The 57,282-nt window shown below is 72.1% G+C and carries 47 protein-coding genes and 2 tRNA genes (2 of these 49 running past the window's edge); 31 read left to right on the top strand and 18 right to left on the bottom strand.

Annotated elements, in window-relative coordinates; genetic code table 11:
• Both ACZ50K_RS03910 and ACZ50K_RS03905 read left to right on the top strand, forming a co-directional pair.
• Positions 1-1,719 carry the 3' portion of a 4-alpha-glucanotransferase gene (locus tag ACZ50K_RS03910; RefSeq protein WP_468897041.1) on the top strand. Its footprint begins 342 nt before the window's first position, so the window shows 1,719 of its 2,061 coding nt (coding positions 343-2,061); the start codon falls outside the window, past its left edge; the stop codon is at positions 1,717-1,719.
• A 56-nt stretch (positions 1,720-1,775) separates the two neighbouring features.
• On the top strand, positions 1,776-2,012 hold the full coding sequence (locus ACZ50K_RS03905) for a hypothetical protein (protein ID WP_468897039.1): 237 nt from the start codon (positions 1,776-1,778) through the stop codon (positions 2,010-2,012).
• A gap of 109 nt (positions 2,013-2,121) precedes the next feature.
• On the opposite strand, the gene ACZ50K_RS03900 is transcribed toward ACZ50K_RS03905, so the two are convergent.
• A complete protein-coding gene (locus ACZ50K_RS03900) occupies positions 2,122-2,631 on the bottom strand; it encodes a MarR family winged helix-turn-helix transcriptional regulator (RefSeq protein ID WP_468897037.1) in 510 nt (169 codons plus the stop codon).
• 108 nt (positions 2,632-2,739) lie between these two features.
• Here ACZ50K_RS03900 and ACZ50K_RS03895 point away from each other — a divergent pair, with 108 nt between their 5' ends.
• From ACZ50K_RS03895 to ACZ50K_RS03885, 3 genes are read left to right on the top strand one after another with little or no spacing between them, the layout of a single operon-like run.
• A complete protein-coding gene (locus ACZ50K_RS03895; protein WP_468897035.1) occupies positions 2,740-3,690 on the top strand; it encodes an EamA family transporter in 951 nt (316 codons plus the stop codon).
• Between the two features lie 48 nt (positions 3,691-3,738).
• On the top strand, positions 3,739-4,671 hold the full coding sequence (locus ACZ50K_RS03890; RefSeq protein WP_468897033.1) for a DMT family transporter: 933 nt from the start codon (positions 3,739-3,741) through the stop codon (positions 4,669-4,671).
• 22 nt (positions 4,672-4,693) lie between these two features.
• Positions 4,694-5,608 (top strand): LysR family transcriptional regulator, encoded by a 915-nt coding sequence (locus ACZ50K_RS03885; protein WP_468897031.1) that lies wholly within the window; start codon positions 4,694-4,696, stop codon positions 5,606-5,608.
• A gap of 70 nt (positions 5,609-5,678) precedes the next feature.
• Here the strand turns inward: ACZ50K_RS03885 and pepN (ACZ50K_RS03880) are convergent, their stop codons facing one another.
• Positions 5,679-8,267, bottom strand: a complete 2,589-nt coding sequence (gene pepN, locus ACZ50K_RS03880) for an aminopeptidase N (RefSeq protein ID WP_468897029.1) — start codon at positions 8,265-8,267, stop codon at positions 5,679-5,681.
• Positions 8,268-8,406: 139 nt separating this feature from the next.
• Here pepN (ACZ50K_RS03880) and ACZ50K_RS03875 point away from each other — a divergent pair, with 139 nt between their 5' ends.
• A complete protein-coding gene (locus ACZ50K_RS03875; RefSeq protein WP_468897027.1) occupies positions 8,407-8,907 on the top strand; it encodes a DUF1203 domain-containing protein in 501 nt (166 codons plus the stop codon).
• 69 nt (positions 8,908-8,976) lie between these two features.
• On the opposite strand, the gene ACZ50K_RS03870 is transcribed toward ACZ50K_RS03875, so the two are convergent.
• Together ACZ50K_RS03870 and ACZ50K_RS03865 are read right to left on the bottom strand one after the other, a co-directional pair.
• Complete coding sequence (locus tag ACZ50K_RS03870) at positions 8,977-10,005, bottom strand: aspartate-semialdehyde dehydrogenase (RefSeq protein ID WP_468897025.1); 1,029 nt, start codon at positions 10,003-10,005, stop codon at positions 8,977-8,979.
• Positions 10,006-10,120: 115 nt separating this feature from the next.
• Positions 10,121-11,605, bottom strand: coding sequence for a TerD family protein (locus ACZ50K_RS03865; RefSeq protein WP_468897023.1), 1,485 nt, complete (start codon positions 11,603-11,605; stop codon positions 10,121-10,123).
• Between the two features lie 157 nt (positions 11,606-11,762).
• Here ACZ50K_RS03865 and ACZ50K_RS03860 point away from each other — a divergent pair, with 157 nt between their 5' ends.
• The gene (locus tag ACZ50K_RS03860) at positions 11,763-13,256 is read left to right on the top strand and encodes a M28 family peptidase (protein ID WP_468897021.1); all 1,494 of its coding nucleotides are present in this window, start codon (positions 11,763-11,765) and stop codon (positions 13,254-13,256) included.
• 92 nt (positions 13,257-13,348) lie between these two features.
• Here the strand turns inward: ACZ50K_RS03860 and ACZ50K_RS03855 are convergent, their stop codons facing one another.
• Entirely contained in the window at positions 13,349-16,678 is a 3,330-nt protein-coding gene (locus ACZ50K_RS03855; RefSeq protein WP_468897019.1) for a S8 family serine peptidase, read from the bottom strand.
• Positions 16,679-16,940: 262 nt separating this feature from the next.
• Positions 16,941-17,504 (bottom strand): CGNR zinc finger domain-containing protein, encoded by a 564-nt coding sequence (locus tag ACZ50K_RS03850; protein ID WP_468897017.1) that lies wholly within the window; start codon positions 17,502-17,504, stop codon positions 16,941-16,943.
• Between the two features lie 120 nt (positions 17,505-17,624).
• Between ACZ50K_RS03850 and ACZ50K_RS03845 the strand changes: the two genes are divergently transcribed.
• Positions 17,625-18,083: a VOC family protein gene (locus tag ACZ50K_RS03845; protein WP_468897015.1), complete on the top strand. Its 459-nt coding sequence runs from the start codon at positions 17,625-17,627 to the stop codon at positions 18,081-18,083.
• Positions 18,083-18,982 (top strand): pyridoxamine 5'-phosphate oxidase family protein, encoded by a 900-nt coding sequence (locus ACZ50K_RS03840; protein ID WP_468897013.1) that lies wholly within the window; start codon positions 18,083-18,085, stop codon positions 18,980-18,982. Before ACZ50K_RS03845 ends, ACZ50K_RS03840 begins: the two co-directional genes overlap by 1 nt.
• Here ACZ50K_RS03840 and ACZ50K_RS03835 read toward each other — a convergent pair.
• Both ACZ50K_RS03835 and pepN (ACZ50K_RS03830) read right to left on the bottom strand, forming a co-directional pair.
• Positions 18,958-19,923, bottom strand: coding sequence for a hypothetical protein (locus ACZ50K_RS03835; protein WP_468897011.1), 966 nt, complete (start codon positions 19,921-19,923; stop codon positions 18,958-18,960). The genes ACZ50K_RS03840 and ACZ50K_RS03835 overlap by 25 nt on opposite strands.
• 145 nt (positions 19,924-20,068) lie before the next feature.
• Complete coding sequence (gene pepN / locus ACZ50K_RS03830; RefSeq protein ID WP_468897009.1) at positions 20,069-22,630, bottom strand: aminopeptidase N; 2,562 nt, start codon at positions 22,628-22,630, stop codon at positions 20,069-20,071.
• A gap of 118 nt (positions 22,631-22,748) precedes the next feature.
• On the opposite strand from pepN (ACZ50K_RS03830), the gene ACZ50K_RS03825 reads away from it, so the two are divergent.
• Positions 22,749-23,393 carry a mycothiol-dependent nitroreductase Rv2466c family protein gene (locus ACZ50K_RS03825; protein ID WP_468897007.1) on the top strand — a complete coding sequence of 215 codons (645 nt, stop codon included), beginning with the start codon at positions 22,749-22,751 and terminating at the stop codon, positions 23,391-23,393.
• A 140-nt stretch (positions 23,394-23,533) separates the two neighbouring features.
• On the opposite strand, the gene ACZ50K_RS03820 is transcribed toward ACZ50K_RS03825, so the two are convergent.
• The 3 genes from ACZ50K_RS03820 to ACZ50K_RS03810 form a co-directional block, all read right to left on the bottom strand.
• Positions 23,534-24,190 carry a superoxide dismutase gene (locus ACZ50K_RS03820; protein ID WP_468897005.1) on the bottom strand — a complete coding sequence of 219 codons (657 nt, stop codon included), beginning with the start codon at positions 24,188-24,190 and terminating at the stop codon, positions 23,534-23,536.
• A gap of 184 nt (positions 24,191-24,374) precedes the next feature.
• Positions 24,375-25,808, bottom strand: coding sequence for an amino acid permease (locus ACZ50K_RS03815; RefSeq protein WP_468897003.1), 1,434 nt, complete (start codon positions 25,806-25,808; stop codon positions 24,375-24,377).
• 154 nt (positions 25,809-25,962) lie between these two features.
• Entirely contained in the window at positions 25,963-27,342 is a 1,380-nt protein-coding gene (locus ACZ50K_RS03810; RefSeq protein ID WP_468897001.1) for an amino acid permease, read from the bottom strand.
• Between the two features lie 243 nt (positions 27,343-27,585).
• Between ACZ50K_RS03810 and ACZ50K_RS03805 the strand changes: the two genes are divergently transcribed.
• On the top strand, positions 27,586-28,173 hold the full coding sequence (locus tag ACZ50K_RS03805; RefSeq protein ID WP_468896999.1) for a biotin transporter BioY: 588 nt from the start codon (positions 27,586-27,588) through the stop codon (positions 28,171-28,173).
• A gap of 90 nt (positions 28,174-28,263) precedes the next feature.
• On the opposite strand, the gene ACZ50K_RS03800 is transcribed toward ACZ50K_RS03805, so the two are convergent.
• Positions 28,264-29,700, bottom strand: coding sequence for an amino acid permease (locus ACZ50K_RS03800; protein ID WP_468896997.1), 1,437 nt, complete (start codon positions 29,698-29,700; stop codon positions 28,264-28,266).
• 229 nt (positions 29,701-29,929) lie between these two features.
• Between ACZ50K_RS03800 and ACZ50K_RS03795 the strand changes: the two genes are divergently transcribed.
• Together ACZ50K_RS03795 and ACZ50K_RS03790 are read left to right on the top strand one after the other, a co-directional pair.
• Positions 29,930-30,418, top strand: a complete 489-nt coding sequence (locus ACZ50K_RS03795) for a ribose-5-phosphate isomerase (protein WP_468896996.1) — start codon at positions 29,930-29,932, stop codon at positions 30,416-30,418.
• Positions 30,419-30,476: 58 nt separating this feature from the next.
• Positions 30,477-31,286 carry an Fpg/Nei family DNA glycosylase gene (locus ACZ50K_RS03790; protein ID WP_468896994.1) on the top strand — a complete coding sequence of 270 codons (810 nt, stop codon included), beginning with the start codon at positions 30,477-30,479 and terminating at the stop codon, positions 31,284-31,286.
• 69 nt (positions 31,287-31,355) lie between these two features.
• Here the strand turns inward: ACZ50K_RS03790 and ACZ50K_RS03785 are convergent, their stop codons facing one another.
• Positions 31,356-32,588 carry a GNAT family N-acetyltransferase gene (locus tag ACZ50K_RS03785; RefSeq protein ID WP_468896992.1) on the bottom strand — a complete coding sequence of 411 codons (1,233 nt, stop codon included), beginning with the start codon at positions 32,586-32,588 and terminating at the stop codon, positions 31,356-31,358.
• A gap of 117 nt (positions 32,589-32,705) precedes the next feature.
• On the opposite strand from ACZ50K_RS03785, the gene ACZ50K_RS03780 reads away from it, so the two are divergent.
• From ACZ50K_RS03780 to ACZ50K_RS03765, 4 genes are all read left to right on the top strand, one after another.
• Positions 32,706-33,851 (top strand): SpoIIE family protein phosphatase, encoded by a 1,146-nt coding sequence (locus ACZ50K_RS03780; protein ID WP_468896990.1) that lies wholly within the window; start codon positions 32,706-32,708, stop codon positions 33,849-33,851.
• An 82-nt stretch (positions 33,852-33,933) separates the two neighbouring features.
• A complete protein-coding gene (locus ACZ50K_RS03775; RefSeq protein ID WP_468896988.1) occupies positions 33,934-35,355 on the top strand; it encodes a pyridoxal phosphate-dependent decarboxylase family protein in 1,422 nt (473 codons plus the stop codon).
• Positions 35,352-35,810, top strand: a complete 459-nt coding sequence (locus ACZ50K_RS03770; protein ID WP_468896986.1) for an HD domain-containing protein — start codon at positions 35,352-35,354, stop codon at positions 35,808-35,810. The genes ACZ50K_RS03775 and ACZ50K_RS03770 overlap by 4 nt, the downstream gene beginning before the upstream one ends.
• Positions 35,811-35,942: 132 nt before the next feature.
• Positions 35,943-36,137 (top strand): hypothetical protein, encoded by a 195-nt coding sequence (locus ACZ50K_RS03765; protein WP_468896984.1) that lies wholly within the window; start codon positions 35,943-35,945, stop codon positions 36,135-36,137.
• Between the two features lie 74 nt (positions 36,138-36,211).
• On the opposite strand, the gene ACZ50K_RS03760 is transcribed toward ACZ50K_RS03765, so the two are convergent.
• Positions 36,212-36,282: transfer RNA gene (locus ACZ50K_RS03760), tRNA-Gly, on the bottom strand.
• Positions 36,283-36,453: 171 nt separating this feature from the next.
• Between ACZ50K_RS03760 and ACZ50K_RS03755 the strand changes: the two genes are divergently transcribed.
• The 5 genes from ACZ50K_RS03755 (at position 36,454) to clpX (ending at position 41,047) form a co-directional block, all read left to right on the top strand.
• Positions 36,454-36,530: transfer RNA gene (locus tag ACZ50K_RS03755), tRNA-Pro, on the top strand.
• A 164-nt stretch (positions 36,531-36,694) separates the two neighbouring features.
• A complete protein-coding gene (gene tig / locus ACZ50K_RS03750; RefSeq protein WP_468896983.1) occupies positions 36,695-38,080 on the top strand; it encodes a trigger factor in 1,386 nt (461 codons plus the stop codon).
• Between the two features lie 232 nt (positions 38,081-38,312).
• Entirely contained in the window at positions 38,313-38,930 is a 618-nt protein-coding gene (locus ACZ50K_RS03745; RefSeq protein WP_468896981.1) for an ATP-dependent Clp protease proteolytic subunit, read from the top strand.
• A 73-nt stretch (positions 38,931-39,003) separates the two neighbouring features.
• The gene (locus tag ACZ50K_RS03740; protein WP_468897214.1) at positions 39,004-39,657 is read left to right on the top strand and encodes an ATP-dependent Clp protease proteolytic subunit; all 654 of its coding nucleotides are present in this window, start codon (positions 39,004-39,006) and stop codon (positions 39,655-39,657) included.
• A 103-nt stretch (positions 39,658-39,760) separates the two neighbouring features.
• Positions 39,761-41,047, top strand: a complete 1,287-nt coding sequence (gene clpX, locus ACZ50K_RS03735) for an ATP-dependent Clp protease ATP-binding subunit ClpX (protein WP_468896979.1) — start codon at positions 39,761-39,763, stop codon at positions 41,045-41,047.
• A gap of 73 nt (positions 41,048-41,120) precedes the next feature.
• Here the strand turns inward: clpX and ACZ50K_RS03730 are convergent, their stop codons facing one another.
• Entirely contained in the window at positions 41,121-42,092 is a 972-nt protein-coding gene (locus ACZ50K_RS03730; RefSeq protein WP_468896977.1) for a hypothetical protein, read from the bottom strand.
• A gap of 93 nt (positions 42,093-42,185) precedes the next feature.
• A complete protein-coding gene (locus ACZ50K_RS03725; RefSeq protein WP_468896975.1) occupies positions 42,186-42,875 on the bottom strand; it encodes a hypothetical protein in 690 nt (229 codons plus the stop codon).
• Positions 42,876-42,972: 97 nt separating this feature from the next.
• Here ACZ50K_RS03725 and ACZ50K_RS03720 point away from each other — a divergent pair, with 97 nt between their 5' ends.
• A complete protein-coding gene (locus ACZ50K_RS03720; protein WP_468896973.1) occupies positions 42,973-45,594 on the top strand; it encodes a valine--tRNA ligase in 2,622 nt (873 codons plus the stop codon).
• A 102-nt stretch (positions 45,595-45,696) separates the two neighbouring features.
• On the opposite strand, the gene ACZ50K_RS03715 is transcribed toward ACZ50K_RS03720, so the two are convergent.
• Entirely contained in the window at positions 45,697-48,408 is a 2,712-nt protein-coding gene (locus tag ACZ50K_RS03715) for a YfhO family protein (RefSeq protein ID WP_468896971.1), read from the bottom strand.
• A gap of 260 nt (positions 48,409-48,668) precedes the next feature.
• Here ACZ50K_RS03715 and ACZ50K_RS03710 point away from each other — a divergent pair, with 260 nt between their 5' ends.
• Positions 48,669-49,817: a sensor histidine kinase gene (locus tag ACZ50K_RS03710; RefSeq protein ID WP_468896969.1), complete on the top strand. Its 1,149-nt coding sequence runs from the start codon at positions 48,669-48,671 to the stop codon at positions 49,815-49,817.
• A 19-nt stretch (positions 49,818-49,836) separates the two neighbouring features.
• Here ACZ50K_RS03710 and ACZ50K_RS03705 read toward each other — a convergent pair whose 3' ends face one another.
• Positions 49,837-50,883 (bottom strand): rod shape-determining protein, encoded by a 1,047-nt coding sequence (locus ACZ50K_RS03705; protein WP_468896967.1) that lies wholly within the window; start codon positions 50,881-50,883, stop codon positions 49,837-49,839.
• A gap of 162 nt (positions 50,884-51,045) precedes the next feature.
• On the opposite strand from ACZ50K_RS03705, the gene folC reads away from it, so the two are divergent.
• The 7 genes from folC to mrdA form a co-directional block, all read left to right on the top strand.
• Complete coding sequence (gene folC / locus ACZ50K_RS03700; protein ID WP_468897212.1) at positions 51,046-52,527, top strand: bifunctional tetrahydrofolate synthase/dihydrofolate synthase; 1,482 nt, start codon at positions 51,046-51,048, stop codon at positions 52,525-52,527.
• Positions 52,528-52,533: 6 nt separating this feature from the next.
• Positions 52,534-52,890, top strand: a complete 357-nt coding sequence (locus ACZ50K_RS03695; protein ID WP_468896965.1) for a DUF4233 domain-containing protein — start codon at positions 52,534-52,536, stop codon at positions 52,888-52,890.
• Positions 52,891-52,941: 51 nt separating this feature from the next.
• A complete protein-coding gene (gene ndk / locus ACZ50K_RS03690) occupies positions 52,942-53,352 on the top strand; it encodes a nucleoside-diphosphate kinase (protein ID WP_468896963.1) in 411 nt (136 codons plus the stop codon).
• A 305-nt stretch (positions 53,353-53,657) separates the two neighbouring features.
• A complete protein-coding gene (locus tag ACZ50K_RS03685; protein WP_008738981.1) occupies positions 53,658-54,677 on the top strand; it encodes a rod shape-determining protein in 1,020 nt (339 codons plus the stop codon).
• Positions 54,678-54,801: 124 nt separating this feature from the next.
• On the top strand, positions 54,802-55,749 hold the full coding sequence (gene mreC, locus ACZ50K_RS03680) for a rod shape-determining protein MreC (protein WP_468896961.1): 948 nt from the start codon (positions 54,802-54,804) through the stop codon (positions 55,747-55,749).
• Positions 55,750-55,753: 4 nt separating this feature from the next.
• Positions 55,754-56,449, top strand: coding sequence for a rod shape-determining protein MreD (mreD, locus tag ACZ50K_RS03675; RefSeq protein ID WP_468896959.1), 696 nt, complete (start codon positions 55,754-55,756; stop codon positions 56,447-56,449).
• A gap of 16 nt (positions 56,450-56,465) precedes the next feature.
• Positions 56,466-57,282, top strand: partial view of a penicillin-binding protein 2 gene (gene mrdA / locus ACZ50K_RS03670; protein WP_468896958.1) — the beginning only. 1,358 nt of this gene lie beyond the right edge of the window; 817 of the gene's 2,175 nt are visible here — the first part of the coding sequence; it begins with the start codon at positions 56,466-56,468; its stop codon lies beyond the right edge, outside the window.

Genomic DNA, 57,282 nt, shown 5'->3' with positions numbered 1-57,282 from the left:
CCGGAGCTGCCGTACGGGGTGCACCGGGTGGTCGTCGAGGCACCGGACGGCCGGCGGGACACCGCCACCCTGATCGTGGCCCCGGACCGGGCGCCGGCCGCCCCGGAGCGGGCCCACGGGCTGCTGGTGCAGCTGTACTCGCTGCTCTCCGAGCGCTCCTGGGGCATGGGGGACCTCGGCGACCTGGCCGCACTGGCCCGCTGGGCCGGCCGCGAGCACGGCGCCGGGTTCATCCAGGTGAACCCGCTGCACGCGGCGGTGCCCGGCACCCCCACCGACCCGTCCCCCTACCGGCCCTCCTCGCGGCGCTTCCCCGATCCGGTGCACCTGCGGATTGAGGACGTCCCCGAGTACGCGCACTGCCCGGACCGCCCGGCCCTGGACCGGCTGGCCGAGCAGGGCGCCGAGTTGAACCGGCGGGTGCTGGAGAAGGGCGCGCTGATCGACCGGGACGCCGTCTGGGCGCTGAAGCGGGCCGCCCTGGAACTGCTGCACGCCGTGGAGCGGGCCCCGGAGCGGGAGGCGGAGTACGCGGCCTTCCGGGAGGCCGGCGGCGCCGAACTGGACCGGCACGCCCACTGGGCGGCCCGGGCCGAGGACCCGGACCGTCCCGAGGACCCGGACCGTCCCGAGGACCCGTACCGTCCCGAGGACCCCGCCGGGCCGCCGGCCGCCGAGGCCGGGCGCGCCGAGTTCCACCGCTGGCTGGCCTGGCTGACCGACAGCCAGCTGGTGGCGGCCCAGCGGGCCGCCCTGGAGGCCGGTATGACGGTCGGTCTGGTGCACGACCTGGCGGTCGGGGTGCATCCGGAGGGCGCCGACGTGCGGGCCGAACCGGGGCTGTACGCGCCCGCCACCACGGTCGGCGCCCCGCCGGACGCCTTCAACGCGCGCGGCCAGGACTGGGGCCTGCCGCCCTGGCGCCCGGACCGGCTGGCCGAGTCCGGCTACCGGCCCTACCGGCAGCTGCTGCGCTCGGTGTTCCGGTACGCCGGGGCGCTCCGCATCGACCATGTGATGGGCCTGTTCCGGCTGTGGTGGGTGCCGGAGGGCACCCCGCCCGCGCACGGCACCTACGTGGGCTACGACGGGGAGGCGATGCTCGCCATCCTGGTGCTGGAGGCGCACCGGGCGGGCGCGCTGGTCATCGGGGAGGACCTGGGGACGGTGGAGCCGCACGTGCGGCGGGCGCTGGCCCGGCGCGGGGTGCTGGGCACCTCGGTGCTCTGGTTCGAGCGGGACTGGTCCGGTGACGGCCGGCCGCTGGCCCCGGCCGACTGGCGGGCCGACTGCCTGGCCACCGCCACCACCCACGATCTGCCGCCGTCGGCCGCGAAACTGGCCGGGGAGCACGTGGAACTCCGGGACCGGCTGGGCCTGCTGACCCGCCCGGTGGCCGAGGAGCGGGCCGCGGACGCCGCCGACACCGCGGAGTGGCTGGCGCTGCTGGAGGGGCTGGGGCTGGCCGCCAAGGGCGAGGAGGAGGCGGTGCGCGCGCTGTACGGCTTCCTGCTGCGCACCCCGGCCCGGCTGGTCGGGGTGTGGCTGCCGGATCTGGTGGGGGACCGGCGGCCGCAGAACCTGCCGGGCACCTGGGACCAGTACCCCAACTGGCGGCTGCCGGTGGCGGACGGTTCGGGACGGCCCCTCGCCCTGGAGGGGCTGCTGGCCTCGCCCCGTGCGCAGGCCCTGCTCAGGGCGGTGCGGGAGCGGGCGTAGCCCCGTACGGCACCCCCGGGCGCGCGCCCCGTTCGGGGGTTCGCTACGTTTGCACCGTGGACAAGAAGAACGCTCTGCGCGCCGGCGCCGTCACGGCCGGAACGACGCTGATGATGCTGCTGATGACGTCTCCCGCGCTCGCCTTCACGCGGGACGACGGTGACGACCCGGGTCCGGGCCTGAGCATTGCCGAGACCCTCGGTCTGTTCGTCGCCCTGCCGATCGTGCTGTTCCTGGTCATCGCCGGTCTGGTGATGGTCGGCGACAAGTCGCGCAAGCAGGAGTCCCGGTAACGCTCCGGCGGTAGTACGCCGGTTTCGGGCCGGTCCGGGTGGCGCAGCCACCCCGGGCCGGCCCGTCCGCGTGCCCGGACGCGCCTGACGTACCGGACACGCCCGGCCCTCAGGCCCCGCCGAGGGCCTTGCGCAGCAGCCGGGTGAGGGTCTCGGTCTCCTCCCCGGTGAGTCCGGCCAGTCCGGCCCGCTGCACCTCCAGCCCGGCCACCACGGCCTCGTCGATCAGGGCGAGCCCCTTCTCGGTGGCGGTGACCTGGAGTCCGCGCCGGTCGTGCGGATCGGGGCTGCGGCGGATCAGCCCGGCCTTCTCCAGTTTGTCCAGCCGGCCGGTCATCCCGCCGGTGGTGAGCATCAGGGTGGCGGACAGCTGCCGCGGCGAGAGCGTGTAGGGCTCTCCGGACCGGCGCAGCGTGGCGACCACGTCGAACTCCCCGCGCGAGATGCCGAAGCGGGCGTAGACCCGGTCGACCTCGTCGCCCATCGCGCGGGCGATCCGGTAGATCCGGCCGTAGACCCCCATGGGGGACACGTCCAGCTCGGGGCGGACGGCGTTCCACTGGGCGGTGATCGCGTCCACGGCGTCCCGGGGCGCGTCCTCGTTCACTGCGTGACTCATGGCCGAAGTATCACCCAGAAACTCGCTTGACGAAAAGTAGCTTAGCGCTAAGCTACTTTCTAGCGACCTATTTTGAGGTCCTCCCAGCCGCCCGCCGGAGGAGCACCCGTGAACCGCGCAGCCGTCATCGCCCTCACCGCCCTGGCCCCCGTCTCCTGGGGCTCCACCTACGCCGTCACCACCGAGCTCCTGCCGCCCGACCGGCCGCTGTTCACCGGGGTGATGCGGGCCCTGCCCGCCGGACTGCTGCTGGTCGCCGCCGCCCGGGTGCTGCCCAGGGGCGCCTGGTGGTGGAAGTCCGCCGTCCTGGGCGCCCTGAACATCGGCGCCTTCTTCCCGCTGCTCTTCCTCGCCGCCTACCGGCTGCCCGGCGGGGTCGCCGCCGTCATCGGCTCCCTCGGACCGCTGGCGGTCATCGGCCTGGCCGCCCTGCTGCTCGGCGAGAAGGCGAGCACCCGGGTGGTGCTCGCCGCCGTGGCGGGGGCGTTCGGGGTCAGCGTGGTGGTGCTCAAGGCCGGGGCCGGACTCGACCTGGTCGGGGTGCTGGCCGGGGTCGCCTCCTCCGCCTCGATGGCCGCCGGCACCGTGATGACCAAGCGCTGGGGCCGCCCGGAGGGGGTCGGCCCGCTGGCCCTGACCGGCTGGCAGCTCACCGCCGGCGGACTGCTGATCCTGCCGGTGGCCGCACTGGTCGAAGGCGCCCCGCCCGCCCTCGACGGCCAGGCCTGGCTCGGCTACGGCTACATGATGCTGATCAACACCGGGGCCGCCTACTGGCTGTGGTTCCGCGGCATCGGCCGGCTCACCGCCACCTCGGTCACCCTGCTCGGGCCGCTGTCCCCGCTGACCGCCGCCGTCCTCGGCTGGGCCCTGCTCGGCCAGGCGCTGTCCCCCGTACAACTGGCCGGGATGGCCCTCGCCTTCGCGGCCACCGTGGTCGGCCAGCTGCCCGCCAGGTCCAGGGTCAAGGCCGCCCCCCTCCCCGTACCGTTCAGCAAAACTGAACGAATCGATCGAAAAGATTCGATGGACCTGAGCAATGGCCGGATGGGACGGTAGCCCCACGACACACACCATCCGCACCCGCACCCCGAGGGGGAGATAGCCGTGGCCGTCCTGGACCGCGCCCAGACCGCTCCGCACCACACCACCGAAGGCACCGCACGGGTCCGGAAGGGCGCCGCCGGCCTCGGCGTCCTCCTCGCCCTGGTGGCCACCGTGGTCTGGTCCGGCAGCTTCGTGGCGACCCGGGGCATGGCCGACAGCATCCCGCCGGTGCAGGCCGTCTTCTGGCGCTGGATCATCGCCCTGCTGGCCGTCGCCCCGATCGCCGGCCCCGAGGCCTGGCGGCAGCGGCACCTGATCCGCCGCCACCTCGGCTACCTGACCCTCGCCTCGTTCTTCGGCATCGCCCTCTACAACACCCTGGTCCACCAGGCCGGACTGACCACCTCCGCCGCCAACATGGGCATGATCATGGCCGCCTCGCCGGTCATCATGGCCCTGTTCGCCCGCCTCGGCGGCCAGCGGCTCGGCGCCGTCCGCACCACCGGCCTGCTCCTCGCCGCCCTCGGCGTGCTGCTGCTCGTCGGAAAGGGCTCCCTCACCGTCGACTTCTCCGCCGGCGACCTGTGGATGTTCGGTGCCGCCCTCTCCTTCGCCTCCTACAGCGCCCTCCTCAAGCGCAAGCCCGCCGAGATCGGCGGCCTCGCCTTCCTGCTCACCACCTTCCTGCTCGGCGCCCTGATGCTGGCCCCCGCCTACGCCGCCTCCCTCGCCCTCCAGGGCGGCTTCGAGGTCCGGGCCGGGACCGTCGGCCCCCTGCTCTACGTCGGGGTGTTCTCCTCCGCCGTCGCCTTCTTCGCCTGGAACAAGGCCGTCTCGATGATCGGCGCCGCCCGCGCCGGAGTCGTCTACTACCTCCAGCCCGTCTGCGTGGCCCTGCTGTCCTTCCTGCTGCTGGGCGAGCACACCGGACCCGCCCAGCTGCTGTGCATGGCGCTGATCCTCGGCGGAGTCGCCCTGGGGGCCCGCACGTAGCGCCGCCGGTAGGTTCGACCCCATGACCGGCTCCACGGATTGGGACATCAGGAAGCTCCGCGTACTGCGCGCACTGGGCGAGCAGGGCACGGTGACCGCGGCGGCCGAGGCGCTCAGGATGACGCCCTCGGCCGTCTCGCAGCAGCTGACCAACCTGGCCCGGCAGCTCGGGGTCACCCTGCTGGAACCACGGGGCCGGGGGGTCCGCCTCACCGACGCCGCCCATCTCGTCCTGCGGCACGCCGAAGCCGTCTTCGCCCAGCTGGAGCGGGCCGACGCCGAACTCGCCGGCTACCTCGCCGGAGAGGCCGGACAGGTCCGCGTCGGGGCCTTCTCCACCGCCGTCCCCGCCCTGCTGGTCCCCGCGGTGGCCGCCCTCCGGCTCAGCCACCCGGCCGTGGACGTACGGGTCCGAGAGGCCGAGGCCGCCGAGTCCTACGAGCTGCTGTCCGCCGGGGCCGTCGACCTCGCGCTCTCCCTCGCCGCCCACGCCCCGCCCGCCCGGGACCCGAGGTTCACCCGGCTCCCGCTGCTCGCCGACCCGCTGGACGTGGCCCTGCCCCCGGACCACCCGCTGGCCTCCGCCCCGCAGGTGCACCTCGCCGACCTGTCCGGGGAACCCTGGATCTACGGCGGCTCCGGCCCCTGGTCGGAGATCACCCGGGCCGCCTGCGAGGCCGCCGGGTTCGTCCCCGAGCAGGCGCACTCGGCGGCCGGCTGGACCGCGATCCTCGCCCTGGTCGAGGCGGGCATGGGAGTGGCCCTGATCCCCCGGATGGCGGCCGTCCGGGCCACCGGGGTCACGGTCCGCGACCTCGGCCGGGACCGGCCGATCCGGCACGTCATCGCCGCCACCCGGCGCGGCGCCGAGTCCGCTCCCGCGGTCGCCCGCGTCCTGGACGCCCTGCGCACCGCCGCCCTCGCCCGCACCCCCTGACGCACCGGTGCCCCCGGCCCGCCGAAGCGGACCGGGGGCACCGGAGGAGACGGTCGGTGACCGGGGCGGGTCAGGAGGCCGGGGCCGCCGCGTCCGCCGCCTGCGCGCGCAGCGCGCGCTCCACACCCGCACGGGACTCCGACACCAGACGGCGCAGCGCCGCGTTCGGTTCGGCCGCGGCCAGCCAGGCGTCCGTGGCGTCCAGGGTCTCCCGGGAGACCAGCAGCGAGGGGTAGAGGCCCACCGCGATCTGCTGCGCGATCTCGTGGCTGCGGGTGTCCCACACCTCCTTGACCGCCGCGAAGTACTTCTCCGCGTACGGCGCCAGCAGCTCCCGCTGGTCCGTCTGCACGAACCCGCCGATCACCGCCTCCTGCACCGCGTTCGGCAGGTCCGAGGACTCCACCACCGAAGCCCAGGCCTCCGCCTTGGCCTCGGCGGTCGGGCGGGCCGCCCGGGCGGTGGCCGCGTGCCGCTGGCCCGCCGCCGTCGCGTCCCGCTCCAGCTCCGCGGCGATCTCCGGCTCGTCGGCGCGGCCGGTCGCCGCCAGCCGCTCCAGGAACGCCCAGCGCAGCTCGGTGTCGACGACCAGGCCCTCCACCGTCCCGGTGCCGGCCAGCAGCCCGGCCAGGAAGTCCAGCTGCTCCCCGGTCCGCGCGGTGGCCGCGAAGGCCCGCGCCCACGCCAGCTGGTGGTCGCTGCCCGGCTCGGCCGACCGCAGGTGGCCCAGGGCCGCCTCGGTCCAGGCGGCCAGCCCGGTCGGGCGCCACTCGGGGTCCCCGTACAGGTCGATGGCGAGCTTGACCTGGCGGTGCAGGGACTGCACCACGCCGATGTCGGACTCCTTGGCGATCCCGGACAGCACCAGGTCCAGGTAGTCGCGGGTGGCGAGCTCCCCGTCCCGGGTCATGTCCCAGGCCGAGGCCCAGCACAGGGCGCGCGGCAGCGAGGCCTCGAAGTCGCCCAGGTGCTCGGTGACCGCGGCCAGCGACACCGGGTCCAGCCGGACCTTGGCGTAGGACAGGTCGTCGTCGTTGAGCAGCACGATGTCGGAGCGGTGGTGCCCCACCAGCTCCGGGACCTCGGTCAGTTCGGCGGCCGCGATGTCCAGCTCCACCCGGCGCTCGCGCAGCAGCTTGCCGCTCATCTCGTCCAGCGAGTAGCAGCCGATCGCGATCCGGTGCGGGCGCAGCACCGGCTCGCCCTTGGCGCCGGCGGGCAGCGCCGGGGCCTCCTGGCGGACCTTGAACGAGGTGATCACCCCGTGCTGGTCCGTCTCGATCTCCGGGCGCAGCACGTTGATGCCGGCCGTCTCCAGCCATGCCTTCGACCAGGCGGTCAGATCGCGGCCGGAGGTCTTCTCCAGAGCGCCCAGCAGGTCCGACAGGCGGGTGTTCCCGAAGGCGTGCGCCTTGAAGTACGCCTGCACGCCCTTGAAGAACTCGTCCATGCCCACGTAGGCGACGAGCTGCTTGAGCACCGAGGCGCCCTTGGCGTAGGTGATCCCGTCGAAGTTGACCAGGACGTCGTCCAGGTCGCGGATGTCCGCCATGATCGGGTGGGTGGACGGCAGCTGGTCCTGCCGGTACGCCCAGGTCTTCATGGAGTTGGCGAAGGTGGTCCAGGAGTGCGGCCACTTCGACGCGGAGTGGTAGGCCTGGCAGGCGATCGAGGTGTAGGTGGCGAAGGACTCGTTCAGCCAGAGGTCGTTCCACCACTCCATCGTCACCAGGTCGCCGAACCACATGTGGGCCAGCTCGTGGAGGATGGTCTCGGCCCGCACCTCGTACGCCGCGTCCGTCACCTTCGACCGGAACACGTACTGGTCGCGGATGGTGACCGCGCCCGCGTTCTCCATCGCCCCGGCGTTGAACTCCGGCACGAACAGCTGGTCGTACTTGGCGAACGGGTAGGCGTAGTCGAACTTCTCCTGGAACCAGTCGAAGCCCTGCCGGGTGACCTCGAAGATCGCGTCCGCGTCCAGGAACTCGGCCAGCGAGGGCCGGCAGTAGATGCCGAGCGGGACGGACTGCCCGTCCGGGCCCTCGTAGGAGCTGTGCACCGCGTGGTACGGGCCGACGATCAGCGCCGTGATGTACGTGGAGATCCGCGGGGTCGGCTCGAAGCGCCAGACGTCGTCGGCGGGCACCTCGGGGGTCGGCGAGTTGGAGATGACCGTCCAGCCGGAGGGAGCCTTCACGGTGAACCGGAAGGTCGCCTTCAGGTCGGGCTGCTCGAAGGAGGCGAACACCCGGCGGGCGTCCGGAACCTCGAACTGGGTGTACAGGTAGGCCTGCTCGTCCACCGGGTCGACGAACCGGTGCAGGCCCTCGCCGGTGTTGGTGTACGCGCAGTCGGCGACCACCTTGAGCTCGTTCGGGCCGGCCGCGAGGTGCGCCAGGGCGATCCGGGAGTCCCGGAACACCGCGGCCACGTCGAGGGACTTCCCGTTCAGGACGACCTCGTGCACGGCCGGCGCGACCAGGTCGATGAAGGTCTCGGCCCCCGCCTCGGCCGAATCGAACCGCACGGTGGTCAAGGAGGGGTAGGTACCGCCCTCCTGCGCCCCGCTGAGGTCGAGTTCGATCTCGTACGAGTCGACGGTCAGCAGCTTCGCCCGCTGCTGAGCCTCTTCACGGGTCAGGTTCGTGCCAGGCACGCGTTCATCTCCTTCGATGGTGACGTTGCCCCGCCATCCTTCCACGCGGGCGGCGCCGCCGCTCCGGAGTAATCCACGGGCGAACGCGAGGTCCGATTTCCGCCAGCCCGGCCCGGCTCCGGGCCCCACCCTGGAACCCATGACCCGATACCTCCCGCTGGCCGTCGACCCGGCCGCGCTCGCCCGGCTCCGCGACCGGGACGACGCCGGCCGGCCCTGCCGCCCCTACACCGACGAGGAGGGCGGCGCCCCGCTCCGCTGCTGCCTGCGCCGCTCGACCCCCGGCGACCGGATCGCCCTGATCGCCTACGCCCCGCTGCGCCGCTGGGCCGCCCGCACCGGCGCGGACCCCGGCGCCTACGACGAGCAGGGCCCGGTCTTCGTGCACGCCGCCGACTGCGGCGGACCGGACCCGGACCCGGCCGGCGGCCCCTTCGCGACCCCCGGCGCGCTGCGCACCGCCCGCCGCTACGCGGCCGACGGCCGCATCCTGGGCGGCCGGGTCCTCGACCTGGGCCCCGACCCGGACCGGGTGGTCACCGCCGCCCTGGACGAGGCCTTCAGCGACCCCGAGGTGGCCCTGGTCCACCTCCGCTCCGCCGAGTACGGCTGCTTCCTCTACGAGGTGCGCCGCCCCTGACGGGCCGGCGCGCCCGGGTACGCCGGAGGGGCGGCACCCGGTGGGTGCCGCCCCTCCGGCGCGTGCGGGTCAGGCGGTGAGTTCCTCGGCGACCAGTTCGGCGATCTGGACCGCGTTCAGGGCGGCGCCCTTGCGCAGGTTGTCGTTCGAGAGGAACAGGGCGAGGCCGTTCTCGGCGGTCTCGTCGACCCGGATCCGGCCCACGTAGGAGGCGTCCTTGCCGGCCGCCTGGAGCGGGGTCGGGATCTCGGAGAGGACCACGCCCGGCGCCTCGCCCAGCAGCTCGTAGGCGCGCTCCACGCTGATCGGGCGCTCGAAGCGGAGGTTGACCTGGAGGGAGTGCCCGGAGAACACCGGCACGCGCACGCAGGTGCCGGAGACCTTGAGCTCCGGGATCTCCAGGATCTTCCGGGACTCGTTGCGGAGCTTCTGCTCCTCGTCGGTCTCGAAGGAGCCGTCGTCGACGATCGAGCCGGCCAGCGGCAGCACGTTGAAGGCGATCGGGCGCTTGTAGACGCCCGGCTCGGGGAAGTCCACGGCCCCGCCGTCGTGGACCAGCGCGGTGGCCCCGTCGGCGACCGCGCGGACCTGCCCGTCGAGCTCGGCCACGCCCGCGAGGCCGGAGCCGGACACGGCCTGGTAGGTGGTGGCGACCAGGGCGGTCAGACCGGCCTCGTCGTGCAGCGGGCGCAGCACCGGCATCGCGGCCATGGTGGTGCAGTTCGGGTTGGCGATGATGCCCTTGGGCCGGTTCCGGACCGCGTGCGGGTTGACCTCGGAGACGACGAGGGGGACCTCGGGGTCGCGGCGCCAGGCGGAGGAGTTGTCGATCACCACGGCGCCCTGGGAGGCGACCTTCTCGGCGAGGGCCTTGGAGGTCGCGCCGCCGGCCGAGAACAGCACGATGTCGAGGCCGGTGTAGTCGGCGGTGGAGGCGTCCTCGATGGTGATCTCGCGGCCCTCCCACTCGATCGTCGAGCCGGCCGACCGGGCCGAGGCGAACAGCCGCAGCTCGTCCACGGGGAACTTCCGCTCCGCGAGGATGCCGCGCATGACTCCGCCGACCTGTCCGGTGGCTCCGACGATTCCGACCCTCACGGTGACTCCTTCTGGTACGTACAGCTGGGGCAAGCCTGCTCCATCATGCGGGCGACCCCGGGCCGCTTGTCCAATCGATTGTCCGCAGTACGGACGACCGGTCCCGCGCCGCCGATCAGCGGCGGACCTCCAGGGTCCATTTCCCTCCGGAGCGGATGCCGACCGGGCCGGAGGGCACGGAGTACGTCCCGGGCTCCGTGCCCAGCCGGTCCACCGGGAACAGCCGCTCGTCGAGGGCGAACAGCACCGGACCCGAGGTGTCGGCCCGGTTCCCGCGCCGCACCTTCACCTTCGCGGCCGGCCCGTCGTGCACCACCACCGCCCAGCCCTCACCGGATAGCTTGCGGCCGAGCCGGGCGGCTTCGGCCAGTGGGCGCGCCTCCAGCCGCCACTCGCACTCGACGGTCGCCTTCACCATCACCAGGCACCAGCCCTCGGGGCCGACCGGCAGCGGACCGGCCATCGGCAGCCCGGGGCGGAGCTCCCCGGAGAGGTGCGCGGAGCCGTCCGGCTGGACGACGTGCACGGCTCCCGTAGCCTCCTTCGAGCCGGTGGCCCGGGCCCGGATCAGGGCGGGCGGGCCCGTGTAGCGGAACACGGTGTGGCCCCGGCCCCGGACCGGGCCGGCCAGCGGGTCGAGGACGGTGAGCGGGCGGAGGGTCATCCGCCAGCCGGCGGGCGCGTTCACGCTCACCCGGAGCCGGGGGCGGGCGTCCCGGAAGGCCACCGTGCGTCCGTGGCGGCCCCCGCCGACGACCATCGGGAGGCTGCCGTCCCCGTGCTCGCGCCACAGGGTGAAGTAGTCGAACCCGTCGGTGGCGGGCTCGGCCTCGAAGTCGAGTACGGAGGGCCGGCCGGGGGCCGGGTTCAGCAGGGTGACCTGGGCCTTGCCGCGGCCCTCGTGGACGACGGTGTCGGGTTGCGGGTCGGGTTGCGGGTCCGGCCGCGGGTCCGTGGCGGCCTTCCGCAGGGAGCGTACGGACCCGTGGGGCGCGGCCGGGGCGGTGCCGGGCACCGGCGGCTCCTGCTCCTTCGACACCTCGGTCGGCCCGGGGCCGGGGACCGGTGCGGCCGGCAGGGCGGCGGGGTCCAGCCCGAAGTCGGCGGCCAGGCCGGCGGGGCCGGTGGCGTAGCCCTGGCCCACCGCGCGGAACCGCCAGCCGCCGTCGCGCCGGTAGCACTCCCCGAGCACCAGCGCGGTCTCCCCGGCGGCGGCGGGTTCGTACCGGACCGCCGGGTCCCCGGAGCCCGCCGCCACCTCGACGGACAGCCCGTCGACCGAGCCGAAGGCGCCGTCCGCCGTGAGGGCGGCTATCAGCACCCGCCGCACGGCGGGCTCCACACCGTCCGGAAGGATCTCCAGCCGCTGGACCAGCCGCGGTCCCTCCGCCGCCCCGCCCAGGTGCCGCACCGCGCCGGAGGGGTGGCGGGGCCGGTCCCCGGTCACCACGTCGGCGTCGCCGCGGACCCGCCCGGCCTCGTCCAGCAGGACCGCCGCCACGGCCACCGGGGGACTGCCCGGCCGGGCCGTCCTGGCCACGGTGATGCGCAACGGACCTTCCGGCAGGGCGGTGTTGGCGCCCTTCGTGATGATCGTCATGACCGGATCCTGCCATGCGGTGTGACAAGTGTGTGGCGGCCGCGTTGCATGATCGCCGGCTGTCCGGATTGTCGGACCTGCAACGGTTACGGTCCGGACAGTCCCGTCCGATATCCGATATCCGGACACCGCCTGCCGAACACGGGGAGTTCCACCCATGCCCGACCACCGCCGCCGGACCACCGCGGCCGTCGCCGCCGCCACCGCCGCGGCCGCCCTGGCCCCCCTGCTGCTCACCGCCGGCCCGGCCGCCGCCCATGACCGCCACGACCGCCCGGAGAAGGCGGCCCGCAAGCTCGCCAAGGAGCTGGTGGAGGAGTCCTCCGGCCGCGGCGCCTACCGCCATCTGAAGGCGTTCCAGCGGATAGCCGACCGCAACGGCGGCAACCGGGCCGCCGGCACCCCCGGCCACGAGGCCTCCGCCCGCTATGTCCACGACACCCTGAAGAAGGCCGGGTACCGGGTCTCCTACCAGGAGTTCGCGTTCCACGAGGCGAGGACGAAGACCGAGCGGACCACCGTGCTCGGCACGGGGGGCGCCGCGGACCGCGAGCTGGCCACCGCCGCCTTCACCTTCACCAGGAACACCCCGGCCGGCGGTCTGACCGCCCCGATCGCCGCGGCCCGGGTCGACGAGACCCCCGGCTGCACCGCCGAGGACTTCCCGGCCGGCGCCTTCACCGGGAAGATCGCCCTGGTCAAGCGCGGCTCCTGCACCTTCGTGGAGAAGCAGAAGGCGGCCCACGAGGCCGGCGCCCTCGGGGTCATCGTCTACAACCACAGCGGCACCACCCCGGTCCGCGGCTCGTTCTCCACCCCGGCCGAGGGCCTGATCCCGAGCGCCGGCCTCACCCTCGCCGACGGGGAGGCGCTGGCCGCCGCCGCGGCCAAGGGCGAGGTCAAGGTCCGGCTGGACCTCGACCAGGAAGTGATCACCAGGAAGACCCGCAATGTGATCGCGGAGACCCGCGGCGGCCGCGCCGACCGGGTGGTCACCGTCGGCGCCCACCTGGACTCGGTCAAGGAGGGCCCGGGCATCAACGACAACGCCTCCGGCTCGGCCGGTCTGCTGGAGGTCGCCCTCAAGCTCGCGGACGAGACCCGCAGCCCCGCCAACAAGGTGCGGTTCGCCTGGTGGTCGGGCGAGGAGCTGGGCCTGCTGGGCTCCGACCACTACGTGGCGCAGCTGTCCGAGAAGCAGAGGAAGGACATCGCCCTCTATCTGAACTTCGACATGATCGCCTCGCCGAACCCGGTCCAGTTCGTCTACGACGGCGACGACTCGGACAGGACCGGAGCGGGCGCCGGTCCGGCCGGCTCCGCCCAGATCGAGGCCCTGATCAACGGCTTCCTCGACAAGAAGCGCAAGCCGCACGAGGGCAGCGACTTCGACGGCCGCTCCGACTACGGCCCGTTCATCGAGAACGGCATCCCGGCCGGCGGCACCTTCACCGGCGCCGAGGGCATCAAGACCGAGGAGCAGGCCCGCCGTTACGGGGGTACCGCCGGTCTGCCGTACGACCCCAACTACCACGGGGCCGGCGACACCCTGAAGAACCTGGACCTCAAGGTCTTCGACACCAATGTGGACGTCATCGCGCACGCGGTCGGCACTTACGCGCAGGACCTGAGCGGTCTGCGCCGGGGCTGACCGGAGGCGTCACCGGGGGGAAAGGTGGAGGGGCGGGTGTCCGGCAACGACCGGACCCCCGCCCCTCACTGGTTCACTGCCGGGTCACACCGTCACGGGGTGACCTTCTCGATCTGCACGCTGCCGTTGCCGGCCGCGGTGCCGCGGGAGTTGAGCAGCTGCACCTCGCCGAAGAACTGGCGGCCCTCCGGGGCCTCGCTGTTCACCAGCACGTTCGCCGAGACCTGCGCCGAGGCGCCGTTCCCGAGGTTCACCACGGCCGCGTCGTCCACCTGGATCGACCCGAGGGCCGCCGAGTAGAAGACGTCGCGGTAGTCGTAGGTGGTGGTGCCGGCCGGGACCGCGTAGCCGACGACCTCGATGGTGTAGGTGCCGGCGGCCGGGTTGGCCAGGGAGACGCTCTCCTCGGAGTCGCCGTCCGCGGAGGAGCCCACCTTCACGCCGTCACGGTAGACGTCGAGGTCGAGGTCGGCGCCCGCGTCGGAGACGTTGCCGATGGCGATGTCCAGGCGGGAGACGCCGGCACCGATGGTGACGGTGCTGGTGTGGGTCTCGCCGTCCGCGATGGTCGGCTTGGCGACCTTCGCGGAGCCCAGGGCGCCGCCCTTCAGCTTGCCGCCGGTGATGCCCGCGAAGTCGTTCTTCACGGTCCAGGTGACCGGGGCCGGGGTGCCCTGCTTGACCTCGGGGAGCACCTTGACCGCGGGGTCGAAGACGGTGCCGAGGACGGCGACGTCCAGCTTGTACTTGTTGTCGAGCAGCGGCGAGGTGCGGCGCGCCTCGACCTCGATCTCCCAGACGCCCGGCTGCGGGTTCGGGTACGACCGCAGGTCGGGGCGGCAGGTGTTCGCCGGGTTGTCGTAGTTCGGGTAGCAGCCGGTCGTGGCGGTCGGGTCGACCGGCAGACCGTAGGGGTGGATCGAGATGAACCGGGTCTGGCTGCCCGCCGCGAGCCCGCCGAGGGCGACCTCAAGGGTCTTGGCGCCCTGCGGGACCGTCACGAAGTACGACTTGTGGCTGTTGCGCTGCACCGAGGAGGAGGCGGAGAACCCGAACGCGGGCTTGGCCAGCGGAGCCGAGGCCACCACGGTGGTCAGGATCTGCTTGTCGATGCCCTCGGTGGTCTCGTCGTCCAGCTGCAGGATCGCGCTGTGCACGCCGGCGGTGCCGGCCTTGGCCTCGACCTTGATGGTGACCGGCTTGTTCAGCGGCAGGGTGACGTAGTCGTAGCCGCCCAGCACCTTGAAGGTGCCGTCGTTGTTGCGCCAGCTCAGGTCGTGACGGGTGCCGTACTTCACCCCGGTGGTGCGGGTGACGACCACGTCGTAGACCTTCTTCTGACCGGTCTTGAGGCCGCCCTCGCGGTCGTAGAGACCGGTGCCGAAGCCCGGGGTCTTCAGGAACTGGTCGATCGCGGTGTCGACCGGGGCCTTGACGGTGAACTCGTTCGCCTTGGCGCCGCGCTCGATGGACTTCCAGGCGGCCTGGATGTCCATCAGGCCGGAGCCCTGGGCGTGCGCCGGGACGTCCGCGATCTTCGTGGCGGTGCTGGTGAGCGCGGTGCGCAGGGTGGCCGGGGTGAGCTCCAGGCTCTCCTGCTTGGCGGCCGAGATCAGCAGGGCGCTGGCGCCCGCCGCCTGCGGCGAGGCCATCGAGGTGCCCTGCAGCATGCCGTAGCCGGCGGGCAGCTGGTAGCCGGCCTCGGCGACCGGGGCGCCGGGCAGCCAGGTCTGGATCGAGTTGATCGCGGCGCCGGGGGCGGTGATGGTCGGGGTGAACCCGCCGTCCTCACGCGGACCGCGCGAGGAGAAGTTGAACATGTTGTACTTCTTGGCCACGGCGGAGCCGTAGTTGGCGGCCCAGGTGTCCTTGGAGACCGAGGCGCCCACGCTGATGACCTTGTCGGCCAGCGAGGGGTCGCCGATGGTGTTGAGGCCCGGACCGGAGTTGCCGGCCGAGATGACCAGCTGGACGCCGTAGGTGTCGATCAGGCGGGTGTAGAGCTCGGCGCGCGCGTTGTTGCCGTCGTTCAGCGCCGGCAGACCGCCGATGGACATGTTGACGATGTCCACGCCCCGGTTCACGACCAGGTCGATCATGCCCTCGGTGAGCGCGACGTTGGTGCAGCCGCCGCCCCAGGAGCAGGCCCGCGAGGAGACCAGCTTGGCGCCGGGCGCGGCACCGTTCATCTTGCCGCCGAACAGGCTGTTGGCGGCGGTGATGCCGGCCACGTGGGTGCCGTGCTCGGACTCGATGACACCGACGTTGACGAAGTCGGCCTTCTTGCCGACCCAGTCACCGCCCAGCGGGTCCATCGGGACGTCCTTGCGGATCTGGATGACGAAGGGGATCCGCTCGGCGATCTCGGTGGCCGGGTTGTCCGTGCCGAAGTAGCCGATCTGGAAGCCCTCCTTGTAGGGCTTCATCGGCTCGTTGTCGGTGAAGTCGCCGTTCTGGTCGGTGTCGACGCGGACGGTTCCGGCGGCCGGGTCGTAGAGCAGGCCGAACCGGTCGGTGGTGTCCCCGTCCCGGTTGAGGTCGCCCGCCGCGTCACCGGTGGCGGTGACCGACTCGCTGAAGCGGCTCCACTGGTAGGTGCCGGCGGGCGCCTTCCAGCTCTGGCCGCCCGCGGTGAAGGCGCCGTCGGTGGGGGTGACCGGGGTGATCTGGGCGCGCCAGGTGCCGTCCGAGTCGGTGATCGGGTCGGTGGCGGTCACCCAGTCGACGATCTTGCGCTCGCCGGTGGTGGTCTTCTGGAGGGCCGGGTGCGCGATGTCGACGCCGGAGTCCAGGATGCCGATGGTGACCCCGCGGCCGTCGGCCTTGGGGTGCTTCTTCACGAAGTCCACGGCGCCCGTCTCGAAGGACGGGTTGTACGGGTTCTTCGCCGGGGTGTTCTTGTCCGGCGCCGCGAAGGCGGCGGCGGTCCGCTTGACCGTGCCGTTCTCGCGGTCGGCGTCCGGGCGCGGGTCCGGGAGCTGGATCTCGTGCCGCAGGTCGATGCCGTGCACGGAGGACAGCTTGGCGGCGGCCTTGAGGGCCGCCTCCGCCTTGTCGGTGGGCAGGGTGGCGCGGACGTAGCCGAGCTTGTCGTACGTCTGGCCCACCGAGCCGCCCTGGACGGCGTCGAGCTGCGCGGCGACCTGGCCGGTCTGGCCGGGGGCGGTGGCCACCATCACGGTGACGGTCTTCTCGCCCTTGGCCTGCGCGGCCTGGAGCAGTTCGGCGTCGGCCGAACCGAGCTTCTGGTCGGCGGACTTGACCGGGGCGGTCGGCTGCCCGGTGGCGGGCACATCGGCGCTGACCGCCGCGAAGGCGGGTACCGATCCGGTGGCCGCGAGGGCCGCCACCAGGCCGGCCGCGGCCGCGACGCGGGCGACGCGTCTGGCCGCGGGTATGGAGCCGGGGGATTCGAGGGTCATCAGCATCCCTGGTAAGTGAAAGATACGGTCCGGATTTCGGTGCCGGATGACCGGTCAGCTTTGCGCAATTGACCGGTGATTGGGGAGGGTTGCCAGGGAACCAGTGGGGTACTGGCGGACTCTCGCCAGTGCGGCGGATACGCCAGCGGGGCCGTACCGGGGCAGACCGGTACGAGCCTGGGGTGCTGAAGAATCGACTTGTCGATCGTGCGGGCTCCGGTCCTGGCTCAGACCGGACCGGGGTGTGACAACTTCGGGTCGCTCAGCGCTCGCGCGTGCGCGCGTAGTGGCGGGAGGCTTTCGCCCGGTTTCCGCAGGCGGCCATGGAGCACCAGCGCCGGGTGCCGTTGCGCGAGGTGTCGTGGAAGTGCAGCACACAGCCCTCCCCGGCGCACCGGCGGATCCGGCCCGGGCTGCCGCCCAGCAGTTCCAGGTAGTCCCGGGCGGCCGTCCAGGCCGGCCCCCAGGTCGGATCGTCGAACTCGGCCCGCTCGCCCTGCCCGTCCGTGCCCAGGGTGAGCCGGATCCGGCCGTGCTCCAGCACCCCGTCGACCAGCGCCCGGGCGCCCGGGTCGGCCGGGTCGGCGACCGCGCGGGCGATGGCCTCGCGCGCGGTCAGCAGGTGCACCAGGGTCGCGGCGTCGGCGCGGAACCGCCCGGCCAGCCCGGTGGCCTCCAGCCAGACGGCCAGCCCCTCCACCCGGGTCAGCCCGGCACCCGCGCCGGCGAACAGGTCCAGCGCCCGGCCGTCCCGCATCCAGCGGGTGTTCAGCAGGTCGAGGGCCACCGGCTCGCCGGTGAGCGGCCGCGGATCCGTCACCGTCATGGACTGCCTCCCGTCGCGAACTAACCCCTGAATCGTACGTGACCGGTTGACGCCCACTCGTCTAACCTTTAAATTGATTTTGGAAGGTTAGGAACCGGCAGGGAGAGGCAGGGGATCGTCATGACGGCCGCCGTCAGCGGGCTGCGCACCGGACACGTGGGACTGAACGTCACCGACCTGACCAGGTCGCTGGGCTTCTACCGGGATGCCCTGGGCTTCGAGAACCTCGGCGAAGGCACCGGGGAGGGCCGCCGGTTCGCCTTCCTCGGCCGGGACGGCGAGCTGCTCCTGACCCTCTGGGAGCAGGCGGACGGCGGCTACCGCCCGGCCGCCGCCGGACTCCACCACCTGGCCTTCTCGGCCGGGGACATCGAGCAGGTCCGGGCGTACGAGGCCCGGCTGCGCGAGCGCGGCGTCGCGTTCGCCTACGAGGGGGTCGTCGCCCACGGCGAGGGCGCGGCCTCCGGCGGGATCTTCTTCCACGACCCCGACGGCACCCGGCTGGAGATCTCCGTCCCGGCCGGCGCCGAGGGCGCTCCCGCGCCCGTCGAAGGGTCTCCCACCTGCGGGTTCTTCTGATGACCGGGGCATACCACCCGGGCACCCGGGCCGTTCAGGACCGGGTCGGGGTCCGGGAGCTCGCCGATCATGTGGGCCGCTCCATCGGACCCGGCATCAAGGAGGTCGCGGCCGGCTTCCTGGCCCGGCAGCCCTTCCTGGTCGTCGGCGCGGCCGACGGGGCGGGCCGGATGTGGGCCTCTCAGCTGACCGGCCGGCCCGGGTTCGTCCGGGCCACGGACCCCCGGCACATCGCGGTGGCGGGCGGTCTCCCGGCGGGCGACCCGCTGGCCGGGGCGCTGTCCCGGCCGGGCACCCGGATCGGCACCCTCGCCCTGGACCCCCGCACCCGGCGCCGGATGCGGCTCAACGGAACGGTGGAGGAGTTCCCCGGCGGCTTCGCCGTGGCCGCCGACCAGGTCTTCGCCAACTGCCCCAAGTACCTCCAGCGGCGCGAGCCGCTGCGCAGGGAGCCGGAGGGCTCCGGACCGCCGGTCCGCGGGCGCTCCCTCACCCCCGGCCAGGTCCGGGCCGTGCGGGCCGCGGACACCTTCTACGTCGCCACCACCGCCGAGGACGGGGTGGACGTCAGCCACCGGGGCGGCAACCCCGGGTTCGTCCGGACCCTCTCCCCGACCGAACTGGCCTGGCCCGACTACCCGGGCAACGCCATGTTCCTCACCCTGGGCAACCTGGCCGCCGACTCCCGGGCCGGACTGCTCTTCCCCGACTGGGAGACCGGCGCCCAGCTCCAGCTCAGCGGCACCGCCCGGACCGAGTTCGGGTCCGACGGCGGCCGGGCCGTGGTCTTCCGGATCGAGGCGGTGGCCGAGAGCCGGCCCGCCGGGCGTCTGCTGTGGACCGGCCCGGAGTACTCCCCGGCCAATCCGCCCGTTCACCGGGGCAGCACCACCAGATAGGCGGCGGGTTCGCGGTCGCCGGCTGCCGTCAGGGCGGTCCGGACGACGGCGGCCTGCTGCTCGGAGTGCTCCCGGAGCTTGCGGGGGGTGATGTGGACCACGGTCACCCCCAGCCGCTCCAGGGCCTCCCGCTTGCGGACGACCTCCGTCCACTCCTCGTCCTCGCCCTGCCGGGGGGCCCGGGTGTCCAGCTCCACCGCGACCGCGTGGTCCGGCCAGTACGCGTCCACCCCGCCCAGGTGGGGGCCGCCGGGCACCCGCAGGTCCACGTTCCACACCGGCTCCGGCAGCTGGTGCAGCCGCACCATGTCGTACAGCCGGTCCTCGGCGATCCCGCGGCCCTCGGCGAGCAGCCCCTCCACCGCGTCCACCACGTGGGGGCGGTTCAGCAGCCGGGCCACCGTCAGTTCCCTGACCAGCGCGGCCGGTTCGCAGTGCCCGCCGCGGACGGCCTCGCCGAGCAGCCGGCGGACCGTCGGGGCGTCCGAGAGCTGTCCGACCGCGTCCGCCACCGCCCGGGCCACCGGGGCCACCGGCAGTCCGGCCACCTCGTCCGGCCGCGGCGGGACCGGGGTCCGCACCAGCCGGGCGCAGCCGGCCGAGCGGAGCCGGCGGGTGGTCGGCACCAGGACGTCGATGTGCTGGAGGGCGAGCAGCGGGGGAGCGGAGGTGAACCGGTGCAGGGCGAGCGCCGCCAGCCCGGTGATCATCGCCTCGCCGCCGCGGCGCCGGGCGTAGAGCAGGACCGCGGCCAGCCGCTCCTCGCTGGTGGCCGGTCCCGCGTGGAGCAGGAACACGCCGGGCAGGATCTGCTGCCAGGGCCGCTCCGCGGCGTCGGCGGCGGTGACCCCGTGCTCGCGGAGCTGGGCGAGGGTCAGGACGCGGGGGCGGCCGCCGGTGCCGGCGAGGTGGCGGAGGGGGAGGGGGGTGTTGTGGTTCATGCCGCTGGGATGCCCGGCCTCCCTGGGCTCCCTAACCCCTGTTACACGCCCGTCGCCAAAACGGGACAAGCCGGGGCTAAAGTACGGGCGTTCGACTGCCGAGTAGGTGCGGCCCCCGCGCCCGGCACGGGGGCCGCACGGCCGGTCAGGCCGAGGCGGCGTCGCAGGCCTGCGCGGTCAGCGCGCGGGCCAGGTCGTCCCGGGCCTCCAGGACCAGTCGCCGCAGCGCCGGGGCCGCCGCCGGATGGGCGCTGAGCCAGTCGTCCGCCGCGGCCAGGGTGGCCGGGGTGGACCGCAGCGAGGGGAACAGCCCGCGGACCACGTCCATGCCGATCTGGATGGAGCGCTCCGCCCACAGCCGCTCCAGCATCGCGAAGTACGGCTCCACGTAGGGCTCCAGCAGCTCCCGCTGGGAGGGCTGCTGGAATCCCGAGATGGTGGCCTCGGCCAGCGCGTTCGACAGCGCGTCCGACTCGACCACGGCCGCCCAGGCCTGCGCCTTCACCGCCGCCGAGGGCCGGGCCGCCAGGCAGCGCACCTGGTGCCGCTTGCCCGAGGCGGTGTCGTCCCGGGCCAGCTCGGCGGCCAGCACCGACTCGTCCACCGCACCGTGCGCGGCCAGCGGGAGCAGGAAGTCCCAGCGCAGCTCCTGGTCCACGTCCAGCCCGTCGATCCGGGCGGATCCCTCCAGCAGGCCGAGCAGCAGCTGGAAGTCGCCCTCCGAGGAGGCGCTCGCCGCGAAGAACCGGGCCCAGGTCAGCTGGTGTTCGGAGCCCGGCTCGGCCAGCCGCAGCTCGTGCAGGGCACCCGCCGCCAGCTCCCGGCCGCCCTGCTCGCGCCGCTCCGGCGCCGTGTAGTGGGTGACCGCGCCGAGCGCCTGGGCGTGCAGCATCTGGAGCACGCCGACGTCCGACTCCCGGCCGGCGAAGGCCAGTACCAGGGAGAGGAAGTCGCGGGCCGGCATCAGCCCGTCCCGGGTCAGGTTCCACAGGGCCGACCAGCACAGCGCCCGCGCCAGCGGGTCGGTCACCGAGCCGAGGTGGCGGCGCAGCGTCGCCAGCGACACCTCGTCGAAGCGGACCTTGCCGTAGGTGAGGTCCTCGTCGTTGACCAGCACCAGGTCCGCGCGCTCGGCCCCGGCCAGTTCGCCGATGACCGTGCGGGCCCCGGCCACGTCCGCCTCGGCGCGCGCGTAGCGGACCAGCGAACCGTCCGTCTCCAGCCGGTAGAGGCCCACCCCGACCCGGTGCGGACGCAGTTCGGCGCCCTCCTGGAGCACCGCGAGCTCGGTGATCCGGCCCGCCGCGTCATGGGTGACCTGCGGGGTCAGCACGTTCACCCCCGCGGTCTGGAGCCAGGCCCGGGACCAGCCGGCCATGTCCCGGCCGGACACCTCCCCGAGCACCGACAGCAGGTCGTCGAGGGTGGTGTTCCCGTAGGCGTTCGCCTTGAAGTAGCGGCGGGCGCCCTCCAGGAACGCGTCCCGGCCCACATAGGCGACCAGCTGCTTGAGCACCGCCGCGCCCTTGGCGTAGGTGATGCCGTCGAAGTTGAGCTTGGCGTCCTCCAGGTCCCGGATGTCGGCGGTGACCGGGTGGGTGGAGGGCAGCTGGTCGGCCCGGTAGGCCCACGCCTTGCGGTTGTTGGCGAAGGTCACCCAGGCCTGGTCGAAGCGGGTGGCCTCGACCTGCGAGAAGGAGCCCATGAAGTCCGCGAAGGACTCCTTCAGCCACAGGTCGTCCCACCACTTCATGGTGACCAGGTCGCCGAACCACATGTGGGCCATCTCGTGCAGGATCGTGTTGCAGCGCCGCTCGTAGGAGGCCCGGGTGACCTTGCCGCGGAAGATGTACTCCTCGCGGAAGGTGACCATGCCCGGGTTCTCCATCGCCCCCAGGTTGTACTCGGGGACGAAGGCCTGGTCGTACTTCCCGAACGGGTAGGGGAAGTCGAAGTTCTCGTGGAAGAAGTCGAAGCCCTGCTTGGTGACGAGGAAGATGTCCTCCGCGTCGAAGTGCTTCGCCAGCCCCTTGCGGCACATGGCCCCCAGCGGGATCGTCAGGTCCCCGCGGGTGTAGCTGTCCGTCACGTAGTGGTAGGGGCCGGCCACCACGCAGGTGATGTACGTGGAGATGGGCGCGGTCTCGGCGAAGACGCGGGTCAGCCCGTCCTCGGACCGGGCCTCCTCGGCGCCGTTGCTCCACACCTGCCAGCCCTCGGGCGCGGTCACCTCGAACCGGTAGGGCGCCTTGAGGTCGGGCTGCTCGAAGTTGGCGTACACCCGCCGGGCGTCGGCCGGCTCGTACTGGGTGTAGAGGTAGACCTCGCCGTCCTCCGGGTCCACGAACCGGTGCATGCCCTCGCCGGTCCGGCTGTACGCGCAGTTCGCGTCCACGACCAGGACGTTCTCGGCGGCGAGCCCGTCCAGGGCGATCCGGGTGCCGTCGAACACGGCGTCGGTGTCCAGCTCCCGGCCGTTCAGGGTGACCGTGTTCACCGAGGGGGCGATCAGGTCGGCGAAGCTGCCGCCGCCCGGCACGGCCGCCCGGAAGCGGACGGTGGTCACCGAGCGGAAGGTGCGCGGACCGTCGGCCGGTTCGGCCTCGTCCACCGCCGACCTGAGGTCGAGGGACACCTCGTACCCGTCGACGGACAGCAGCTCGGCCCGTTCTCGGGCCTCCTCGCGGGTCAGGTTCTCTCCGGGCACTGGCACTCCTTCGTGCGATCAGCCTGTGGTCCATTCGAATCCTCCCACGGGGAATGCGCGCCGCTCCCGGCCGGTTGGCCTGGGGGAAAGCACGCAGGAGTCCGTTTCGAGGAGTGCCATGTCCCAGACCCAGGTGAGCGAGAAGACCCCCGTCGACTTCTGGTTCGACCCGCTGTGTCCCTGGGCGTGGATGACCTCGCGGTGGATGCTGGAGGTCGAGAAGGTTCGCGAGGTCGAGATCCGCTGGCACGTGATGAGCCTGGCCGTCCTCAACGAGGACCGGCACGACGAACTCCCCGAGGTCTACCGCGAGCTGCTCAGCAGCAAGGGCTGGGCGCCGGTCCGGGTGGTGGTCGCCGCCCAGCAGAAGCACGGGGACGAGGCCGTCGGCAAGCTGTACACGGCGCTCGGCACCCGCTTCCACAACAACGGCGAGGGCCCGACCCGGGAGGCCATAGCGGGCGCCCTGGCCGACGCCGGCCTGCCGGCCGAGCTGATCGAGCACGCGGACTCCGACGAGTACGACGCCGAGCTGCGCGCCTCGCACGCGGACGGTATCGGCCGGGTGGGCCAGGAGGTCGGCACCCCGGTCATCTCGGTGCCCGGCGCGGACGGGGAGGTCGCCTTCTTCGGCCCGGTGGTCACCCCGGCCCCGCGTGGCGAGGCGGCCGCCCGGCTGTGGGACGGCACCCTGCTGGTGGCGTCCACCCCGGGCTTCTTCGAGATCAAGCGCACCCGCACGGCGGGCCCGTCCTTCGAGTAGCCCGGTGGCCCCGCCGCCCGGCGGTACCGCGAACACAGCCGACCCCCGTGAGTCACGTCCTCACGGGGGTCGGCCGTTGGAAACGCCCGTACGCGAAGGTTGAGAAGACGATCACGAGGCGGGCGGCTCTGCGGTGCTGGTCAGCCCTTGACGGGGATCAGCAGCGGGGTGTTGGCCTTGGCGTCGGCGTAGCGCTTGGAGACGTCCTGCCAGTTGACGACGTTCCACATCGCCTCGATGAAGTCCACCTTCTGGTTCTTGTACTGCAGGTAGAAGGCGTGCTCCCAGGCGTCGAACACCAGGATCGGGGTGCTGGCGACGCCCACGTTGCCCTGGTGGTCGTAGACCTGCTCGACGACGAGGCGGCCGCTGACCGGCTCGTAGGCGAGCACGCCCCAGCCGGAGCCCTGCGTCGCGGAGGACGCGAAGGTCAGCTGCTTCTTGAACTTGGCGAAGGAGCCGAAGGACTCGGTGATCGCGTCGGCGAGGTCGCCCAGGCCGTCCGCGGCGGTGGGCTCGCCGCCGCCCTCACCGGTCTTCGGGCTGGCCATGTTGTGCCAGTAGATGCTGTGCAGGATGTGGCCGGAGAGGTGGAACGCGAGGTTCTTCTCCAGCCCGTTCAGCGCGCCCCAGTTCTCCTTGTCGCGCGCCTCCGCCAGCTGCTCCAGCGTGGTGTTGGCCCCGGTGACGTAGGCCGCGTGGTGCTTGTCGTGGTGCAGCTCGATGATCTGCGGGTTGATCACCGGCTCCAGGGCCGCGTAGTCGTACGGAAGCTCAGGAAGCGTGTAGATGGCCATGCGTGTTATCCGGTCCCCTCAGCGTGCCAATCGCTAATTGCAATTAATGGGCAACTGCACGCTAGCAGTATCTATTCCGCAGCTCATGTAAGGGTTGCCTCTCTTGTCCGGACCTCCGGAACGCCGGAGGCCGGACCCATGCGATCGCATGAGCCCGGCCTCGTGGCGCGGTGGTGAGCGGGTGTCAGACCGCCGTGCGGGAGCCCGCGGCCCGGCGCTGGAGGAAGCCGCCGGTCGCCGCGAGGGCCACCGTCAGGCCGCCGGTGAACAGCACCTGCACCCGGGTGTCGGCGTCCCAGACCATCAGGCCCAGCACCCCGACCACCCCGGCGAGCGCCACCCAGGTCAGATAGGGGAAGCCCCACATCCGGACGACCAGCTTCGCCGGGTCCTCCCGCTCCAGGCGGCGGCGCAGCACGAACTGGGAGACCGCGATGAAGCCCCAGACCACCAGGATCACCCCGCCGACCATGTTCAGCAGCCAGGCGAACAGGGTGTCCGGGTACCAGTAGGACAGCAGCACGGTGACGAACCCGAACCCGGAGGAGGCCAGCACCGCGCGGCGCGGCACCCGGCCCGTCACCTTGCCCAGCGCCCTGGGGCCCTGGCCGCGGGACACCAGCGAGTAGGCCATGCGGGAGGAGCCGTAGATGTTGGCGTTCATCGCGGACAGCAGGGCGATCAGGATGACCACGTTCATGATCTCACCGGCCGCCGGGATGCCCAGGTGGTCCAGGGTGGCCGCGTAGGGGCCCTGCTCGGTGACCTTCGGGTCGTTCCACGGCAGCAGGGTGACGATCACCAGCATGGAGCCGACGTAGACGATCGCGATCCGCCACATGGTGGTCTTCACGGCCTTGGCCACGCCCCGGACCGGGTTCTCGGACTCGGCGGCCGCGATGGTCACCGTCTCCAGCCCGCCGTACGCCACCACCGAGGCCAGCAGGCCGACCAGCAGGCCGTCCACCCCGTTGGGCAGGAAGCCGCCGTCGTGCAGCAGGTTGGCGGTGCCGGGGGAGCCGCCGCTGCCCGGCAGCACGCCCAGCACGGCCAGCACGCCCAGCCCCAGGAAGAGCGCGATGGCGCCGATCTTGAGGGCGGAGAACCAGAACTCGAACTCGCCGAAGTTCGACACCGCCGCCAGGTTGGACCCGCAGAACAGCGCCATGAACACCAGCACCCACATCCAGGACGGGGTTCCGGGGAACCAGCCCGTCATGATGTGCGCGGCGCCGATGGCCTCGATGGCCACGCCCACGCACAGCAGGGTCCAGAACATCCAGCCGGCGGTGAACCCGGCCCAGGGGCCGATGGCCCGCTCGGCGTGCACCGAGAAGGAGCCGGAGGCCGGGTTGGCGGCGGACATCTCGCCGAGCATCCGCATCACGAACATCACGAGCAGACCGGACGCGGCGTAGGCGAGCACGATCGAGGGCCCGGCGGCGGCGATGCCGGCACCGGAACCGACGAACAGTCCGGCACCGATGACCCCGCCGAGGGCGATCATCGAAAGGTGCCGCTGCTTCAGTCCGTTGGACAGCTGGGGTCCGGGCTCACCGCCCGGGGTGGCCGGTCCGGCCGGAGCGGCCGGTGCGGTCTGCGTCTGGGTCTGGCTCATGGGCCCAGTCTGCCGACCGTCCGTTTATCGGACGTTTAATGTCCGGTATACGGACAGGAGGATGACCCGCGGTGACCGCGCCCCCACCCGCCGACCGCCCCCGGGACCCAGGACCGCCGTGGCGCCGGGGCCTACGTCCCGGAGGGCCGGGTCCTCAGCCCCGGCGGGCCCGCAGCTCCCGCAGACCCGCCACGGCCAGCACCGCGCCCGCCGCCCCCGCCGACCACAGCACCTGCGGCCGGGCCGAGTCGTCGGCCAGCATCAGCACCAGCACCGTCGCCATCCCGGCCAGCGCCACCCAGGTCAGATAGGGGAACGCCCACATCCGCAGGGTCAGCCGCTCCGGGGCCTCCCGCTCGATCCGGCGCCGCAGCCTCAGCTGCGCCACCGCGATCAGCGCCCAGACGAACAGCAGCACCGCCCCCACCGCGTTCAGCATGTAGAGGAAGATCGTGTCCGGCCACAGCAGGTTCAGCACCACCGAGACGAACCCGAAGGCCACCGAGGCGACCACCGCCCGGCGCGGCACCCCGCCCGGCGACACCGCCAGCAGCGCCTTCGGCGCCTCGCCCCGCTCGGCCAGCGAGAACACCATCCGGGAGGACCCGTAGAGGTTCGCGTTCAGCGCCGACAGCAGCGCCACGAACACCACCACGTTCATGATCTGTCCGGCCGACGGGATGCCGATGGAGTCCAGCACCTGCACGTACGGGCTCTTGCCCGGCTCCATCGAGGTCCACGGCAGCAGGGTCACGATCACCAGCATCGAGCCGATGTAGAAGAAGAGGATCCGCCACACCGCGCTGCGCACCGCGCGGGCCACGTTCCGGGCCGGGTCCTCGGACTCGGCCGCCGCGATGGTGACCACCTCCAGGCCGCCGAACGCGAACACCACGGCGAGCACCCCGGAGATCACCCCTTCCCAGCCGTTGGGCAGGAAGCCGCCCTGGCCGGTCAGATTGGCCATGCCGACCGGGTCGGTGTCCGGCAGCACCCCGAAGATCGCGAGGGTGGCCAGCAGGAGGAACAGGACGATCGCCCCGACCTTCAGGGCCGCGAACCAGAACTCGAACTCGCCGAAGTTCCGCACCGCGGCCAGATTGCTGACCGTGAACACCACCATGAAGATCAGCACCCAGACCCACTGGTCCACCGCCGGCACCCAGCCGTTGGCGATGGTCGCCGCCCCGGTGGCCTCCACCGCGAGCACCACCACCAGCAGGAACCAGTACAGCCACCCCGCCGAGAAGCCCGCCCAGCGGCCCAGCGCCCGCTCCGCGTGCACCGAGAAGGAGCCGGAGGCCGGCATGGCCGCCGACATCTCGCCCAGCATCCGCATCACCAGCATCGCGAGCACGCCCGCGAAAAGATAGGAGAGGACGATGCCGGGGCCGGCCACGGCGATGCCGGCGCCCGAGCCGACGAAGAGTCCGGCACCGATCACCCCGCCCAGGCCCAGCATGGTCAGATGGCGCTGCTTGAGGCCGTGGCCGAGGGGTTCCTCGGGAAGAACCGGCAGTGGTGCTTGTGACATCCCCACAGTGTCCCCGAGCGGGGAGCGGCCGTGCAAAACGGACGCCGCCCGACCAAACGCATCCGTGATCCCCGTCACGCTGCACTGTTCGGTCCGCGGGATTCCCGGGCGTGTTTGTGTGATCCCCACGAAGACCGCCGGTGCGGGTTGTGCCGGGACGAGGGTGTGACCGCCCGGTCACCGCGCATAGCGTCGAGCCGTCCCGCTTTCCCCGCAGCCCTGCACCCACCCGCGGAGTCCCAGATGAGCACTGCCCCCCTGACCGCCACCACCCGCCCCGGCCTGGTCCTCGCCGACCTGCTGCCGGCCGGCCGGGTCCGGGACGCCGCCCTGGTCGGCGGCGGCGCCGTGCTCACCGGGCTGGCCGCCCAGCTGTCCGTGCCGATACCCGGCACCCCGGTCCCGGTCACCGGCCAGACCTTCGCCGCGCTGCTGGTCGGCACCGCCCTCGGCGCCCGGCGGGGGTTCCTGGCGCTGGGCCTGTACGCCGCGGTCGGCGCGGCGGGCGTGCCGTGGTTCGCGAACGGCACCTCGGGCGCGGGCGGCGCCCTCTTCGGCTACGTCCTGGGCATGCTGCTGGCCGCCACCGTGGTGGGGGCGCTGGCCCGGTCGGGCGGTGACCGCTCGGTGCTCCGTACCGCCGGGACCATGGCGGTGGGCTCCGCGCTGATCTACGCGGTGGGCGTGCCCTACCTGATGGTCGCCATGGGGATGTCCCTCGGCGCCGCCGTCGCGGCCGGCCTCACCCCGTTCCTGATCGGCGACGCGCTCAAGGCCGCCCTGGCCATGGGTCTGCTCCCGGCCGCCTGGAAGCTGGCCGGCCGCCGCTAGCCCGACCCCGTCCGCCCGTACGGGAAAGAGCCCGGCCCCCGCCGTCGAACGGCGGGGGCCGGGCTCTTTTTCGCGCGGTGCGGTTCCGGGCTAGCCGCGGGCGGCGAGGGCCTTGCGGCGCCGGTCCAGGACGAAGCCCACGGCCACCACGAGCGCGGCGACCAGGGTGGACAGCATGACCACCTCGCGGTTGGCGTCGTCGAAGAACATGTAGCCGATCACGAACATGATCATCGCGGCGGTGGCCCAGGTCAGCCACGGGAACAGCCACATCTTCACGGTGACCTTCTCCGGGGCCTCCGCCATCAGGATCCCGCGCATCCGCAGCTGGGTGAAGCAGATCGCCAGCCAGACGAACAGCGCGATGGCGCCCGAGGAGTTCAGCAGGAAGTTGAAGACGGTGTCCTTGAAGGCGTAGTTGAAGTAGACGGCGACGAAGCCGAAGACCACCGAGCCCAGGATCGCGGCCACCGGCACGCCCTTGGCGTTGACCTTGGCGAAGGCCTTCGGGGCGTCCCCGCGCTCACCGAGCGAGAAGGCCATCCGGGAGGCCGTGTAGAGGCCGGAGTTCAGGCAGGACAGCACGGCGGTCAGGACGATGACCTCCATGATCCGGCCGGACTGCGGGATCCCGATCGAGTCCAGGGCGGCCACATAGGAGCCCTTCTCGGTGATCGAGGGGTCGTTCCACGGCAGCAGGGTCAGCACCACGAAGATCGAACCGAGGTAGAAGACGCCGATCCGCCAGATCACCGAGTTGGTGGCCTTGGTGACCGCGCGCCGCGGGTCCTCGGACTCGCCGGCCGCCAGGGTGACGATCTCGCTGCCCATGAAGGAGAAGACGACCATCAGCACACCGGTGAGGATCGCGCCCGCGCCGTTGGGCATGAACCCGCCGGTGTCGGTGAGGTGCGCCAGCCCGGCACCGGGGTTGTCCGAGCCCGGCAGCACGCCGAACACGGCCAGCAGGCCGACGATCACGAACCCGCCGATGGCGACGACCTTGATCCCGGCGAACCAGAACTCGAACTCGCCGTAGGAGGCGACGGAGCCCAGGTTGGTGACGGTCAGCACCGCCATCACGATCAGCGCCCAGGCCCACTGCGGGACGGCCGGGACCCAGCTCTCCAGGATCGCCGCACCGGCGGTGGCCTCCACGGCCAGCACGACCACCCAGAAGAACCAGTACAGCCAGCCGATGGAGAACCCGGCCCAGCGGCCCAGGGCGCGGTCGGCGTAGGCGGAGAAGGAGCCGGAGTTCGGGCTCGCGGCGGCCATCTCGCCCAGCATCCGCATCACGAAGACCACCATCGCGCCGACCAGCGCGTAGGAGACCAGGATGGCGGGGCCGGCCTTGGCGATACCGCCGCTGGACCCGACGAAGAGTCCTGCGCCGATGACGCCGCCGATGGCGATCATGGAAAGGTGGCGGTTCTTGAGACCGGCCTTCAAACCGTCGGAAGACTGGGGGGTGCCGGGGTCACCGGAAGCGCCGCCTGCCTTCTGAAGGGTCGTCGTGGAGCTCATGGACGGATCCTTAGGTTTCTCGGGTTACGAGCCCCGGCATTCAAACCCGTAATGAACACAGGCGGAAGACCTGAATCCGGATCGTTGCCGTGGGGCGAACGTCCGGGCCGTTGGTCCCGGAAGCCGCAACCCTGTCCCAACTGGGTTCTTTGGGATTACTTGAGCTTCCGGAGTGACCTACGCGACACCCGCCGCCGGACCGGACCGCCCCACGTGCCACACTCGGACCATGCGCGTGTACCTCGGATCCGACCATGCCGGCTTTGAGCTCAAGAACCACCTCGTGGACTGGCTCAAGAACAACGGCCACGAGCCCGTCGACTGCGGGCCCCACATCTACGACGCGGTGGACGACTACCCGCCGTTCTGCCTCCGTGCCGCGGAGAAGACCGCCGCGGACCCCGACGCCCTCGGCATCGTGATCGGCGGCTCCGGCAACGGCGAGCAGATCGCCGCCAACAAGGTCAAGGGCGTCCGCGCCATCCTCGCCTGGAGCGTGGACACCGCCAAGCTCGGCCGCGAGCACAACAACGCCAACGTGATCTCCGTCGGCGGCCGGATGCACACCGAGGAGGAGGCCACCTCCTTCATCGAGGCATTCCTCGCCACCCCGTACTCCGGCGAGGAGCGCCACACCCGCCGCATCGACATGCTCACTGCCTACGAGCAGACCGGCGAACTCCCCCCGATCCCCGCGCACCACCCCCAGCAGGGCTGACCGCCCCACCGACAGCCACCGACAGCCGCGGACAGCCGCAGACAGCAGGAGCAGTGCCGTGCCCGAGGGGCATACGATCCACCGCCTGGCCCAGGACCACGCCGACCGGTTCGCCGGACGCACGGTCCGGGTCAGCAGCCCCCAGGGACGCTTCGGCGACAGCGCGGCACTGCTCGACGGCCGGACCCTCGACGAGGCCGACGCCCACGGCAAACACCTCTTCTTGGGCTTCGGCGGCACCGGCTGGGTCCACATCCACCTCGGCCTGTTCGGCAAGTACGCCCTGGGCGAGGCCCCGGCCCCGCCCGCCACGGACACCGTCCGGCTGCGGATCTCCGACCACGGCCACTACTCCGACCTGCGCGGCCCCACCGCCTGCGAGCTGATCACGGACGAGGAGAAGCTCGCCATAGCCGCCCGGCTGGGCCCCGACCCGCTCCGCGCGGCCGACGACCCCGACCGGGCCTGGAACCGGATCTCCCGCTCCCGCACCACCATCGCCGCCCTCCTCATGGACCAGAAGGTCGTCGCGGGCGTCGGCAACGTCTACCGCGCCGAGGTCCTCTTCCGGCACGGCATCGACCCCTACCGGACCGGCCGGGACATCAGCCGCACCGAATGGGACACCGTGTGGGACGACCTCGGCGCCCTGATGCGCGAAGGGGTCCGCAACAACCGGATCGACACCGTGCGCCCCGCACACCTGCCGGAGGCCATGGGCCGCCCGCCCCGGGTCGACGACCACGGCGGCGAGGTCTACGTCTACCGGCGCGCGAACCTCCCCTGCCACATCTGCGGCACCGCGATCCGCACCGCCGACCTGGCGGCCCGCAACCTCTTCTGGTGCCCCACCTGCCAGCACCGCTGACCCTGGCCTGCCGGCACCGCTGACCCTGTCCGGCCGGCCAGGACACCCGGCCGGCCCGACGGGACGCGGTCAGAACCCGTGCGGCAGCCAGGGCTCCACATCGCCGCGGAAGGCACGGGTGGCCTCCGCCAGTGCGCCCGGCCGGAGCTCGGACACCCGGCCCGCCGCCGCCAGCGACGCCAGCGAGACCCCGCCCAGATAGGCCGCGCCCAGCTCCCGTACCGACAGCGCCAGGTCCGCCGGATCCTCCGTCCGCACGCACACCGCCCCGCCGGAGTCCCCGGTCAGCCGCCAGCGCCCCCCGTTCCACGGGCAGAACGCGTCCGACACCTCCAGCACCAGGTCCACCGGGGACCCGTACGCCCGGCCCGCCAGCGCCGCCGGCAGGTCCACCAGCCGGACGTGCATCGCGTCCCGCACCCGCGGCCGGCAGCGCCGCACGTCCGACACCAGCTGCAGCAGCGGCTCGTCCACCGGCCGCACCCGCGCCCTCACCCGTTCGGTGAGGTCGATGTCGAACAGGAACTGCCACAGCGCCGCGTACACCACCGGATCCGGGGCGTCCAGATCGCGCACCTCCACCACCCCCGCGGAACCGTCCGGGCCCCACTCCGGCTTCACGTGGTACCGGACGTACCCGGCCACCTCGCCGTCCGGGCCCTCGGCCACCACGCACTTCAGCGGGGACGCGCCCTCCCGGCCGGCCGGCGGATCCACCACCGCCGCCCGCTCCCAGCCCGGCTGCCGGACCGGCACCCCCGCCCGCCGCTCCGCCACCGACGCGTACACCCGTTCGCACTCGGGCAGCGACTTCTCCGGATCCACCGGCCGCAGCCGCACCGACTCCGCCCCCGCGGGCAGCGCCAGCCGCACCCGGGTGGTGTCGATGTCCAGCGACACCCAGTACGACCCGACGGCGTAGCCGAACCGGCCGTAGATCGCCGCCTCCGAGGCCGTCAGCACCGCCAGCGGCTCACCGGCCGCCCGGACGTCGTCCAGCTGGCGGCGCATCAGCGAGGTCAGGATGCCCCGCCGCCGGTGCGTGGGCGCCACCCCCACCATCGTCACCCCGGCCGCCGGCAGCACCCCGCCCCCCGGCACCGACAGCCGGAAGCCGAACGCCGAGGCCGAACCCACGCTGTGCTCGCCGTCCCACACCCCCAGCGACCGCTCCGGCTCGGTCAGGGACCGCCACAGCTCCCGCTCCTCCGCCGGCTCCGTGACACCGCCGAAGGCCAGCTCCAGCCCCTCGTACCAGACATCCCATTCCGCAGGGCGGAGGACTCGCATCTCATATGCCATAAGGCCATGCCTACCAGGGCAATACTCCTGAGTCGATCGGATTTAGGACCCGTTCCCGCACGGCCTCAGGGGGTACCCCTGCGCATGCACAGCAAGGATGGATAAGGTCCCCAGACAATGGCCCGAGCACGAGCGGAAACCCTCGCGGCCCGGTTGCGCAAGCTCTCGCACCGGGCCCGCACCGCCCTGCGCAGATCCGCCGTGGACTACTTCCGCGGCGACGCCTCCGACTGGCTGGCCTTCGCCGGACTGCTGCTCACCGTCCCCGCCATCACCTGCGGCACCCTGCTGCTGCCCGTCTGGTTCTCGCCCTCCGCCCTGGTCCTGCCGATCGTCGCGGGCGGCCTGCTGCTCCGCCCGGCCAGCCTCCTCACCCTCTACGCGGCCTCCGCCACCGCCCTGATCGTCGAGGCCCTGGCCCTCGGCCCGTACACCCAGGGACCCGCCCGGGTCACCCCCGGCACCGTCCTGGTGGTCGCCGCCTGCGGATTCTTCGGACTGGTCATCGCCCAGTTCCGCAGCCGCGTCGGAGTCCCCTGGAGACGCGGCGGCACCATGCTCTTCGACCTCCGCGAACGGATCCGGGTCCAGAGCGAACTGCCCGCCCTGCCCGCCGGCTGGCACCACGAGATGGCCCTCCGCCCGGCCGGCGGCCAGTCCTTCTCCGGGGACTTCGTGGTGGCCTCCCGCACCGGCCCGGCCGGCCGCACCCTGGAGGTCGTCCTCACCGACGTCTCCGGCAAGGGCATGGACGCCGGCTCCCGCGCCCTGCTGCTCTCCGGCGCCTTCGGCGGCCTCCTCGGCTCCTTGCCCCCGGCCGACTTCCTGCCCGCCGCCAACGGCTACCTGCTCCGCCAGGACTGGGACGAGGGCTTCGCCACCTCCGTCCACCTGGTCCTGGACCTGGAGACCGGGGACTACGAACTCCTCTCCGCCGGCCACCTGCCCGCCCTCCAGCTCTCCGCCGGCACCGGCCGCTGGCAGGAGCGCTCCGGCACCGGCCCGCTCCTCGGGGTCTACGACGGGGCCGAGTTCGAACCGGCCCGCGGCAACCTCGGCCCCGGAGACGTCCTGATGCTCTTCACCGACGGCCTGGTCGAAACCGCCGAACGGGAGATCAGCGAGGGCATCGACAGGCTCACCGGCGAGGCCGACCGCTATGTGGTGGCCGGCTGGAAGGGCGCCGCCTGGCACCTGATCGAGAAGGTCGCCAAGGACGTCAACGACGACCGCGCCCTGCTCCTGCTCCGCCGCTCCGCCTGACCGGCGGACCGGGCCCGCGGGGCGGGCCACTTCGCGGCGATTGGACCGTGGAGCGGGCCCCCGACCGCCCTACCGTGCCCCCATGGACGCCCATCTCGCCGCCGATCTGGCCCACCTGCCCGAACTCCTCGACCGCACCGCCCGGCGGGCCGCCGAGACCCTCGCCGCCCTGCCCGCCGCCCCCGCCGTACGCGACACCCCCCGGCCGCCCCCGGGCCCGCTCCCGGACCGGGGCGAGGGCCTGGCCGCCGCCCTGGAGGAGTTCACCGGCCGGTGGGCTCCCCACCTCTCCGGCTCGGCCGGCCCCCGCTACCTCGGCTTCGTCACCGGCGGAGCCACCCCCGCCGCCCTGGCCGGCGACTGGCTGACCGCCACCCACGACCAGAACTCCAACTCCGCCCTCGACGGGGCCGGCCAGGAACTGGAACGCCACACCGTCTCCTGGCTCCGCGAGCTCTTCGGCCTCCCCGCCGAACACACCGGCACCTTCGTCAGCGGCGCCACCATGTCCAACACCGTCGGCCTGGCCGTGGCCCGGGAATGGCTCGGCGAACGCCTCGGGGTCTCCCCGGCCCAGGACGGCGCCGCCGCCCTGGGACCCGTACGGGTGCTCTCCGGCGCCCCGCACTCCTCCATCGCCAAGGCCCTCTCCGTCCTCGGACTGGGCCGCAACTCCCTGGTCCGGGTCCCCACCCTGCCCGGCCGGGAGGCCGTCGACCCCGGCGCCCTGGACCGGGCCCTCGCCGACACCCCCGGACCCGCCGTGATCGTGGCCAACGCCGGCACCGTCAACACCGTGGACTTCGACGACCTCACCGCGCTGGCCGCCCTCCGCGACCGGCACGGCGCCTGGCTGCACACCGACGCCGCCTTCGGGGGGTTCGCCGCCCTCTCCCCGGACCACGCCCACCTCACCGCCGGACTCGGCCTCGCCGACTCCGTCTGCGTGGACCTCCACAAATGGCTGAACGTCCCCTACGACAGCGCCGTCCAGTTCACCCGCCGCCGCGACCTCCAGGCCCAGGTGTTCCAGAACTCCGCCGCCTACCTCGGCCCGCTCGGCGAGAACCCCGACCTGGTCCACCTCACCCCGGAGAACTCCCGCCGGCTGCGCGCCCTCGCCACCTGGTTCACCCTCCGCGCCTACGGCCGCCGGGGCCACCGCGAGATCGTCGAACGCGACATCGCCTGCGCCCACTCCCTGGCCGCCCACCTCACCACCCCGACCACCTCCGGCACGGGGACGTCGGGCGGCCGCGGCACCGCGTTCCGCCTGCTGGCCCCGGTCCGCCTCAACGTGGTCTGCTTCACCCTCGCCGAGGCCCCCACCCCCGAACGCCTCGCCGCCCTGAGCGCCGCCGTGGCCGAGGAGGTCTTCCTCACCCCCACCGTGTACGGGGGAACCGCCGCGCTGCGCGCCGCGTTCTCCAACTGGCGTACCACCGAAGCGGACGTACGCCGGGCCGCCGAGGCCCTCCACACCGCGGCGAAGGGACTCGTATGACACCGGACACCCCACCGGCGCCCCTCACCCTGCCCGAGGTCGAGGCACTGGCCCGCGCGGCCCACGCCGGCCAGCGGGACAAGTCCGGGCGCCCGTACGCCGAACACCTCGCGGCCGTCGCCGAGGGGGTCAGGACCCGCGGCGGAAGCTTCGAGCAGCAGGCCGCCGCCTGGCTGCACGACGCCATCGAGGACCACGCCCTCACCCCCGAGTGGCTGGCCGCCGCCGCACTGCCGCAGACCGCCAAGGACATGGTGCTGGCCGTCAGCAAACGCCCCGGCGAACCCCTGGAGGAGTACACCGCCCGGATCCTGGCCACCCCCGGCGCCCTCCTCGTCAAGGAGGCCGACCTCGCACACAACACCGACCCGGCCCGGCTGGCCGACCTGGACGAACCCACCCGCGCCCGGCTGACCGCCAAGTACACCCGGGTCAGGGCGCTCTTGGGCCTCTGAAAACCGCCGAGTTGGCAGAAAACGTCCCCACGGGGCGGATAGCCGGGGCCCGTTGGTGGCACGATGGTCCGTATGGGGGTGCGCGGCCGTGCCCTCGGGCCGACCAGGGGACGACCGAAGGTGTGATCAGTAGTGGCCATTTCGCTGTCAGTGGTGGTTCTGTTGGCGATCATCATGGTGGTGCTGATCCGCAGCAACCACATCAAGCCGGGCCCGGCCATCGTCGCCGTCCTCTTCGGATTCTTCCTGGCCTCCAGCTCGATCGCCCCCGAGGTCAACAACTTCCTCGACTCGCTGGCCGACACCATCGCCGGCATCAAACTCTGACCAGCGGCGCCCCCGCGGCGCCAGAACGCCTCAGGGCCGTCCGGAAGATCCTCCGGACGGCCCTGAGCCATGAGAGCGGGTGACGGGAATCGAACCCGCGTAGCTAGTTTGGAAGACTAGTGCTCTACCATTGAGCTACACCCGCACAGCGCGCGCCGCAGGTCAAGAGCACCGCGGCACGAACAGCATCCTAGCGGGTCCCGCCGGTCGCGCGCACACCCCATTCCGTGGCGGCCCGCCGGCCGTCCGGAAACACCGCCGGAAAAACCCTGCGCCGAGGACCCGTCGCGGGCATGTACCCTACGTGTCGCACCGACGGGGTGTGGCGCAGCTTGGTAGCGCGTCCGCTTTGGGAGCGGAAGGTCGTCGGTTCGAATCCGGCCACCCCGACCACCAGTACCACCACCCGCGATGATCGCGTTGTGGGCTGCTTCCCGCTTGCGGTTACTATGCAAGCTGCGTGCCCGTGTGTCTGATGTGCCGGGCCCAAATCCGCCGGACCGTTGCAGACCAGCGTCGGCGGCACCCCCCGAAGTCAGCCACAAGGAGACCGAACCGTGAAGAGCGCCGTGGAGACCCTGAACCCGACTCGGGTTCGGCTCACTGTCGAGGTGCCCTTCGAGGAGCTCAAGGACAGCCTCGACGCGGCGTACAAGAAGATCAACCAGCAGGTCACGGTGAAGGGCTTCCGCAAGGGCAAGATCCCCGCCCGGGTCATCGACCAGCGCTTCGGCCGCGGTGCGGTGCTGGAGGAGGCCGTCAACGACGCCCTCCCGAAGTTCTACACCGAGGCGGTCAACGAGGCCGACCTGAACCCGCTGGGCCAGCCCGAGGTCGACATCACGGAGCTGAAGGACGGCGAGCTGCTGGCCTTCACCGCCGAGGTCGACGTCCGCCCCGAGATCGAGATCCCGGACTACTCCGGCATCGAGGTCGAGGTCGACGCCGTCGAGGTGTCGGACGAGGACGTCGAGAAGTCGGTCGAGCAGCTGCGCAACCGCTTCGCCTCCACCAACGCCGTCGAGCGCGCCGCCGAAGACGGCGACGTGGTCACCATCGACCTTGAGGCCAAGGTCGACGGCGAGGTCCTGGAGGACGGCGTCGCCTCCGACGTGTCCTACACCATCGGCTCCGGCGAGCTCCTCGACGGCATCGACGAGGCCGTCAAGGGCCTGGAGGCCGGCGGCGAGGCCACCTTCTCCTCGCAGCTGAAGGGCGGCTCCGCCGAGGGCAAGGACGCCGAGGTCACCGTCAAGGTCACCAAGGTCTCCGCCAAGGAGCTCCCGGCCCTGGACGACGAGTTCGCCCAGCTGGCGAGCGAGTTCGACACCCTGGAGGAGCTGAAGGCGGACAGCCGCAAGCGCCTTGAGACCATGAAGCAGTACGACCAGGCCACCCAGGCCCAGGAGCGGGTGCTGGAGAAGCTCATCGAGCTCGCCGAGATCCCGGTCCCCGAGAAGCTGCTCGAGGACGAGGTCAACACCCGCAAGCACAACCTGGAGCACCACCAGCTCGGTCAGATGGGCCTCTCCATCGAGAAGTACCTGGAGTTCCAGGGCAAGACGGTCGAGGAGTTCGAGGCCGAGACCCGCGAGCAGGCCGTCAAGGGCATCAAGACCCAGTTCCTGCTGGACGCCCTGGTCAACAAGGAGAAGCTGAACGTCAACCAGGAGGAGCTCACCGAGCACCTCATGCGGCGCGCGGCCTCCTCCGGCATGTCCCCCGACCAGTTCGCCCAGGCGGTCGTCGAGGGCGGCCAGGTCCCGATGCTGGTCGGCGAGGTCGCCCGCGGCAAGGCGCTCGCGCTGGTCGTCGAGGGCTCCAAGGTGACCGACACCAACGGTGAGCTCGTCGACCTGTCCGACGAGGACGAGGACGAGGCCGCCGAGTCGGCCGCCGAGGTCGTCGAGGCCGCCGCCGAGGGCGACGCCGAGGCCAAGTAAGCACTTCCCGCGGCCTTTCGGGGCCGCGGCGGAAGGGCCCGTACGCGTGTGCGTCCGGGCCCTTCCGCGTCCCCGCGCCGGACCTGACACACCTTGCGCTCCGAGCGAACAGTTCGGGAAGCGGGATGGCGTTGTCCGACCTGCGCGTTAGGGTCCATGACTATGGGGGCACTGCCCTCCGAACGAGACGCTGAGACGGCACGTGAGCCGTCGGAGACGAGCAGGTGGATACGTGACGAATCTGATGCCTTACGCCGCGGGTGAGCCGTCCATCGGTGGCGGCCTCGGCGACCATGTCTACAACCGGCTGCTCGGCGAGCGGATCATCTTCCTCGGCCAGCAGGTCGACGACGACATCGCCAACAAGATCACCGCGCAGCTCCTCCTCCTGGCCGCCGAGCCGGAGAAGGACATCTACCTGTACATCAACAGCCCCGGTGGCTCGGTGACGGCCGGCATGGCGGTCTACGACACCATGCAGTACATCCCGAACGACGTGGTCACCATCGGCATGGGCATGGCCGCCTCGATGGGCCAGTTCCTGCTCACCGGTGGCGCCAAGGGCAAGCGCTTCGCCCTCCCGAACACCGACATCCTGATGCACCAGGGTTCCGCGGGTATCGGCGGCACCGCCTCGGACATCAAGATCCAGGCCCAGTACCTGCTGCGCACCAAGCAGCGGATGGCCGAGATCACCGCGCTGCACTCGGGCCAGACCGTCGAGGCGATCATCCGCGACGGCGACCGCGACCGCTGGTTCACCGCCGAGGAAGCCAAGGACTACGGCCTCATCGACGAGATCATCTCGGCCGCGTCCAACGTTCCGGGCGGCGGCGGCACCGGGGCCTGATCCCCCGGTCCACCCGTACACGGACAGCCCCAGCCCGCAGAACGCCACCAGGATGGTGAAACCCCAGATGCACATGAACAACCTCTCTCCCGCCGGCGGCCTCTACACCGGCCCGCAGGTGGACAACCGCTACGTCATCCCGCGCTTCGTGGAGCGCACCTCGCAGGGCGTGCGCGAGTACGACCCGTACGCGAAGCTCTTCGAGGAGCGCGTGATCTTCCTCGGCGTGCAGATCGACGACGCCTCCGCCAACGACGTCATGGCGCAGCTGCTGTGCCTGGAGTCGATGGACCCGGACCGCGACATCTCCATCTACATCAACAGCCCCGGCGGCTCCTTCACCGCGCTGACGGCCATCTACGACACCATGCAGTTCGTGAAGCCGGACATCCAGACGGTCTGCATGGGCCAGGCGGCCTCCGCCGCCGCGGTGCTGCTCGCCGCCGGCACCGCCGGCAAGCGCATGGCGCTGCCGAACGCCCGTGTGCTCATCCACCAGCCGTCCGGCGGCACCGGCCGCGAGCAGCTCTCCGACCTGGAGATCGCGGCCAACGAGATCCTGCGCATGCGCGACCAGCTGGAGACCATGCTGGCCAAGCACTCGACCACCCCGCTGGAGAAGATCCGCGAGGACATCGAGCGCGACAAGATCCTGACCGCCGAGGACGCTCTGGCCTACGGTCTGATCGACCAGATCGTCTCGACCCGCAAGAGCAGCGCGGTCTGATACTTGCACGGGGCCCCGCGGCGGGGCCCCGGCAAGGTACCGTCGGATATGAGGCACCAGGAGCGCTGAACCAGGCGTCTCCCAGGCGAAGGGGAAGCACCTCGTGGCACGCATCGGTGACGGCGGCGACCTGCTCAAGTGCTCGTTCTGCGGAAAGAGCCAGAAGCAGGTGAAGAAGCTCATCGCAGGACCCGGTGTGTACATCTGCGACGAGTGCATCGACCTCTGCAACGAAATCATCGAGGAGGAACTCGCCGAGACGAGCGAGGTGCGCTGGGAAGAACTTCCCAAGCCCCGCGAGATCTACGAGTTCCTGGAGAGCTACGTCGTCGGCCAGGAGCCGGCGAAGAAGGCGCTCTCCGTCGCGGTCTACAACCACTACAAGCGGGTCCAGGCCGGCGAGAACGGCGGAGCGCAGGGCCGGGACGACGCGATCGAGCTCGCGAAGTCCAACATCCTGCTGCTCGGCCCGACCGGCTCCGGCAAGACCCTGCTGGCGCAGACGCTGGCCCGCATGCTCAACGTCCCGTTCGCCATCGCCGACGCGACGGCGCTGACGGAGGCCGGGTATGTGGGCGAGGACGTCGAGAACATCCTGCTCAAGCTGATCCAGGCGGCCGACTACGACGTCAAGAAGGCCGAGACCGGGATCATCTACATCGACGAGATCGACAAGGTCGCCCGCAAGAGCGAGAACCCGTCGATCACCCGTGACGTCTCGGGCGAGGGCGTCCAGCAGGCCCTGCTGAAGATCCTGGAGGGCACCACCGCCTCCGTCCCGCCGCAGGGCGGCCGGAAGCACCCGCACCAGGAGTTCATCCAGATCGACACGACGAACGTGCTGTTCATCGTGGGCGGGGCCTTTGCCGGCCTGGAGAAGATCATCGAGTCCCGGGCGGGTGCCAAGGGCATCGGCTTCGGCGCGACGATCCGCTCCAAGCGGGAGATCGAGGCCAGCGACCAGTTCCAGGAGGTCATGCCGGAGGACCTGGTGAAGTTCGGGATGATCCCCGAGTTCATCGGCCGTCTGCCCGTCATCACCTCGGTCCACAACCTGGACCGGGAAGCCCTCCTGCAGATCCTGATCGAGCCGCGGAACGCGCTGGTGAAGCAGTACCAGCGGCTGTTCGAACTGGACGGCGTGGAGCTGGACTTCGAGCGCGAGGCACTGGAAGCCATCGCGGACCAGGCCATCCTCCGGCAGACCGGCGCGCGCGGCCTGCGCGCCATCATGGAGGAGGTCCTGATGTCGGTGATGTACGAGGTCCCGTCCCGCAAGGACGTGGCCCGCGTGGTCATCACCGCCGACGTGGTCCGCTCCAACGTGAACCCGACCCTGGTCCCCAGGATCGTCCCCAAGGACCAGGGCCCCCACGAGAAGTCCGCCTGACACCCCGCTCATCCGAAAGGGGCGCCCCGGGAGACCCCGGGGCGCCCCTTCGGCGTGCTGCGGCGGTGCTGGGCTACTTCTTGACGCGGGCCGTGTTGTAGAGCTTGGCGGCCAGTTCGGCGGCCTGGTCCAGGGTGAAGCCGTTCTTGTTGGTCATGACGGCGCCCAGGTCCATGGGCATCACCATGCCCATGGTGCTGTAGTCGGTCCAGATGCACACCGACACCGAGAACTCCTTGGGGGCCATCGGGTTGTCGGAGGCCTTCTTGGGCTTGAACTTGGCCTCCTGGCACTTCATCAGCGCGCCGTCGAAGCCGGCCGGCGCCTTCGACTCGGCGCTGCCGACGAAGGCGACCTCGTTGTCCTTGTCCTCCTTCTCCGCGCTGGCCTTCATCAGCGCGAACGAAGCGTCCAGGGTCTTGGCCGGGTCCTCGATCTCGCCGTACAGGCCGGTGAAGTTGAGCACCTTGGCCGCGAGCGGGTTGGTCTTGACGTCACCCGCCTGGTAGGCCTGCGTGGCCTGCTCGGGGTTCTTGATCCCGATGCCCTCGGCCTCCTTCTTGTCCTTGTCGTCGAAGGAGCCGGAGGAGTCCTTCTCGTCCTTCTTGTACTCGCCGACCGACTCCGGCGGGACGATCTTGTAGCCCTTGGTGGAGGCCGCGACATCGCTGTTGCCCGCGCTGTCGCCGCCCAGCAGCAGGTAGCCGCCGCCCGCGATCACCGCTACGGCGGCGACGGCCGCGACCACGATCAGGCCGGTCTTGGACTTCTTGGGGGGCTGGCCGTACGGCGGCTGCTGCGGGACCTGGCCCGGCTGCTGCGGGTAGCCGTAGGCGGGCTGGCCCTGGGGCGGGGTGCCGGGCTGCTGGGGGTAGCCGTAGCCGGGCTGGCCCTGCTGCGGGGGGACGCCCTGGGGCGCCTGCTGGGGGTAGCCGTAGCCCGGCTGGCCCTGCGGCGGCTGGCCGTACGGGTTGGGCTGCTGCGGCTGCTGCCCGCCGTAAGGGTTCGGCTGCTGGCCGTACGGGCCGGGCTGGTTGTAGCTCATCTCTGGGTCCCCCTATGAGGATTCTTATCTGCTCCACACATCCTGTCGGAAGCCGGGCCCGGCCGGGGCGCCGGGGTGCCAGGCGTTACCGAACTACGACGCCGGGACCTCCAGGACCCCGCGCAGCGCCTTCGCCCGGTCTGCGAGTTCGGCGATGGTGACGGGAGCGTTCTCGACGGGGACGGTCACCGTGACCAGGGAGCTGTGGTCCGCCCACATGCACAGCCGGAGCGTCCCGGATCCGATGGCCAGGGGGCCGCACCGCATCGCGCCGCCCGCCGGGCTGCCCGCGTCGTGTTCGGAGATCTCCGACTCCTCGACCCCCAGGGACACCAGCCCGGCGGCCACCTCCCGGCCGGGGTCCTGGTCGGTGAACCGTCCGGAGGCCCCGCTGACCACCAGCCGGGCGGTGCCGGCCGTGTCGGCGTAGACCACCGCCAGCTGCCGGGTCCCGGGCTTCTGCGGTCCTTGGCCCTTCCTGATCGCCTCCACCCGCGGGCCGGAGTCCTGGAGCGTCAGCCCCTGGAACGATGCGGGCGGCACCAGCTCGTAGCGGCCGGCGTCCGCCGGGAGCGGGTCGTCTTCGAGGAGGGCTCCCATGGCGAGCCGGCCGAGCGCCAGCCCCGCCCCGAGGGCGAGCACGGTCAGTGCGATCTTGAGGATCCTCCGGCCCCTGGTGGGCGGAGGGGCGAGGGGTTCGAGTCCGGGCACGAGGGCCGGGACCGGGGGGAAGGGGGCGGTGGACGGGAGCGGCCCACCGGGCTCCCGCGGGTTGTCTGTCATGTTCTGGATGAGACGCGAACGCCCACGGCCGGTCAACGGCCCGCTGTCGCGCGGTATCGATTCGTAACGGGGGGACGGCCCGCCGTATCCTGGGCCGGTGACCGAGAACACGCAGACACCCAGCAGCCCCAACTCCGAACTGCCGACCCAGTACGCGCCGGCCGAGGTAGAGGGGAAGCTCTACGAGCGCTGGGTAGAGCGTGGGTACTTCGAGGCCGACGCTTCGAGCGACAAGCCCGCGTACACCATCGTCATCCCGCCGCCGAACGTCACGGGCAGCCTGCACCTGGGCCACGCCTTCGAGCACACGCTGATCGACGCCCTCACCCGCCGCAAGCGCATGCAGGGCTTCGAGACCCTGTGGCAGCCCGGCATGGACCACGCCGGCATCGCCACCCAGAACGTGGTCGAGCGCGAGCTCGCCAAGGAGGGCAAGTCCCGCCACGACCTGGGCCGTAGCGCCTTCGTCGAGCGGGTCTGGCAGTGGAAGGGCGAGTCCGGCGGCCAGATCTCCGGCCAGATGCGCCGCCTCGGCGACGGCGTCGACTGGTCGCGCGAGCGGTTCACCATGGACGAGGGCCTCTCCGAGGCCGTCCAGACCATCTTCAAGAAGCTCTACGACGACGAGCTGATCTACCGGGCCGAGCGCATCATCAACTGGTGCCCGCGCTGCCTCACCGCGATCTCCGACATCGAGGTCGAGTACCAGGACGACGACGGCGAGCTGGTCTCCATCCGCTACGGCGACGGGGACGACGCCATCGTCGTCGCCACCACCCGCGCGGAGACGATGCTCGGCGACACCGCCGTGGCCGTCCACCCCGAGGACGAGCGCTACCGGCACCTGGTCGGCACCGAGATCGAGCTGCCGCTCACCGGCCGCCGCATCCCGATCGTCGCCGACGAGCACGTCGACCCCGAGTTCGGCACCGGCGCGGTCAAGGTGACCCCCGCGCACGACCCGAACGACTTCGAGATCGGCCAGCGGCACGGCCTGCCCAACCTCGCCGTCATGGACGAGCGCGCGGTCATCACCGCGCACGGCCCCTTCCAGGGCCTGGACCGCCTCGAAGCCCGCTCCGCCATCGTCGCCGCGCTGCGCGCCGAGGGCCGGATCGTCGCGGAGAAGCGGCCGTACGTCCACTCGGTCGGCCACTGCTCGCGCTGCAAGACCACCATCGAGCCGCGGCTGTCCATGCAGTGGTGGGTCAAGGTCGGCCCGCTCGCCAAGGCCGCCGGTGACGCGGTCCGCGACGGCCAGGTCAAGATCCACCCGCAGGAGATGGAGAAGCGGTACTTCGACTGGGTCGACAACCTGCACGACTGGTGCATCTCGCGCCAGCTGTGGTGGGGCCACCGGATCCCGGTCTGGTACGGCCCGAACGGGGAGATCGTCTGCGTCGGACCGGATGAGCAGCCGCCGACGGGCGAGGGCTGGCACCAGGACACCGATGTCCTGGACACCTGGTTCTCCTCCGGCCTGTGGCCCTTCTCCACGCTGGGCTGGCCGCGGCAGACCGAGAGCCTGGCGAAGTTCTATCCGAACTCCGTCCTGGTCACCGGCTACGACATCCTCTTCTTCTGGGTCGCCCGGATGATGATGTTCGGCATCTACGCGATGGACGGCACCCCGCCGTTCCACACCATCGCCCTGCACGGCATGGTCCGCGACCAGTTCGGCAAGAAGATGTCCAAGTCCTTCGGCAACGCGGTCAACCCGCTCGACTGGATGGACGAGTACGGCTCCGACGCCGTCCGCTTCACCCTGGCCCGGGGCGCCAACCCCGGGGTCGACGTCCCGATCGGCGAGGACTGGGTCCAGGCCTCCCGGAACTTCGCCAACAAGATCTGGAACGCCACCCGCTTCGCGCTGATGAACGGCGCCACCATCGAGGGCGAACTGCCCCCGGTCGAGCAGCTGTCGGCCACCGACCGGTGGATCCTGTCGCGGCTCAACAAGACGGTGGCCGAGGTCGACGCCTACTACGAGGACTACCAGTTCTCGAAGCTGTCGGACTCGCTCTACCACTTCGCCTGGGACGAGGTCTTCAGCTGGTACGTCGAGCTGTCGAAGACCACGTTCTTCGCGGGCGGCGAGCAGGCGCGGGTGTCCGGCCGGGTCCTCGGTGAGGTCCTGGACGTGATGCTGCGGCTGCTGCACCCGGTGGTCCCCTTCGTCACCGAGACCCTGTGGACCACGCTGACCGGGGGCGAGTCCCTGGTCATCGCCGACTGGCCGGCCGACAGCGGGTTCCGTGACGAGGCCGCCGAGGCCGAGATCCTCCAGGTCCAGGCCGTGGTCACCGAGGTCCGCCGGTTCCGCAAGGAGCAGGGGCTCCAGGACGGCCAGAAGGTCCCGGCCCGGCTGGACTTGGCCGGCACCGCGCTGGCCGCGCACGAGGCCGCGATCCGGCAGCTGCTGCGGCTCCAGCCGGAGGGCGCGGAGTTCAGCGCCACCGCCACCCTGCCGGTCGCGGGTGCCACGGTGGCCCTCGACCTCTCCGGCACCATCGACGTGGCCGCCGAGCGCAAGCGTCTGACGAAGGACCTGGGCGCGGCCGAGAAGGAGAAGCAGCAGGCCGAGGGCAAGCTCGGGAACGAGGCGTTCCTGGCGAAGGCCCCGGACAACGTGGTCGACAAGATCAAGGGCCGGCTGGCGAAGGCGGAGGCGGACATCGCCCGTATCCAGGCGCAGATCGCGGCCCTCCCGGCCGGCTGATCCGAGCCCGCCCGCTCCGCCCGTTCCACCGCTCCGCCCGTTCCGTACGAAGGGCCCGGACCTCATGGTCCGGGCCCTTCGGCGTGCGGTGGGGGAGTCGGCTCAGTGCTCCTGGTGCGTGGTGGGGCGGCGGCGCCGGGACGGCAGGAGCGGGGCGCCGAACAGCAGCAGGGTTCCCACGGCGGTGCCGACCAGGCCCGTCCCCAGGCCCGGCGGGTTGTAGGTGCAGGAGATCCGGTCGGCCCCGGCCCCCAGCGGAACGCCCAGCAGGCCCTGGTAGGAGACCGGGGCGCGGTGCGGGCCGTCGCCGGCCGAGCAGGTCCAGCCCTGCGCGGCGGTGGTGGCGATCACGGCGGTGCCGGTGGAGGAGGGCGGGAGTGTGGCGCTGATGGTGTGGCCGCCGGTGCGTACGGAGCGGGCGCCGGTGGAGGTCAGCTGGTCGACCCGGGCGTCGAGGGCCGCGGTGTCCAGGCAGCCGAGGGCGTGGGCGGGGAGGAGCTGGCCGTCGCCGGCGGCCCGGACCTTGATGTCGAAGCGGCCGTCGGCGGGCACCCGGGCCAGTTCGGTCAGTCCGGCGAGGACCCGCGGCGGGTCGCCGAGGAAGAGCTGCTTGGGGCCCTTGCCGCCGCGGACCACGGCGTCGAGTTCGGGGGCGTGGAGGAAGGCCCGGCTGCCGGGGGCGCAGTGGGCGGTGAAGACGGTCCACTGGTCGGTGTCGGGTCCGGGGGTGGTCTCCACCACGGGTTCCGCGGCGCGTTCCAGGCGGAACGCGGAGCCGTCGGGGGTGCGTTCGCCGCCGGGGCCGGAGGTGTGGCGGAGTTCGGGGACGGTGTAGACCCGGGCGCCGAGCGCGGCCTGCTGGCGGGCCCAGACGGTGCCGGCGGGTGCCCCGTACGCCTGGTCGGTGCCCGCGGGGCGGACGGTGACCAGGGGCGGGGCGGGGCGGGTGAACACGCGGACGTGGTCGGTGTCCACCGCTTCCAGGGCGGCGGCCAGCGGCTGGGCGGGCCAGCGGAGCACCCGGGTGTGGCCCGGGTTGTAGGGGGCCAGGACGGCGTTGACGCCGAGCAGGGTCTGGAGGACCGGGTCCTCGGCGGGCAGCAGGTGCCGGCCGCCCATCCGGTAGCCGAGGCCGAGGTCGCGGAGGCCGGTGGCGGTCTCCACGCTGACGTAGCTGCTGTAGTAGGAGCCGCCCTGGCCGCCGAGCAGCATGGGGTCGTTGTTGGTGACGTACACCCCGGCGCCGGGGTCGGTGCGGCCGGCCGGCCAGCTGTTCTGTTCGGTCAGGGCCTGGTGGGCGTTGGTGCCGAGCAGGCGCATGGTCTCGGTGCGGTCGGGGCCGCGCAGCCGGGGGTCGTGCAGGACGGTGACCCCGTAGACGGCGTACGCGGTGCTGGCGGCCACCGCGGCGGCGAGCAGGCCGACCACGGCGATCCGGGCGGGGCGGCGCAGGCCGCGGGAGTAGAGCAGGGTCAGCAGGGTGACGGCGGCGCCGCCGGCCACGGCGGTCCGCAGGGCGTACTCGTTGACCGGCTGGAGGTCGCGGGTGGCGAGGACCAGGGCGGCGAGGAGTGCGGCACCGCCGAGCAGGGCGCGGGGGCGGGGCATGTGGGCCAGGCAGATCCAGGCGGCCATCACCATGAGCCCGCTGAGGACGAAGGACTCGCGGAACGGGGCGCCGTGCGGGAGGGTCATGCCCTGCCAGAGCTTCGCGGTCGGGGTGATCACGAAGGAGGCGGCGGTGAGCGGCAGCAGGGCGAGCCAGGCGGCCCGTTCGCGGCGGCGGACCCGGGACTGGAACGGCAGGGCCAGCACCAGCAGCAGGCTGAGGACGCCGGCGAAGACGTTGGGCGCGGGGTGCTCGGGCAGGGTGCCCGGGAGGAGCATCGACAGGTAGGTGAGGGGTTCGGTGTCCACGCTCACCACGAACTGGTCGGTGGGCTGGGACTGGGCGTCGGCCAGGCCGCAGACCAGGACGGCGGGGGCGGCCAGCAGGAGTCCGGTGCAGGTCATGCCGGCGGCCCGGCCCAGGGCCCGCAGCCGGGTCCGGTGGTCGGTCTCGGCGATCAGCAGGCGCAGCCCGAGGACCAGGGCGGCGGCGAGGGTGGCCATGGCGGCGGTGTAGAAGTTCGCGAACCAGCAGAGGGCGACGGCCAGGCTGCCGAGGACCCAGCGGCGGCCGGTGAGGGCCCAGTCGGCGACCAGGCCGAGCAGGGGCAGGGCGACCAGGCCCCAGGTCCACATCGGGACGACGGTGCCCTCGACGACGCCCCAGCCGCAGACCGCGTACCCGACGGAGAGCAGGGCCCGCAGCCAGGGGGAGCCGGGGCGCAGCCGGCCGAGGAAGACGGTCATGGTGGCGGCGGCCAGGCCCATGCTGAGCAGGCTGACCAGGAAGACGGAGAATTCCGCGTCGGAGCGGGAGAACAGTCCGGTCAGCCAGGAGAAGGGATTGGTGAGATAGGTGAGGAAGTCCCCGAGGAATCCGACTCCGTATCCGCTCTGCCAATTGAAGAGGACGTCGCCCTGGGCGGTGCCGTGCTGGAGGTCCCAGAGATAGGTGTGGAATGGGACGTACTGGTGGCGCAGGTCGTTCACGGCCCGCGGGGTGCTTCCGAAGGGGTAGGTGCCCTGGGCGGCGAGTCCGGCGCAGTAGGCCGCCATGGACAGCAGTGCGGCGGCCAGCGGGGCCAGGATTCCGGCCGTCCGGCGGCGCGGTGCCGGTGCTGCGGGTGCGGCGGGTACGGCCGCCGGTCCGGACGGGCGGCCCGTGTCTGGGCGCGTCGGAGCAGGAGTGGTCGGAGCGGTGGTCATCGATGGAATTCCTCAAGCCCTTGGCTGGTGTTGCGTCCCCCCGGCCGGCCAGTCCAAGGGCCGTCGGCATTACTCATACTAATTGTCCGTCGGGTGGGTTGAAGGCCCGAGTCCCGGTGTCCACGGAATGGGAAATGGGCCCCAAGGGCGCCGGGGGAGGGTCGAAAGACCCTGTCCGGCATGTCCGTTGTGCCGTATATCACTTATTCCGTGCGCTCTGTCGGACGGATCCGCCGCACCCAGCACGGATGATGGAAGGCATGCACGTCAAGCCCGTCGCCCCGGCGCTCCGAAGGGTCGCGGCCCTCGGCCGCCGAACCGCCGGAATCCGTTCCGGATCCCCGCGCGCGCTGGACGTCCTCACCGCCCTCGGCTGCCTCGGCCTGATGGCCCTGGACCTGCCGGGACTGGCCGCCGCCGACAACTCGCTGAGCGGCCCGGCCGCCGCCGCGGTCCTCACCGCCGGCGCCGCCACCCTGCTGCTCCGCCGCCGGATGCCCTGGCTGCCGCTGGCGGTGGCCCTGCTCTTCATCGGCTGGCTGCACGAACTCACCCTGATCCAGTTCGCCCTCTACTCGGTGGGCCGTTACCGGGGCCGGTCCGCCGGGATCCTGGCCACCCTCGGCTACATCGCCTTCGCCCTGGTGCTGTTCGCGGTGCCGGGCTGGGCCCAGGACGGCACCGAGACCCTCAGCTCCTTCCTCAGCCTGGTGGTGCCCATCGGTGTGCTGGCCTCCGGTGTCGGGATCGCCGCCTACCGGCAGGACCTGGTCCGCGAACTCGACGCCCGGCGCTCCGAGTCGGCCGTCCGGCTGGCCGTGGAGGAGGAGCGCACCTCGGTGGCCCGGGACGTCCACGACTTCGTCGGCCGGGAGCTGACCCTGCTGACCGTCCGCTCCGAGGTGCTGTCGATGCGGACCAGGCAGACCGCGTACGCCAAGGACTTCGAGGAGCTCGCCGACACCGCGCGCCGGGCCCATCTGGTGCTGAACGAGATCATCGTGCAGCGCGGCGAACGCACCTCCACCCCCGGCGTCGAAGGGCTGGCCGCCCTGGCCGCGGAGAGCGACCGGGCCGGCTCCCCGGTCCGCCTGGACCTGGACCCGGAGGTGCGCGGACTGTCCCCGCTGCGGCAGGCGGCGGTCTACCGGGTGGTGCAGGAGTGCCTGACCAACGCCGCCAAGCACGCCCACGGCCAGACCGTACGCGTCTCGGTGGCCGCGGCCGGCCCGGAGCTGCGGATCGAGGTCAGCAACCCGCTGCCGACCGGAACCGGCGGCCGGGCCCCGGTGTCGGCGGGCTCGGGCACCGCCAGCATGTCCGAGCGGGTCCGCAGCCTCGGCGGCACCCTGACCGCCGACCGCGCCGACGGGTCCTACCGGGTGCTCGCCATCCTGCCCCGCTACTGAACCGCCCCCGCTGCCGGACCTACTGAACCGCGGAGAACACCGACTTCAGTCCGTCCAGGTCCTCGACACAGCGCCCCGACCCCAGCGCGACGCAGTCCAGCGGGGCGTCCGCCACGAACACCGGGATACCGGTGGCCGAGGCCATCCGCAGGTCCAGCCCGGGCAGCAGCGCCCCGCCGCCGGTCAGCACGATGCCGTGCTCCATCACATCGCCGGAGAGCTCGGGCGGGCAGTCCTCCAGGGTGGCCCGCACCGCCGCCACGATCGCCTCCACCGGATCCTCCAGGGCGGCCCGCACCGCGGCCGCCGTCAGCTCCAGGGTCCTGGGCATGCCGCCGACCTTCTCCCGGCCCCGCACCGGCAGGGTCCGGGACTCCAGCTCCGGCCGGTCCGGCACCGGCCAGGCCGAGCCGATCGCCACCTTGGCGTCCTCGGCGGTCCGCTCGCCGATCAGCAGCGCGTGCTCCTTGCGCACGTACTCCATGATCGCCTCGTCCATCCGGTCCCCGCCCACCCGCAGGGACCGCGCGGTGACGATCCCGCCCAGCGATATCACCGCGACCTCGGTGGTGCCGCCGCCGATGTCCACGACCATCGAGCCGCGCGGCTCCTCCACCGGCAGCCCCGCCCCGATCGCCGCCGCCATCGGCTCCTCGATCAGATGGACGGACCGGGCGCCGGCCCGGGCGGAGGCGTGCACGATGGCCCGCCGCTCCACCGGGGTCACCCCGGAGGGCACGCACACCACCATCCGGGTGCGGGTCCGCCGCCCGGGCACCGCCTTGCGGACGAAGTGCCGGATCATCTCCTCGGCCACCTCGTAGTCGCAGATCACCCCGTCCCGCAGCGGGCGGACCGCGGTGATCGACCCCGGGGTGCGGCCGATCGTGGCCTTGGCCTCGTCCCCGACCGCCAGCGCGGTGGTGGTGCCCGCCCGGACCGCGACCACGGACGGCTCATTGAGGACGATCCCGTGCCCTCGGGCGTAGACCAGGGTGTTCGCGGTCCCCAGATCGATCCCGATGTCCCGGCTGGACCCCGCCCTGCTGGTACTGGCCTGCGGCATTTGTTCCCCAATCTCCTGCCGCAAGGCTTGCACGACGATCAAGGCCGCCCCCCCCGCCGAAGGTCCCGAACCGCCCGGGCCGGAAGTCCCGGCCGCCCCCGTCCGTAGACTGGGCCCGTGAGTGAGCAGCAGCCCGAGCCCAGCGACCGCAGCCGGTCCGAGATGTTCGACGAGTTCGACGAGATCGTCGCCGACCAGACCGACCGTGACCCCGACCTGGCGGTGATCGAGGCCGGCAGCCGGACCCTGCGCGCCCAGGCCGGCCCGCCGCAGGGCGACCCGGTGCCCTCCCGTCCCGCGGACCCGGAGGTCGCCGCGGCCCTCCAGGAGGTGGAGCGGGAGCTGGCCACCCGCTGGGGCGAGACCAAGCTGGAGCCCTCCGTCAGCCGGATCTCCGCGCTGATGGACGTCCTCGGCGAGCCGCAGCGCGCCTACCCCTCGATCCACATCACCGGCACCAACGGCAAGACCAGCACGGCCCGCATGATCGAGACCCTGCTGAACGCCTTCGAACTGCGCACCGGCCGGTACACCAGCCCGCACGTGCAGTCCGTCACCGAGCGGATCAGCCTGGACGGGGCGCCGATCAGCGCCGAGCGGTTCGTCGAGACGTACCAGGACATCAAGCCGTACGTGGAGATGGTCGACGCCTCCGAGGACTACCGGCTGTCCTTCTTCGAGGTGCTCACCGGAATGGCCTACGCGGCCTTCGCGGACGCCCCGGTGGACGCGGCCGTGGTCGAGGTCGGCATGGGCGGCAGCTGGGACGCCACCAACGTGATCGACGCCGCGGTCGCCGTGGTCACCCCGATCAGCCTGGACCACACCGACCGGCTCGGCACCACGCCGGCCGAGATCGCCGGTGAGAAGGGCGGCATCATCAAGCAGGACGCCACCGTCATCCTGGCCCAGCAGCCGGTGGACGCGGCACAGGTCCTGCTCAAGCGGGCCGTCGAGGTGGACGCCACCGTGGCCCGGGCCGGCATGGAGTTCGGGGTGCTCTCCCGCGAGGTCGCCGTCGGCGGCCAGCAGCTCACCCTGCGCGGTCTGGGCGGCGAGTACGACGGGATCTTCCTGCCGCTGTACGGGGCGCACATGGCGCACAACGCGGCGGTGGCCCTGGCCGCGGTCGAGGCCTTCTTCGGCATCGGCGGGCAGCACGCCCGGACGCTGGACGCGGACACCGTCCGCAAGGCCTTCGCCTCGGTGTCCTCGCCCGGCCGGATGGAGGTGGTGCGGCGCAGCCCCACCGTCGTCCTGGACGCGGCGCACAACCCGGCGGGCGCCCAGGCCACGGCGGAGGCGGTCACCGAGTCCTTCGGCTTCAGCCGGCTGATCGGGGTGCTGGGCTCCAGCGACGGCAAGGACGTCCGGGGGGTGCTGGAGGCCTTCGAACCGATCCTCGCCGAGGTGGTCGTCACCGCGAACACCAGCCACCGGGCGATGGACGCGGACGAGCTCGCCGCCATCGCGGTGGAGGTGTTCGGCGCGGACCGGGTGCAGGTCGAGCCCAGGCTGGACGACGCCCTGGAGGCGGCGATCACCCTGGCGGAGGAAGAGGCCGAATACGGTGGGGCCGGGGTGCTGGTCACCGGTTCCGTGATCACGGTGGGCGAGGCCCGCCTGCTGCTGAAGAGGGGCTGAACCCACGTGCGTACCCTGTGCGCCTCGACGCTCATCGGCGAGTTCTTCGTCGTCGGCTTCGCGGGCCTGGTGGCCATGAAGAACCCCGACCTGACCCAGGTCCAGGTCTGGTCCGTCTGCGGGACGGTGATGCTGCTGTCGGTGCTGCTGTGCGGGATGCTGTCCCGCCCCGGCGCCGTGCAGATCGGCTGGGCCCTGCAGGCCGGGCTGGTCCTGAGCGGTTTCGTGGTCCCGGCGATGTTCGTCCTGGGCGCCGTCTTCGCGGTCCTGTGGTGGTGCTCGGTGCACTACGGCCGCAAGGTCGACGAGATCAAGGCCCGCTGGGCCGCCCAGGCCGAGACCGAGGCCGAGGCCGGGGCCTGACCCCCTGTAGCCTCGTACGACCGCACCCGTTTGCCGCAAGGAGCCGCACCCATGTCCCAGCGCACTCTCGTGATCCTCAAGCCCGACGCCGTCCGTCGCGGCCTGATCGGCGAGGTCATCGGCCGCATCGAGCGCAAGGCCGGCTGGACCATCCCCGCGCTGGAGCTGCGCACCCTGGACCAGGAGACCCTGGAAGCCCACTACGGCGAGCACAAGGGCAAGCCCTTCTACGAGCCGCTGATGGGCTTCATGGCCTCCGGCCCGGTCGTGGTCCTGGTGGTCGAGGGCGAGCGCGCGATCGAGGGCGTCCGCCAGCTGGCCGGCCCCACCGACCCGATCGCCGCGGCCCCCGGTTCCATCCGCGGGGACTTCGGCAGCATCGTCCGGGAGAACCTGATCCACGCCTCCGACTCCGAGGAGTCGGCCGCGCGCGAGCTGAAGCTGTTCTTCCCGGCGCTCTGAACCGGCAGCGGCCGAACATCAGCCGAATAGCGCTCATGACCTGGGGCGACCGAAGTAATTTCGGTCGCCCTTCGGTATTCCCGGGCCGCACCGGGAACGCATGGACAGGACCCGACGTCACCACTAGTGGGGTGCCCGGCCGGGCGGGTAACCGTTTCGGCGGCACCGCCGGAGTCCCGTCGCGCGATGTGCTCACCTGCGGCACTACGATGGGGCCTCCACCCACACACCCACCTCGCCGACCTGACAGCAGCCGCTATCAACTGGAAGGCCAGACGCTCCTCATGGGGAACAAGGGGAACAACATGTCGTTCATCGGCCGTGACATGGCGATCGACCTCGGGACCGCCAACACGCTGGTGTACGTGAGGGGCCGGGGGATCGTCCTGAACGAACCTTCCGTCGTGGCCATCAACACGAACACCGGTGGCATCCTTGCGGTCGGATCCGAAGCGAAGAAGATGATCGGCCGGACGCCCGGCAACATCGTCGCCGTACGCCCCCTGAAGGACGGCGTGATCGCCGACTTCGAGATCACCGAGCGCATGCTCCGCTACTTCATCCTGAAGATCCACAAGCGGCGCTACCTGGCCCGCCCGCGCGTCGTGGTCTGCGTGCCCTCCGGCATCACCGGGGTCGAGCGCCGCGCCGTCATCGAGGCGTCCACGCAGGCCGGCGCCCGCCAGGTGCACATCATCGAGGAGCCCATGGCCGCCGCCATCGGCTCGGGCCTGCCCGTCCACGAGGCCACCGGCAACATGGTCGTGGACATCGGCGGCGGCACCACCGAGGTGGCCGTCATCTCGCTCGGCGGAATCGTCACGGCGCAGTCCATCCGGGTGGCCGGCGACGAGCTGGACAACGCGATCATCCAGCACATCAAGAAGGAGTACAGCCTCCTGCTGGGCGAGCGGACCGCCGAACAGATCAAGATCACCATCGGTTCGGCCTACGACCTCGACAAGGACGAGCACACCGAGATCCGCGGCCGCGACCTGGTCTCCGGGCTGCCCAAGACCGTGGTCATCTCGGCCGCCGAGGTCCGCAAGGCCATCGAGGAGCCGGTCAACGCCATCGTCGACGCGGTCAAGACCACCCTGGACAAGTGCCCGCCGGAACTCTCCGGCGACATCATGGACCGCGGCATCGTCCTCACCGGCGGCGGCGCCCTGCTCCGCGGACTGGACGAGCGGCTGCGCCGCGAGACCGGCATGCCCATCCACATCGCCGAGGACCCGCTCGACTCGGTGGCCCTCGGATCCGGCAAGTGCGTGGAGGAGTTCGAGGCCCTCCAGCAGGTCCTGGACGCCCAGCCCCGGCGATAGCCGGCCCGCCCGGAGGGCAAGCGGAACACAAGGATCCGCCGTACGGGTGCTGCCGCTCCCGTCCGGCGGATCGTTGATATACAGACATACGAAGATTCCGACGAGGAAGGCACGGCCGCCGCACGTGAGGGACACACGAGAGAGCCGGCTGCTCCTGGTACTGCTGGTCGCCATCGCGTTCGCGCTGATCACGGTGGACATCCGGGCGGGCGAGGAGTCTCCGGTCGACGGTGCCCGGCAGGCCGCCGCCGCGGTCTTCGGCCCGGTGGAGAAGGGCGTCGCCACGGCGGTCGACCCGGTCGCCAACGCCATAGGAGCGGTCCGGGACTCCGGGGAGCGCCACAACCGGATCAGCGTCCTCGAACGGGAGAACGCCGCCCTGAAGGCCAAGCTCGGCAGCGAGGACGTCAACCGCAGCCGGATCAACCAGCTGGACACCATGCTCAAGCGGGCCGGCGCCGGCCAGTACGGCATCAAGGGCGCCGAGGTCATCGCCATAGGAGCGGGCCAGGGCTTCTCCTGGACCGTCACCATCGACGCCGGCAGCAAGGACGGCATCCAGCGCGACATGACCGTCCTCAACGGGGACGGACTGGTCGGCCGGGTCACCACCGTCGGCCCCGACACCGCCACCGTGCTGCTGGCCAACGACCCCGACTTCACCGTCGGCACCCGGCTGGAGAAGACGGGCGAGCTCGGCTTCGCCACCGGCCAGGGCGACCGGGCGCTGGCCGTCCAGATGCTCAACGGCAAGGCGAAGGTCAAGCCGGGGGACCGGCTGGTCACCTTCGGCTCCCGCGGCAACAAGCCCTTCGTGCCCGGGGTCCCGCTCGGCGAGGTGGTCCGCGTCGACCCCTCCGGCGGCGGACTCACCCGCACCGTGCACGTCCGGCCGTTCGTCGGCTTCTCCCGTCTCGACATCGTCGGCGTGGTCGTGGTCGCCCCCCGGACCGACCCCCGCGACGCCGTCCTCCCGCCCAAGCCGGCGGCCCCGAAGCCCATCCCCACGGTCACCGTCACGGTCACGCCCTCCCCGAGCATGTCCGGCCGGACCGAGGACGAGGAGAGCTGACCTCATGCGCTTCAACCGGATCCTGCTCTCGTCCACGCTGGTCGTGGTCGCCCTGGTCGTCCAGGTCACCGTCCTGGGCCGGCTCCAACTGCCCGGCGCCGTGCCCGACCTGATACTGCTCACCGTGGTCGCGCTGTCCCTGGTCTACGGGGCCACCTCCGGCGCGCTGCTCGGCTTCGCCGCCGGACTGCTCACCGATCTGGCCCCGCCCGCCGACCACGCCGCCGGCCGCTACGCGCTGGTGCTCTGCGTGACCGGCTACCTGGTCGGGCTGGCCCGCCCGGACACCGGACGGTTCCGCTCGGCCTGGGGCCCGATGCTGACCGTGGTCGCCGCCGCCATCGGCTCCACCCTGCTCAACGCCGGGGTCGGCAACCTGGTCGGCGACACCGCCGCCCAGAACGTGGGCCTGACCGGGCTGCTGTTCACCTCGGTGCTCTACGACCTGCTGCTGGCCCCCTTCACGGTGCCGTTCATCATGGCGCTGGCCCGCCGCGCCGAGAACGACCCGATGGCGGTGGAGGCCAACGGCGGCCCGCCGCAGGGCACCGACGTGTCCTCCGGCTGGCTGGCCGGCGGCACCGGACTGCGGATCGGCAGCCAGCGCGGCGGACTGCGGATGCGCACGGCCCGCGGCCGGGCCAACCGGGCCGTGCGCATAAAGGGCGTCAAGGGCGTGAAGAGCGTCAAGAAGCTGTGACGGGGGAGCACGACGCATGACCAACATTCCGGAGACCGGCCGCACCCCCCGGGTGCAGATCCGGCTCGTGATCATCCAGGTGCTCGTCTTCTCGCTGCTGTTCACCCTCGGCGGGCGGCTCTGGTACCTGCAGATCCGCAACGGCCACGAGTACGCCGACGAGGCCAAGAACAACCACGTCCAGCAGGTGGTCCAGCCCGCCGTCCGCGGCTCCATCCTGGACGCCCGCGGCGTCCCGATCGCCGACAACGAGACCCGTCTGGTGGTGTCCGCCTCCCGGACCGAGCTCATGAAGATAAAGGACAAGGGCAAGGCGGTCCTGACCCGCCTCGCCGGGGTCCTGGACATGCGGCCGCAGGAGGTCATGGACAAGGTGCGGCTCTGCGACTCGCAGACCCCCAAGCCCTGCTGGAACGGTTCCCCGTACCAGCCGATCCCGGTCACCCTGGAAGCCACCACCCAGCAGGCCCTGCAGATCCGCGAACGCCCCGAGGACTTCCCCGGCATCACCGCCGAGCCCACCGCCGTACGCCGCTACCCGGCCCCCGGCGGCTCCAACACCGGCCAGGTCCTCGGCTACCTCTCCCCGGTCACCGACGACGAGATCCAGCAGGCCAAGAACACCAACTCGCCGTTCCTGCGCTCCGACCAGGTCGGCCGCTTCGGCCTGGAGCGCACCTACGACCGCCAGCTCCGCGGCAAGGCCGGGGTCACCCGCTACGAGGTCGACAACCTCGGCCGGGTCATCGGCGAGGCCGCCAACGACCCCACCGTCCCCGGCGCCAACCTGGTGACCAGCATCGACGCCCGGGTCCAGGCCGTCGCCGAGTACG

It is taken from the genome of Streptomyces sp. NPDC033845 (assembly GCF_055576225.1).
The sequence above is the reverse complement of the archived record's forward strand: the minus strand, read 5'-3'. Positions and strand labels throughout refer to the sequence as shown.

Coding starts and splice junctions, on each gene's coding strand:
- mreD (WP_468896959.1), top strand. CDS start 55,754: ATGCGCTTCAACCGGATCCTGCTCTCGTCCACGCTGGTCGTGGTCGCC.
- ACZ50K_RS03835 (WP_468897011.1), bottom strand. CDS start 19,923: ATGAACCACAACACCCCCCTCCCCCTCCGCCACCTCGCCGGCACCGGC.
- folC (WP_468897212.1), top strand. CDS start 51,046: ATGTTCGACGAGTTCGACGAGATCGTCGCCGACCAGACCGACCGTGAC.
- ACZ50K_RS03795 (WP_468896996.1), top strand. CDS start 29,930: ATGCGCGTGTACCTCGGATCCGACCATGCCGGCTTTGAGCTCAAGAAC.
- ACZ50K_RS03785 (WP_468896992.1), bottom strand. CDS start 32,588: ATGGCATATGAGATGCGAGTCCTCCGCCCTGCGGAATGGGATGTCTGG.
- ACZ50K_RS03705 (WP_468896967.1), bottom strand. CDS start 50,883: ATGCCGCAGGCCAGTACCAGCAGGGCGGGGTCCAGCCGGGACATCGGG.
- ACZ50K_RS03800 (WP_468896997.1), bottom strand. CDS start 29,700: ATGAGCTCCACGACGACCCTTCAGAAGGCAGGCGGCGCTTCCGGTGAC.
- ACZ50K_RS03825 (WP_468897007.1), top strand. CDS start 22,749: ATGTCCCAGACCCAGGTGAGCGAGAAGACCCCCGTCGACTTCTGGTTC.
- ACZ50K_RS03780 (WP_468896990.1), top strand. CDS start 32,706: ATGGCCCGAGCACGAGCGGAAACCCTCGCGGCCCGGTTGCGCAAGCTC.
- ACZ50K_RS03805 (WP_468896999.1), top strand. CDS start 27,586: ATGAGCACTGCCCCCCTGACCGCCACCACCCGCCCCGGCCTGGTCCTC.
- ACZ50K_RS03710 (WP_468896969.1), top strand. CDS start 48,669: ATGCACGTCAAGCCCGTCGCCCCGGCGCTCCGAAGGGTCGCGGCCCTC.
- ACZ50K_RS03775 (WP_468896988.1), top strand. CDS start 33,934: ATGGACGCCCATCTCGCCGCCGATCTGGCCCACCTGCCCGAACTCCTC.
- ACZ50K_RS03815 (WP_468897003.1), bottom strand. CDS start 25,808: ATGAGCCAGACCCAGACGCAGACCGCACCGGCCGCTCCGGCCGGACCG.
- ACZ50K_RS03860 (WP_468897021.1), top strand. CDS start 11,763: ATGCCCGACCACCGCCGCCGGACCACCGCGGCCGTCGCCGCCGCCACC.
- ACZ50K_RS03730 (WP_468896977.1), bottom strand. CDS start 42,092: ATGAGCTACAACCAGCCCGGCCCGTACGGCCAGCAGCCGAACCCTTAC.
- ACZ50K_RS03715 (WP_468896971.1), bottom strand. CDS start 48,408: ATGACCACCGCTCCGACCACTCCTGCTCCGACGCGCCCAGACACGGGC.
- ACZ50K_RS03875 (WP_468897027.1), top strand. CDS start 8,407: ATGACCCGATACCTCCCGCTGGCCGTCGACCCGGCCGCGCTCGCCCGG.
- ACZ50K_RS03840 (WP_468897013.1), top strand. CDS start 18,083: ATGACCGGGGCATACCACCCGGGCACCCGGGCCGTTCAGGACCGGGTC.
- ACZ50K_RS03725 (WP_468896975.1), bottom strand. CDS start 42,875: ATGACAGACAACCCGCGGGAGCCCGGTGGGCCGCTCCCGTCCACCGCC.
- ACZ50K_RS03820 (WP_468897005.1), bottom strand. CDS start 24,190: ATGGCCATCTACACGCTTCCTGAGCTTCCGTACGACTACGCGGCCCTG.
- ACZ50K_RS03865 (WP_468897023.1), bottom strand. CDS start 11,605: ATGACGATCATCACGAAGGGCGCCAACACCGCCCTGCCGGAAGGTCCG.
- ACZ50K_RS03770 (WP_468896986.1), top strand. CDS start 35,352: ATGACACCGGACACCCCACCGGCGCCCCTCACCCTGCCCGAGGTCGAG.
- ACZ50K_RS03885 (WP_468897031.1), top strand. CDS start 4,694: ATGACCGGCTCCACGGATTGGGACATCAGGAAGCTCCGCGTACTGCGC.
- ACZ50K_RS03845 (WP_468897015.1), top strand. CDS start 17,625: ATGACGGCCGCCGTCAGCGGGCTGCGCACCGGACACGTGGGACTGAAC.
- ACZ50K_RS03810 (WP_468897001.1), bottom strand. CDS start 27,342: ATGTCACAAGCACCACTGCCGGTTCTTCCCGAGGAACCCCTCGGCCAC.
- ACZ50K_RS03740 (WP_468897214.1), top strand. CDS start 39,004: ATGAACAACCTCTCTCCCGCCGGCGGCCTCTACACCGGCCCGCAGGTG.
- ACZ50K_RS03685 (WP_008738981.1), top strand. CDS start 53,658: ATGTCGTTCATCGGCCGTGACATGGCGATCGACCTCGGGACCGCCAAC.
- ACZ50K_RS03855 (WP_468897019.1), bottom strand. CDS start 16,678: ATGACCCTCGAATCCCCCGGCTCCATACCCGCGGCCAGACGCGTCGCC.
- ACZ50K_RS03850 (WP_468897017.1), bottom strand. CDS start 17,504: ATGACGGTGACGGATCCGCGGCCGCTCACCGGCGAGCCGGTGGCCCTC.
- ndk (WP_468896963.1), top strand. CDS start 52,942: ATGTCCCAGCGCACTCTCGTGATCCTCAAGCCCGACGCCGTCCGTCGC.
- ACZ50K_RS03900 (WP_468897037.1), bottom strand. CDS start 2,631: ATGAGTCACGCAGTGAACGAGGACGCGCCCCGGGACGCCGTGGACGCG.